The organism is Streptomyces sp. NPDC006309, from assembly GCF_040613095.1.
Lineage (GTDB): Bacteria > Actinomycetota > Actinomycetes > Streptomycetales > Streptomycetaceae > Streptomyces.
Genome location: NZ_JBEXRO010000002.1, coordinates 392718 through 450388 on the forward strand (window position 1 = coordinate 392718; position 57671 = coordinate 450388).

Genomic DNA, 57671 nt, shown 5'->3' on the forward strand with positions numbered 1-57671 from the left:
GTTCGAAGGCTCGGCGTGCGGCGCGGCCGGCGTGCTGGGGATCGGAGAGCTCCAGGCCCCAGACCATCCCGCGGCCGCGGTAGGCGGATCCGCTGTGGTGCGCGGCAGTGTCGCGCAGCGCGGCTTCGATGGTCTGGGCATGTGCCAGGGTCTGCTGCTTCAGCTTGTCGTCGGCCCAGTAGGCGTTGAGGGCGGCGGCCGCAGTGACGAAGGCGGGATTGTTGCCGCGGAATGTGCCGTTGTGTTCGCCCGGCTCCCAGACGTCCAGTTCCGGTCGGAACAGGCACAGGGACATGGGCAGTCCGTACCCGCTGATGGATTTGGAGACGGTGACGATGTCCGGGGTGATGCCGGCCTCTTCGAAGGAGAAGAACGCTCCGGTACGGCCGCAGCCCATCTGGATGTCGTCGACGATCAGCAGCATGTCGTGCTGCTGACAGAGCTGGGCGAGGGCCCGCAGCCACTGCGGGCGAGCCACGTTGATGCCGCCCTCGCCCTGGATCGTCTCCACGATCACTGCGGCCGGCTGGTCCAGCCCGGATCCGTGGTCCCCGAGCAACTGCTCGAACCACAGGAAGTCGGGTGTCTTCCCGCCCATATAGTGGTCGAAGGGCATGGGAGTGGTGTGCACGAGCGGGACGCCGGCGCCGGCCCGTTTGAAGGCGTTGCCGGTCACCGCCAGTGAGCCCAGCGACATGCCGTGGAAGGCGTTGGTGAAGGAGACGACCGTCTCGCGCCCCTTGACCTTGCGCGCCAGCTTGAGGGCGGCTTCGACGGCGTTGGTGCCCGTCGGGCCCGGGAACATGACCTTGTAGGGCAGTTCCCGCGGGCGCAGGATCATGTTCTGGAAGAACTCGAGGAACGCGCGCTTGGCCGTGGTCGACATGTCCAGGCCGTGCGTGACGCCGTCGCGCTCCAGGTAGTCGAGCAGGGCGCGCTTCAGCACCGGGTTGTTGTGGCCGTAGTTGAGGGATCCGGCGCCGGCGAAGAAGTCGAGGTACTCGTGTCCGTCCTCGTCGTACATCCGGCTGCCCTGCGCCCGGTCGAACACGGTGGGCCAGCTGCGGCAGTAGCTGCGGACCTCCGACTCCAGGGTCGTGAAGACGCTCAGGTCGGGCTGGACGATCGTCATGCCGATACCTGCTCGGGCTGTGTGGCGAGTACGAAGTCGGTGAAGGTGTCCACCGAGATGAAGTCGTCCGCCTCCAGGTCCTCCGGGTCGACGACCAGGCCGATGGAGTCCTCCAGGGCCATCAGCATCTCGAGCATGGTGGTGGAGTCGAGGTGCAGGTCGTCGAAGAGCTTCACGTCGCCGGTGAGGCCGGTGACGGGGCGCTCCAGGACGTCGGTGAGGGCGTTCTCGAGGGCGGTGACGACGTTCTGGCGATCCATGGTGATGTCCTTACGTCTGCTGAGGAGTTGCTGTGGTCGGGTGCGAGGGAGGATCAGTGGGCGAGGCGGGCCTGTAGGGCCTCGGCGGTGACCGGGGTGGCCGGGGTCTGCTCGATCAGAGCGGCCAGCTTCTTGCGGTCGACCTTGCCGTTGCCGTTGGTGGGCAGGGCGTCGAGGCGGACGCAGCGCCGCGGGATCTTGAAGGGCTCGATGTGGTCGCGCATGCCCTCGCGCACCTCCTCCGCGGTGATGTCGGCGACCACCGCGAGGAGCGCGGTCCGCTTGCCCTCGGGCGGCAGTACGGCGGCCGAGGTCACCCCGTCGACGCGGGTCGCGGCGGCTTCGACCTCGGTGGCGCTGAGACGGAATCCCCGCTCCTTGTACAGGTCGTCCCGGCGGCCGGAGAAGTAGAGGTAACCCTCCTTGTCCAGCCGGCCGTAGTCACCGGTGCGCAGCTCGGGGAACAGTCCCTCCGCGCGGGGGAAACGCTCGGCGGTCAGCTCGGGGCGTTTCCAGTACCCCGCCATGACGTTCGGGCCACGCACGACGAACTGGCCGATCTGTCCGGGAGGCAGCCGGTTCCCGTCGTCGTCGATGACGAAGACCTCGGTGCCCGGCAGCGGCAGTCCGCAGGATCCCGGGTGGTCGAGGTCTCCGTCCGGCGGCATGATCGCCGTGCGCTTGCACTCTGTGAGTCCGTACATGACCTGGATCCGCAGCTGGGGCAGTGCGGCCCGCAGCCCGGACATGGTGGTTTCGGAGAGGGCCGCTCCGGTGTTGGTCAGCAGCCGCAGCCGGCTCGGTCCTCCGCTGCTGCTGCGGCGCAGCAGCCAGGCGAGCCGGTCGGCAATGGACGGCACGGCGGGCAGTACGGTCGCCCCGGCATCCTCCAGGCTGCGCACCAGCGGGGGGCCGGCCTCGGCGACCGTGCCCAGGTGCAGTCGGGCCCCGCTCAGGGCCGCGAGATAGACCTGGTAGAGGCCGTAGTCGAAGGAGAGCGGCAGCGGACAGTACACGACGTCGTCGCTGCGATATTCCAGACACTCCTGAATCGCGGAGACGGCGAAGATCACCTGCTGATGGGTGCTGACCACCGCCTTGGGCAGCGAGGTGGTGCCCGAGGTGTAGATCAGGCTGACGGGGTCCACGGCCAAGGCGCCCTGGCCGGTGGGAGTGAGTGACGCATCGGTGTCCGCATCGAGCGCGGTCCGGACGAGCTCGTCGAGCCTGAGGAATCGCACATCGTGCTCGGCGGCCGTCTGTCCTGCATCGGGATCGTCGGAAACCAGCAGCTTGGGTCCGCAGTCCCGAAGCACATGTTCCAGTGGCCCGCCGCGTACCTGTTCGTGCAGCACGCTGAAGACGGCGCCCAGCCGGGAGGCCGCGTAGACCAGCACGGCGATGCCGATCCCGTCGGCTGCGGTGACGACGATCCGGTCGCCGCGCCGCAGTCCTTCGCGCTGAAGGAAGGCCGCCGTCCTGGTGCTGGCAGTGGCGAGTTCTGCGTAGGTCAAGCTGCGGTCCCGCGAGCTCAGTGCGGCAGACCGAGGGCTGCGGTCAGCGGCCGCCTCCAGGAGTTCGTGCAGCAGCTGCGCTGTGCGCGCCATCAGCTCTCCTCGGCAATGGGATGGAGGGCGGTCGCCGTGTCCGTCCTGCGGTACGGGACGACAGTGGTGGCGGTGGCGGTGCACACGAGCTGGGGCGCATCGAGGACCGCGGCGACGCTCTCGCCCGCTCCGGGGCAGGCACTGAGGACTTTGTGTGCCTGGAGTTCGACCACCCGGCGCAGCCGCGTCTGCCGTACCAGCCGTCCGCGTGCCTCGATGTAGTCGCCTGGTTTCACGGGTGCGGAGAAGCGGACGTCGCTGTACTGGGCCAGCAGCCCCTCGTCGCCGTCCGTGCGGATGGTGATTTCGGTGACCAGATCGCCGAACAGTCGCAGAAGGCGGGCGCCGTCCACCAGGCCACCCCCGTAATGGGCATCCTCCTGGCCGATTCGTACGCGGAGAAACGCTGTGGTCTCCGGGGCTTGTTCACCACGGGCACTCTGCTGGACGGGGGCGATCGTGTTGATGCTCGGCGGCGACACGGCGTCAGGCTCCTCTGATTCTGTGGATTCTGTTCGTCCGTTTTCGGCTGCTGCACCGGCGGCCCAGGGGAGGCCGATGGCGACTGCGGCTACGACGTTCTGTTTGTGGGTGATGGACACCGAGACGGAGGACGGGCGCAACTGGGCGGCTCGCCCCCGGAAGTGGACGACGGGGGCACCGTGCGACGTGTGCTCCACGCATATCTCCCGCGGCGCCACTCCCTGGAGGAAGCCGATTCCCAGGACCTTGAGGATGGCCTCCTTGGCGGCGAACCGGCCGGCCAGGAACTCCAGGCGCCGATGGACACCGAGGGTCTCGGCATGGGCCAGTTCCTCGGGGGCGAAGCTGAAGCGCAGGAACCAGGGTCGCTCGACCAGGCGGCGGAGCTCTGAGCAGTCGAGGACATCCAGCCCGACCCGGGCGGCCCGGCTTGCTGCGACGTTCATACGGAAACGGTGCGGAAATCGATGAGGTGCTGCTTGGCCAGCAGATCCTCCGTGGTGTCGCGTTCCCGGACCAGATGGGCCCGGCCGCCATGCACCATCACCTCGGCTGGGAAGCCGTGGCTGAGGAAGAGCCCGGGTGAGGCGGTAGGCCCGTAGGCCCCGGACCGCTCCACCGCCAGCAGATCCCCCGGCCGCACTTCCGGCAGCTGAACCTTCTTGGCGATCACGTCGTTGGGCGTGCACAGCGGCCCGGTCACGCTGTAGGGCCGCAGCGCTCCAGCCGCCCGGTTCCCCAGATGGCGGATCGGGAAGTTGCGCTTGACGAAGCTCCCGACACCGACAGCGGCCATGTGGTGGTTGGTGCCACCATCGGCGACCACGAAGCTCTCCCCCATGGAGTCCTTCACATAGCGGGCCCGGACGACGTAAGTGCCGGCCGTGGCCGTCAGGAACCGGCCCAGCTCCATGATCATCCGGCAGTGCGGATTGCGCGCGGAGAAGGGGGAGAGAACTTCCGCCAGTCCGGTTCCCAGCGCGGCGAGGTCCAGGTCCTCCTCGTTGTCGAAGTAGGCGACGCCGAGCCCGCCGCCGAAGTCCACGGTCTCCAGGGGGAAGCCGAGCCGTCCGGCCAGATCCTCCGCGGTGGCGAGGATCTGGCGGGTGTTGTGGACGATGTCCTCGTGGTTCAGGAACCGTGTCCCCATGTAGGCGTGCACCCCCTTCACCCGGATGTTGTGCAGGGCTGCGAGTCGGTGCTTGGAGTCACGCAGTTCGGCTTCGTCGATGCCGAACTGTCGGGGCTTACCCCCCATGGCCAGTCCAGACCCCTTGCTGCCGAAAGCGGGGTTCACTCGCAAAAGCACCGGGAATTCGTCACGGCCGGCCGTTGCCAGCAGCGAGTCCAGCAGGTCGAGTTCCTCCAGCGATTCGCAGACAACCGCGTGGATTCCGGCTTCGATACACGCGGTGAGTTCCCGTTCGTCCTTGCCGGGGCCTAGAAAGATGATGTCCTGGGGCGCGACCCCGGCTCGTAGGGTGGTGACCAGTTCGGCATAGGAAGAAACCTCGGCGCCGGTACCCAACGAGTTCAGCAGTGCACAGACGCTCACGTTCGGGTTGGCTTTGAGCGAGTAGAAAACATCGACACTGGCGGGGAGAACGCCGCGCAGCTTGCGATACGTGCCTTCCAGAATGTCCGCGTCGTAGACGAACAGCGGGGTGCCGAACTCCTCGGCGAGTGCCGTCATCGTATGTCCCTGGAGGGCCTTCGAGGTAGCCATACAATCACTGCCATCCGCCGTCATCGAGCCAGCGGGTTACGGTCCGCTTCTCTGCGAGTGAGCTGCCTGGGGTGGATATCCGCTCTTTCATCGCTCGCCTCTCTCGCTGGTTTGTTGTCCAGCGATCACGATTCTGCGAGCTTCTGCGCGGCGAAGGAAGAAGTGACGGGTGGACTGAATCGGTCCTGACCTATTCAGGCCCCTAGTCGGACTTGGTATCCACCCAATGAGATGCCGGCGATCGCTATATTCCCCGTGCAGTCTGAATCAAACTGACTAAAAAGACTGGTTTCCCGCATTGGCCAACAGGAGCCTGAGGCAGCTGACTCGGCCCGAGATCGACCGGCACCGCGGCTACATGGAGAGGCCGCCTCGTGAGGTGACGGTCCCTACGATCCACCATCGCTTGTGGGACGAGAGGCTCAGATCGGCTACGGCTTCTCGGGCCGTGGGTCGATCCGCGGACCGGCGAGCGGCATCGGATCCGGGCGTCCGTGATGGTGCTGTCGTGCTCGCGGCACATGTTCGTCCGCCCCGACCTCCACCTGCATCAACACGCTTGGGACCGCACGCACGTTGCCGCGTTCCGCTACTTCGGCGGGGCCCCCCGCCGGCTGGTGCCGGACAAGAGTTCACCTCGATTGAGCACATGTGGGCAGAGGCCATCACCTGGTCCCGGAACGCCGCAGGCCGGCGGCCGTGCCGCCCGCTCGGCGGGACCGCTCCGTTCGGGTCTTCGCAACCCTGGAGGCGCCGCCTCCGCCGACCCCGTTCGTGTGGGCCGCCGGTCGACCGCGACGGTCGGCCCGGACCTCCGCACCGAAGGATGGCCGCACCCCGCACTTGAGCAGGGGCACGCACCGATTGGAGAGAGCATCCGCCGGAGAAGGTCGCCTTCCAGATGGCGACGCCGGTCCGGGGTCGCACTCAGGCATCCCGAGCCGGGGCGCCTGCCGAAGCGTCGCCGACAAGTTACTGGAGGTCAACGCGCTATTGACTCCGCGCGGACCAGGGAGTGCTGAGGCTGCGGAGGAAAGCGGTGAGCGGCGCCTGGGGGCCGCTACGCACGGGCGATCGCGGTCGGCGATGCCTCCTGTCGCACCATCAAGGACATGCCGCTCGCCAGGACCGAGAGCGGCTCAAGCCCGATCCCAGCGCAGATGGGAGAGCCGACATGTCCCGAGACGGTGGACGCACTCCGCGACGAAGCTGAGGGAAGCGTCTGATGAGCGTGATGGACACCGCTCTTCGCGAGGTCGCTGATCGCCCTGCGGCTCTCGGGCAGGCTCGAAACCCTCGACGCCCGCCTCTCTCCGGCCCAGGGACGGCGAGTTCGGCCACCTCGACTTCCTCTGGACCCTTTGCCGGACGAGGTCGGCCGCCCGTGCACCGGGCCTGGACCGCGCCCTGAAGCAGATCGCCAAGCAGCGCGGCGTGGTCGTCCTGCTCGACGGGACCCTGTTCTGCACTCGGCTCCGTACCGGGGCGGACAACCGCAAGAACTACAGCGGGAAGCGCAAGGCCAACGGCCGGCTGCTTCTCGCGCTCACCGACGAGAGGGGCAACCTGATCTGGATCTCCTCGGCGAGGGCCGGCGGGTTCAGCGAGATCACCACCGCTCCCCACGACGAGCACCGCACGCCTCCGCGAGGCCGGCCTCGGCGCCCTGGCCGGCTTCGGCCTCCCTGGACGACCAGCCCGACGACGATCCGGTGATCATCATCGGCCGCAGGGCGGGTCCGGAACCACAGGCTCACCGACGCGGAGGTGACCGACGCTCTCCCCGAGACGATCACACTCCCGACCGGCACGAGTACGTCACTTCCGACCCACACCAGCCAGGGGACCTGCGCGAGCAGAATGAGATGGTCTCATTCGAACTCATGGAGAAGGAGAGGCGCTTCAGCGCGTCGCAGGCACCATTCAGCCAGCTGAGGACACACAGCGGCAGCGCGTACCCAGATCTGCTCCGCGGTCGCCTCAGCCTCATTCAGTGAGGCGACGCGGAGGAAGAGACCGATGACAGGGTGAGGCCGTGCCTGGAGATGCACGCTGACGTGTTCAAGAACGTCCGGTGCCGTGGCTTCGAGCAGCTGCCTGATCTCGGCAGGCAGGGGAGCATCGCCTGAGGGGGCAATAGCGAGATGGACGAGGTACATGAGGCCACTGTCCTATTCGAATTGTCAATCCCTTCGGCTGCTTGTCGGCCAGCGACTGTACGGACCATCAAGGCCGGATGAGTCCCCTCGCGACCGCGTGCACGCCCGCCTGGAAACGGCTTCGCGCGCCAAGGTGTTCCATGAGTTTCGTGGCGATGCGGCGTGCCGTGCGAGCCGACACACCCAACCGCGCCGCGACGGATTCGTCGGTGTGCCCCAGGGACAACAGCCGCAGGACTTCCGTCTGCTGCGGATTCAGCCTCTGCGTATCTGACGGTAAGGCGGTCGCACCCATCGGCTGGGCAGACTGCCACACGCTCTCGAACAGGGCGCACAGCGATGAGACTACTCCTGCCGTCTGGAGGACCACTGCCCCGGCGGCGGTGTCGTCGCAGTCAGCGGCGACGACGGCGATCCTCCGGTCACAGATGATCATGCGGTTCGGTAAAGAGGGGACGGTCCGTATTCGCCCGCCGAGCGCGGCTAGCCAATCAGCGTGCGCCACCGTGGCAGGATCGTTGCGGGCGCTGTCCAGATACACTGTGCGCATCCGCACGCCGCGCTCCAGCAGGTCCTCGGCGAGCGGCCGTGAGCTGCGCACATTGGCCGCCGTCTGGGCTCCGCCCGGAGCGAATGTCAACAGCTCGTCCTCGACCCTGTCGTACAAAGTCGCCAGGTAGTCGCGGACGCAGTCGACCCCTTTCAGGCGATGCAACTCGTCTTTTTCCTGGGTGAATTCCGATTTGAGCTGTACGGCGGCAGCCTGAGCCTCTTGCACACGTTGCTGTTGCGCGGCGAGCTCGGCTCGTTGCCTTGCCAGCAGAATGTCTGCGGCCAGGTGCGGGTCGACTGCGTGGAAATTCTGGGGATCTTCGGAGGAACACCGTACCAGAGCCAGTTCGCTGAGAGTGTCGAGTGCTGTCAGTACCGCCTGCTCAGTCAGCTGGAGGCGGTGCATCAGATCGGCCACACCGTGCTGCGGGTGCGCCAGCATCTCGCGGTAGACCACCTCGGCCGTGGCGTCCATTCCCAGAACATCGAACATGCGATTCCACCTCTTAAACAGCGTGCGATAGCAAGACGACGGAGCGCGGCAGTCTGAATACTATGGAGAGCGCCGCCGCGAAATCACAAGGACCAGCGATCGCGAACCGCACGGAGGTGTAGGTGGCGGCCGTGTCGCGGGCCGCTCCGGCCAGCAGTGCCGCCAGTCCTGTGCCGGCCTGGTGGAGAGCATTGACCCGGCCGAAGACGATCGTGGTGTCCTCGCCGCAGAAGTCGCGGCAGACAAGGGATGGTGGTCAGCCGGCAAGGCTTGAGGTTTTGCGCTTGTTGGCGAGGAAGCGTGCCTTTTTCTCACGGTTCCCACAGGTATTCATGTCGCACCATCTGCGGGTGCAGCCTCGGCTGGTGTCGAAGAACGCGGCTCGGCACGTCGGGGATGCGCACAAGGAAATCTTTCCTTCTCGTTCTCCCGCAAGGAGACTGATCGCATCGGCGGCGATCACGCTGAGCGCGTCTTCTACAGAAGCAGAACTCAGCCGCCACTCGCGGCTGCCCTCGGCCGTCAGGATGGCCGAGGCCAGACCGCGAGTACTACAGTCATTGATGACTTGGATAGCCGAAGAGGGAAGCGGGTCCTGGTTTGCGACGGCGGTAGCAGCTGCGTGAATCGATTCCCGTAGTTCTCGAGCGTGGTCGAGCTGGGACTGGGTGCAGGAGTCGACCGCGAGCCCATTGACCGCCAACCAGTCCACGAGCCGGGATGGCACGGGAATGCGCTCCAGTGCCTCGCCGCAGCGCTCCGACAAGGTCGCCGTGAAGCTAGTCGCTAGCACCTTGCCCAGACGGAACTCGGGGAAATAGACGACAGCCATCGAACCATCTTAGCCGGTTGCTTCGTGAGGCGCAAGGATGACAGAACCTCTACAGATGGTTCTGTGTCGACTCGGAGAATTCGTGAGGCAGTACCTTCCACTCCACCATCGTCGGGTGCAGCCGGACGTTGGCGTGGTGTGGTGGGGCACCGAGTAGAGGACGCGGCCCGCCTTCGGTGTGGCGGTCCGGGCCGACCGTCGCGGTCGACCGGCGGGCCAACACAAGCGGGGCGGATGCGGCAGCGGAGTCTCCGCCCCCAGGGCTGCGAAGACCCCCATCGGAGCGGCCCCGCCGAGCGGGCGGCATGGTCGCTGGCCTGCGACTTCCAGAGCTCGAACCACTCGGCGCGGAGAATATCCCGATCGCCGACAACTCAATGCTCGGGTACGGAATCCGCTACGGGCCTGAACAGGCCAGGACCGATTCAGGCCACCCGTCACTTCTTCCTTCGCCGCACGGAAGCTCATAGCATCGTGATTGCTGGAGAATGCACCAGCGAAAGTAACGAGCGATGAGAGACCAGGGCATATGAAGATTGTTGTTGACAGGATCAAGTGCCAGAACCATGGACAGTGCGCGATTTCAGCTCCGACCAACTTCGAACTCGACACCAATGGGGATCTCCAATATCAAGAAACGTTCGATGAAGAAAATATCAACGATATCGAGGACGCTATCGACTCTTGCCCTCTGCAAGCAATCCTTTTGAGTAGTGATGCCGTCAATGGCTAACGGAGAGCCGCTTATCGGAATAGTCGGTTCCGGCGTCGCTGGTTTGCGAGCGGCCAACGCGATACTCAAATGTGAAGTCGACGCCAGGATCGTCATTTTCGGAGACGAGACTCACCGCACTTACAATCGGCCGGGCCTAACGAAGAAACGGTATCCGCCATCGGATGCCCTTGAAACGACTATCGCCGAAGATTTGAAGGTCAACGGAGCCGAAAATAACGCTCTGACCTGGCAGCTCGGCACTAGGGTCGAAACGGCAGACCTGCGTAACAAGGTCCTGCATCTGAGTACAGGTGAGACATTTGGATATGATCGTCTAGTGATCGCTGCGGGCGTGCGCCCGCGTACCTCGGTCCCGGGCAACAGGGAGTGCGAGTTTCACGCGCATAGAACCCTGCGCGATTTGAACGATGCACGATACATTCATGATCAACTCCAGACAAGTAAGAAAGTTACGATAGTAGGTGCCGGATTCGTTGCTTGTGAGCTTGCTTCGCTGGCTAAAGGGTACGGTTGCGAAGTTCTTATGCTGGAAGCGCTACGACGCGGGCCATTCGAAAGTATTTTGGGTGAGCACGTCTCAAGCGCGCTTGGGCGTTGGATCGTTCAGAACGGCGTTACGCTTCTGACAGGCGATTCTGCAAGGGCACTGCTTTGCGATCGCGCTGTTGGGTCTTCAAGAGATGTGAGCGGCGCAAAAGCCTTGAATCCGAGGTCCTCATCAGATCGATCTCTGTTTATTGAAGCGATCGGAAGTGTTCCCAACGTAGAATGGCTACATGGGAATGCCCTAGATCTGTCTGATGGGGTGCGCGTCGACGAATACATGCGCGTGTCAGAGTGTGAGGACGTGTTCGCGGCCGGGGATATCGCTTGTTACCCTGACCCGTGGATGGCGGGAAACCTCACGCGTATGGAGTTCTGGAAGAACGCGATTGACACTGGCGATCTCGCGGGTAGGTCTTTGGCATCATCTTTGGGTTATGATGCAAGAATCTCCCAAATTGGATACTTCCCCAGCATAGCTACCGAAATATTCGGACTACGCATCCAGATTGCCGGCAACCCGAAGATGGCAGATTCCATGGAGATTGTCTGTGGAGATCTGGATCAGCTGGACCAGGGAGTGCTCGTTGCGTTCCTCCGGGAGGGCGTAACAGTCGGTGCTGCTTATATGGACAAAGGCGCTCGGTTCAATAGCCTCTACATAAATCTTTTGAAATCGTTGAAAGTTACTAGAGTAGATTCAGCTAATGCGGTGTAGCTCCGCCCGCCGGTCGATCAGCGCCTGCCCGGCAACCGTATTGACCACAAGTCACGGGAACCGTTCGACGCCAAAGCCGCCATCGGCCGCACCCCTGTGGTCGCCGATGGCGGCTAGAGGGGCACGGGTCTGACGCCATTGCCGATTGAAGGGCGACGGAGTCCACCACGCGATGCGCGGCATCGCTCGCCTGCACAACCTCACCCTCGCCGGATGGACAAGGGAGATACCGCCCGTGGCCTCGTCCTCCGCGAAGGGAACGTCACGCGGCGATGGCCGGTGGACCCGGATCGGGGCCGGAGCGACACCCCGGGGCGAGCTGTGGGTACGCCCATCGTGGACCGGCCGAGGCGCTGCGCGGCCCGCGCGGTGGCCGGGGAGCCGCTGCGGCGGGCGGCCTCCACGATGACGGTGGTGCCCCTCCCCTGGTCCGTACGGCGATCACGCGGTAGCGGAGGATGAACCGGCTGGCTGTGGGGTGATCGCCGGACAGCAATTCACCCACCACCAGCCCTGTTCCGCGATGCAGACGATCAGTGCGGCGAGGCCGCGCGGATAGGGTCGGTCGCCCCCGCAGGCCAGGACTGCGACGCTGGCACTGCGGGTGGCGAGGGCGCCTCGGTGGGCGGCGCCGTCGACGCCGTAGGCCCCGCCCGAGACGACGACGGATCCGCGCTCGGCGAGGTCGGCGGCGAGGGTTGCCGTCGTGTGGGTGCCGTACTGGGTCGGGGCGCGGGCGCCGACCACGGCCACTGCCACGGCCGCGGAGTGGAGCGCCCCCATCCGCAGGTTCGGTCAGCCCCGTGCCCACAAACCGAGGAACCGCCCGTCACCGAGATCGGCGAGCTGGCGGGGCACCCGCCGTCCCGGAGGCACACGAACCGCGCCCCTGCGGCGCCGGGCCACCTCGAGTTCCCGCGCCGCCTCGACCCGCCCGTCCCGCGCGACGAGCCCGCCCACCGGTTCCCGCTCACGCCGGGCAGCGCCTGCCTGCCGCACCGCCGCCGCCGGACCAGCTCCCCATCCCCGACTCTCGTCACGGGCGCATGCCGCTCCCCAATCGCAGCCAGCACCCGCGAGCCGGCCTCTGGGCACCGCCTTCCGAGGTCCCGGCGCCGGCGCGCTGCCAGGTCGCGGTCGCCTCAGCCACGGCTCGATGGAGATGCCGGGTTCACCTCAGCTGCCGAGCCAGGCGAGGGCGGCCACCGTCATGGCGCTGACGCCGGTGTCCAGGGTCGGTTGGACGACGGGGGCGAAAGCGGGGCTGTGGTTGACCGGGACGTCCTGGGCGATGGTGCCCTTCTTGGCGGCCTCGGCATACAGCTCGGCGTCGATGCCCCCGATGCCCCAATAGGTGAACGGCGCGCCGAACGCTTGGGGGATCTCGCTCATGTCCTCGCTGGCGGTCTGCGGGTCGATGGTGTGTGCGTCGTCGCCGAAGTGGGCCGCGAACGCCTCGGCGACGCGCCGGGTCGTCTCCTCGTCGTTGACGGTGGGCGGGAAGGCGGCCGTTCGCTCGATCTCGGGTGCCTTCGGCGCCCCGGACGCCTCGCTCTCGGTCCGGACGATGCGCTCGATGGCCTTCAGGACCTGGCTGCGCGTGACTTGGTCGTAGGTGCGGATGTTGAGCTCGATGACGGCGCTGTCGGGGATGACGTTCGGGCCCGTGCCGGCGTGGATGCTGCCTACGGTGACGACGGCGGGGGTGATGGCGGCGAGTTCCCGGGAGACGATGGTCTGGAGGCGCACGACGATCATGGCGGCCATCACCACGGGGTCGACCGCGGCCTGGGGCATGGAGCCGTGGGCCCCTCGACCGTGGACGGTGATGCGCAGGCTGTCCGCGGCCGACAGGAAGGACCCCGGACGGGTGCCGACGTAGCCGGCCGGATAGGGCAGGACGTGCTGGGCGAGTACCACGTCAGGCTGGGGCACCCTTGCCGTGAGACCGTCGCCGATCATGGCGTGGGCGCCGTCGCCGTTCTCCTCCGAGGGCTGGAAGAGCGCCACGAAGGTACCGCGCCAGGCGTCCTTGGCCTGACTCATCAGCTGTGCGCAGCCGAGCAGAGCGGTCACGTGCACATCGTGTCCGCAGGCGTGCATGACCGGCTGCTCGGTGCCGTCCGGACCGGTCAGGGTCACGGTGGAGGCGTAGGGCAGCCCGGTCTGCTCGCGTACCGGGAGGGCGTCCATGTCCGCACGGGCCATGACGGTGGGTCCGTCGCCGTTGGCCAGCACGCCGGTCACACCCGTGCCACCGATGCCGTCGGTGACCTCGTACCCGAGATCCCGCAGGGCGTCGGACACCCTCTTCGCCGTGCGGTGCTCCCGCAGGCCGAGTTCGGGATGCCTGTGCAGATCCCGGTAAAGGTCCTCCAGATCGGAGCGGATACCGGCGAGGCCGGACAGCACTGCACGGTTTCGGTCGGTCACGACGTCTCCTTGCGCGGGTGGGGCTGCTCTTCCTTGCCGTTCCGGGCGGCGGTGCCGGCGCCGTGCCGCAGCGTCGCGGCCGTCACGGACCGGGGTTGCCAGTCCAGGCTGTTCGGCAGATTCCAGCCGAGCCGCACGGCAGTGAGCCGGAAGACCAGGGCCAGGGTGATGCCCAGGCCGGCGCCGACCGTCGGCACACCGAGGTACACGCAGATCACCGTGACTCCGGCGACCGCGATGGCGACGGTGGCGTACAGACCGTTGCCCCCGAAGACAGCCGGCACCCGGCCGAGGACGACATCGCGCAGGGCGCCGCCGCCGACGGCGGTCACGGCACCCAGGAGGACCGCCGGAAGCCACCCCAGCCCCACGGCGAGCGTCTTGTTGACCCCGGTGACCGCCCACAACCCGAGGACGGCGGCGTCGAGGACGGTGAAGAGCCGGGCCCAGGACGCCTCGCTGATCTTGATGAGAAAGACCACCACGGAACCGGCGATGGCGGTCGACAGGTAGGCGTAGTCCGTCAGCGCGACCGGTGTGCCGTGCTGAAGCAGCACGTCCCTGATCATGCCTCCGCCCAGACCAGAGATGATGCCCACCGCCAGGAAGCCGAACAGGTCCAGGCCGGCCGTGCGGGCCACAGCGCCCCCCAGCAGTGCGCACGAGAAGACACCGGCAAGGTCGAGATAGCGCGTCGCGAGCGTGAGTCCGGCGGGGATCAGGGGAGCCGACATCACGCACATGATGGACACGATGACGAGCCTAGTGACTCGGCGTCTCCTCGGCACCACGCGGGCGGGCCGGGGTGGTGCATGGCGGAGGGCCGCAGCGAGCCGTTCCGCGCCGGGATGGGTGCTGCCCCCGGGCTAGCGGGCTGTCGAGGTCCGCAGGCGGTGGGTGGCCGGGCCCGAAGGCGACCGGAACGGAACACCGCCGACTCCGCACGCGGCGATGGACGGGTCGGCGATCGTCGGGCCGCCCCGGCGAACACAGCGGTCGGTCCGGCACGGACCGGTCGGCCGACCGCAGGAGTCCGGCATGACCGACCGCTGCTCGGCCGACGGCCCGGGACGACGCGCCCGGGAGCGCGAAGGTCCGGCGCCGGCAGGGCGAAGAGGCGAAGCCGGCCGCCGACGGTACGAGGGTCCCCTGGTCGGCCTCGGCCTCGTCAGGAGCCACGGCCTCGGCCTCGTCAGGAGCCACTGCGCCGGTCTCCGTCTTCGTGAACGGCAGCGTCAGCCGAGAGGGGCTTGCGGCGTCGCGGTGGATCTTGTGGTTGACGGGTCCACCACGACGAATGCCGCGAGGAACATCGCGCCGAGGGCGATATGAGCGTCACCCTCCGACCGCGCTGTAGCCCCCCCCCGGGCGCCCAGAGGCCGGCGCCCGCACGCCGACCGGATCGAGGCCGACCAATTCGCCGCCAGGAAGAAGCCCGCGGCCGGGTGCCGGGCCGGGGCCGCTCGGGTGCCGGGCCGGGGCCGCTCGGGTGCCGGGCCGGGGCCGCTCGGGTGCCGGGCCGGGGCCGCTCGGGTGCCGGGTGAAGGTCACCTCGATCTGGGGAGCAGGCCAAGACGCCGGTCGACGTGCCGCTCGTCGGTCGGATCGCCGCCCGGGCCCGCTACTGTCCGCTCGTCGCGTGTAAATCAGGACAACGGTGAGTCAAACGGCGCCGCAAGGGCGGTCTGGATGGTCACTCCGGCTGACCGGCCCATCACGGATAAATGCACCGGTTGAGAGGTGCGGCAGGTCGTCCGAAGTGGTGGCCCGCATGGAGATCCTGCAAGCCTTGCAGCGGACTGAACAGGACTGATTGATTATCATCCCGCCAAGTCTGAAAAGAGTTACAAGCCCTTGCGTAATCTGTGGAAGGCACAAAGATGGCGTTCGCCAGGGCCCTGGCCCGACCATTCCGCCGTCAGATGGAAGGACGTTCCTCATGGATCACAGCCGTCCGCAAACCCGCCTGCGCCTGGGTCTGGCAGGCGTGTGCGCCCTGCTCTTCGGGTTGCTCGTGGCTCCGTCGGCGTCAGCCGCGCCGGCCGCACGGGCGAGTGACAGCTCCGTCGTGGCGACGTTCAACGTCACCACGTACACCCGGTGGGGCCAGCAGGTCTATGTCACCGGCAACCGACCCGAACTCGGCTCGTGGAACCCGGACAATGCGGTGCCGCTCTCCTCGGCTTCCTACCCCACCTGGTCGGCCACCGTCGTGCTGCCCGCCAACACCCGCGTGGAGTACAAGTACATCGTCAAGGCCCTCAACGCCCCCGTCGTGTGGGAAAGCGGCCCCAACCGGACCGCAGTCACCCCGCCTACCGGCACCTACATCACCCAGGACGGCTTCCGCAACTGACGTACAGTTCAATGAAGGGGCCAGGCGACCGCCTGGCCCCTTCGAAAAATCCTAGGTGCGCTGTTCCGTCGACCAGCTCCGACGAACGGTCGCATATCGCGAGCGCCGGCTCCCGCGGATGCATTGGGTGTGCCCACGCCGGGGAACAGGGCGCTACCGGGAGGCTGCCCGGCAGGCGCCCTGCCCGGACCTCTACCCGGGCCAGAAGTTGAGACCTGGCTCGGCCCCGCATTTCTGCGACGCCGTCTCGCAACCGCCCGTCGTCAGATCTCGGCCCGTTCGGACCCACCGCGGCGAAGGGCCGGGGACTATGCTGGTGAGCGGACGCCCAGGACCCCGGTGGACGCACGGCTTGATGACCACGATGCCACTGGAGCGGATTCTCGTCCCGCCCCTTCGCATCTTCGAGGAGATCCTGTCGGGCGCCGAGCCCCGGAGTGCGGAACCCCGGCCTGGTGACGCACGCATGCACTCCTACACCCCGACCTCGGTCGCACCCCGCCGGGTACGAAGCCCAGCGCATCGCGTCCGGTGCCCGGTAGCGGTCCCGAGAACATCTGAACGGCTGAAACGAAGGTGTCATGCTTAGTCTGCGGCTGTTCATCCGTCGGCAGGGCTCGCGTCCCCTCGCCTCGCTCTCGCCGCCCGTTGCGGGTCGGGGTACGCCGTGAAGCACCCCGCTGGCCCGCGGTCAGCCGTGGAGCGGTGATGGTCGCGAGCAGCCCGCCGTTGAAGAGATGTTCTGGCAGCGGCTCAGCCGCTGCCAGGCCGCCGGTTCCCGGGGGGATCTCGCTCTGCGGTGGAGACCCGTGCCGCGGCGTTCGGCGAAGAGGCACGCGCGCAGAGCCCGGAGATCTGTCCGGAGCGACTCGCCGTCGCCCGTACAGTTGCCCGGATTCGTTCATGGTGATCGTGGCCTCCCTCCGCTTCTGGCGCTGGAAGGATGTCAAGAACGTCCGCGCGCCGGCCGCCGGCACCCTGGCGTTGATCTTCTCCTCGAGGGTGCCTACGGCGCCGAGGACGGGCGGGCTGATCGCCACCACTGGACCCGGTGGTCACCATGATCGCCGACAGCCCGTCGGCGCGACTCCAGGCTCTCGTGGCCGAGCAGGCGGTCCTCCGCGGCGCCGGGGTCGGCCTGCTCGACGTGTGTACGGCGGCGGTGGCGGCGCTGCCGGTCGGCGGGGCCGGGGTATCCGCGGTGTCCCGCGCCCGCGCGAGTCATCCGCTGTGCAGCACCGACTCCGTCAGTCACCAGCTGGAAGAACTCCAGCTCACACTGGGCGAGGGGTCGTGCGTGGATGCCTTTGTCCGCGGCTCCACGGTCCTCTGCCCCGACCTGTTGACCGGTGCACTCCAGCAGCACTGGACAGTGTTCGCCGACTCGGCCCTGGAAGCCGGAGCCAGGGCGGTCTTCGCCTTCCCCCTACCGCTAGGCCGTGTCGTCAGACTCCCGCCTGCTCCACGACGCCATGCACGCACTCTCGCCGCACCGGGCCCCGACCCGAGTACGTCCAGTACGAGAGTCAGGACCCGGCACGCCGAGCGCACGCAGCTGACGCCGCAGGGCCCGCCCTCCGGGAGAACGACGGGAGTTCGACGACACGGCCTAGGGGTCATCAGCTCCGGCATGCTCGATCTGTACTCCAGCAGCTCGGTCGAGCTGGACGCGGACGAGGTGGCCGACGCGATGGCCTTGGCCGACACCGCCACGTTGCTTCTGCTCGACGCCCGGATCAGCGAGACGGGTGTTCCGTCCGACACCGGCGCGTCCAGCACCAGCGTATCCGGCACGGACCGGCCGGACGCCGCGCCCTTCGACGACCTGGGCGGTCACCGGGCCGAGATCGGCCAGGCCACCGGCGTCCTCATGGTCCAACTCGGCGTCGCGTCGACGGGGCATTCATCCGGCTGCGCGCCCACGCGTACGCCCGGGGAACACGGATCTCGGTGGTCGCCGACGTGACTGCCCACCGGCTCCGCTTCCCCCGGAGACGACACCGTCCGACTTGGAACCACCGGATGTGCGTCCCTCCGACACGTAACCGCCGCATGCGCGACCGCCCGATGAGCAGCCCTGATGCTCACGCCCCACAAGCGAAGGTGTGCACGATGAAGGAACAGCTGATGGCCCGGACGTTCGTCGAGCTGGCGGACAGTCTCGTCGCCGACTTCGACCTCGTGGACTTCCTGCGCCTGCTCACCGACCGTTGCGTCGATCTGCTCGACGCGAGTGCGGCGGGCGTCCTGCTCGCCGACCGCGACGGAGTGCTGCGCGTCATGGCCACCTCCGACGAACGGGTGCACCTTCTTGAACTGTTCCAGCTCCAGAACCACGAAGGCCCTTGCCTGGACTGCTTCCACACCGGGATGGCCGTCTCCGTTCCCGACCTGCGCGACGAGGCCGCGCGCTGGCCCCTGTTCACCGCCCAGGCCGAGCGCATCGGCTTCACCGCCGTCCAGGCACTGCCCATGCGCCTGCGCGACGAGGTCGTTGGCGCCCTCAACCTCTTCCACACCGCCTCGACGCCCATCAGCACCGCTGCCACCCCCTTCGCGCAGGCGTTGGCCGACGTCGCCACCATCAGCTTGCTGCAACAACGCACCACCGAGCGCAGCACACTCCTCAACGAACAGCTGCAGACAGCGCTCAACAGCCGCGTCCTGATCGAACAGGCCAAGGGAAAGCTCGCCGAACGCCGCCACACGGACATGGAACGGGCTTTCACGACGCTGCGCGCCTACGCCCGCGCCCACAACCGCCGCCTGGCGGATGTCGCCCGTGCCCTCATCCACGAAACCGAACACCTCCCTGGTCTCAGCCCCGGGACTCCCTGATCAGACCCCTGCAAGAAGGGTTCGTCATGCCACTCGGTCCCCCTCCGGCCACCTCCCTCGACACGTCCGGCACCCGCGCCTGTCCAGATCGCCTCACCGAGGAGGAGCTGAGCGCGCTGGACGCCCACTGGCGGGCGGCGAACTATCTGGCCGTCGGGCAGATCTACCTCATGTCCAACCCGCTGCTGACCGAGCCGTTGGCGCCTGAGCACGTCAAGCCGCGACTGCTGGGGCACTGGGGCACCTCACCGGGCCTGAACCTGGTTCACACCCACCTCAACCGGGTCGTCAAGGCGAGGAACCTGGACGCCATCTGTGTCTGGGGGCCCGGTCACGGCGGACCCGCCGTGGTGGCGAACTCCTGGCTGGAGGGCAGCTACACCGAGACCTACCCGGACGTCACGCGGGACACGGCCGGCATGGCTCGCCTCTTCCGGCAGTTCTCCTTCCCGGGTGGCATCCCCAGTCATGTCGCACCCGAGACCCCGGGATCGATCCACGAGGGCGGCGAGCTGGGCTACGCCCTCTCGCACGCCTACGGGGCCGCGTTCGACAACCCGGGGCTCCTGGTGGCATGCGTGATCGGCGACGGTGAGGCCGAGACGGGCCCGCTGGCCGCCTCCTGGCACTCGAACAAGTTTCTCGACCCGGTACGGGACGGTGCCGTCCTGCCGATCCTGCACCTCAACGGCTACAAGATCGCCAATCCGGCGGTCCTTGCCCGGATACCGGAGCCCGAACTCGACTCCCTGCTCAGGGGATACGGCCACGAGCCCCTCCATGTCACCGGGGACGACTCCCACACCGTCCACCAGACGATGGCTCGCGCCATGGACGAGGCTCTGGACCGTATCGCCGCCTGCCAGCACGCCGCCCGCGCCGGGTCCGTCATCACCGAACGTCCGCGCTGGCCGGTGATCGTGCTGCGCACGCCGAAGGGCTGGACCGGACCCGCCGAGGTCGACGGCCTCCCGGTGGAGGGCACCTGGCGAGCGCACCAGGTGCCGCTGTCGGCCGTACGCGAGAACCCGGACCACCTGAGGCAATTGGAGCGATGGCTGCGCTCGTACCGGCCCGAAGAACTGTTCGACGAGCACGGACGCCCCCGGGAACAGGTCATGGCCTGTGTTCCCGACGGCGCACACCGCCTGGGCGCGAACCCGCACACCAACGGTGGCCTGCTGCTGCACGACCTGCCCCTGCCACCCCTGGAGCGGTTCGCCGTCCCCGTCGACAAGCCCGGCGTGACAGCGCATGAGCCGACCCGCGTCCTCGGCAACCTGCTGGCGCGGGTGATGGCCGACACCGGCGAGCGGCGCGACTTCCGGCTGGTCGGCCCGGACGAAACGGCCTCCAACCGCCTCCAGGCCGTCTACGAGGCGAGCGGCAAGGCGTGGGAGGCCCAGGTGCTGCCCACAGACGAGCATCTGGAGCGCGGTGGCCGGGTGATGGAGATCCTCTCCGAACACACCTGCCAGGGCTGGCTGGAGGGCTATCTCCTCACCGGCCGGCATGGCCTGTTCTCCTGCTACGAGGCCTTCGTCCACATCGTCGACTCCATGGCGAACCAGCACATCAAGTGGCTGCGCGTCGTGCGCCGGCTCCCCTGGCGCCGCCCGATCGCCTCCCTCAACTACTTGCTCACCTCGCACGTGTGGCGCCAGGACAACAACGGCTTCTCGCACCAAGACCCCGGTTTCGTCGACCACGTACTCAACAAGTCGCCGGAGGTCGTGCGGGTCTACTACCCGCCGGATGCCAACGCCCTGCTGGCCGTGGCGGATCACGTGCTGCGCAGCCGCGACTACGTCAACGTCGTCGTCGCGGGCAAGCAGCCCTGCTTCGACTGGCTCGACCTCGACGCCGCCCGCGCGCACTGCGCCCGCGGCGCCGGGATCTGGGCCTGGGCCGGCAGCGAGTCCGACACCGGCGAGCCCGACGTGGTGCTCGCCTGCGCGGGCGACGTGCCCACCCTCGAAGTGCTGGCCGCCGTCTCGCTGCTCCGCATTCACCTGCCCGACCTCGCGGTACGAGTGGTCAACGTCGTGGACATCGCCCGGCTGCTGCCCGCGGAGGAACACCCGCACGGCATGCCCGACAGCGAGTACGACGCGCTGTTCACCCCCGACAAGCCCGTCGTCTTCGCGTACCACGGCTATCCGTGGCTGATCCACCGGCTCGCCTACCGCCGTGCCAATCACGCGCACCTGCACGTGCGCGGCTACAAGGAGGAGGGCACCACCACGACCCCGTTCGACATGGTGGTACGCAACGACCTCGATCGGTACCGGCTGGTCATGGACGTCATCGACCGGGTGCCCGGTCTCGCGGTCCGCGCGGCGGCGCTGCGGCAGCGGATGGTCGATGTCCGCTACCGCCATCACGACTGGATCCGCGCCCATGGGGTGGACCTGCCCGAGGTCGCCGAATGGACCTGGTCTCAGTGACCACCCGTGCGCCGGAGCTGCGGGTGGGGGAAGCCGCCGCCGAAGACGCGAAGGTCGTGCTGGCTGCGCTCGCGAGCCGCCCGGACGGCCTGTCGGGGGGTGAGGCGGCCGAGCGGCTCGCGGCCGTCGGGCCGAACGCCGTGCGCACCCACCACGTCCGCGTCCTGGCGGTCCTCGGGCGACAGCTGCGCAGCGCCCTGATGATCCTGCTGGCGGTGACGGCCGGGGTCTCGTACTTCTTCGGCGAGCGGACCGGCGCGATCATCATCGCGGGGATTCTGGTGCTGAGCGTAGCGCTGGGCTTCGTCAACGAGTACCGGGCGGAGAAGGCGGCACAGGCCCTGCACTCGCGGGTGCGGCACACGGCCGTTGTGATCCGCGGCGGCGCGGCCACCGAGGTCGACGTGACCGACCTCGTGCCGGGCGATGTCGTGCGGCTGGCTCTGGGGCAGGTGGTCCCCGCGGACCTGCGTCTGCTGGAGTGCACCGCGTTCGCCTGTGACGAGAGCGTCCTCACCGGGGAGTCCGCCCCCGCCGACAAGAGCCCGGAGCGGGTCGCCGCGGGGGCGGCACTGGCCGAGCTGATCTCCTGCGCGCTGATGGGAACGGTCGTGCACGGGGGCAGCGCGACCGGAGTGGTGGTCGCCACCGGGGGCCGTGCCGAGTTCGGGCGGATCGCGCTGGGGCTGGGCGAACGGCAGCCGGAGACCGACTTCCAGGCGGGGCTGCGCCGCTTCTCCATGTTGCTGCTCAAGGTAGCCGCCGCGCTCACCACGGGGATCTTCGTCATCAACCTGCTGCTCCACCGGCCGTTGCTCGACGCCCTGCTCTTCTCGCTGGCCATCGCGGTGGGCATCACCCCGCAGCTGCTGCCGGCCGTGGTGAGCACGAGCCTGGCCACCGGCTCACGGCAGCTGGCCCGGCGCAAGGTCCTCGTCAAGCGGCTGGTGTGCATCGAGGACCTGGGAGACATGGATGTCCTGGTCACCGACAAAACCGGCACGCTCACCGAGGGCCGCATCCGTTTCGAGGCGGCCCTCGACCCGGCCGGCAGACCCTCCGACTCGGTGCTGGCCCTGGGGCTGCTTGCCACCGAGGGCGACCTCGACCAGGTGGGCGGTAACGCACTGGACACCGCCCTGTGGGAGGCCGCGGCCGGGAAGCCCCCTGGCGGTCACCACCAGCTGGCGCTGCTGCCCTTCGACCACGACCGGCAGCTCGGCTCCGCGCTCGTCGAGCGTCCGGACGGCAGTCACCTGATCGTCGCCAAGGGGGCGCCCGAGGCGGTCCTGGCCCGTTGCGGTGACGTAGCGGAAGAGGCCGCCGCGGTGCTCCAGGAGCACTTCGCGGCGGGCAGCCGGGTGGTCGCCGTGGCCACCCGGGACGCGGACGGGCAGACGTCCCTCGCTGCCGCCGACGAGTACCGGCTGCACCTGGCCGGCTTCCTGGTCTTTCTCGACCCGCCCAAGACCGGTGCCGCCGCCTCACTGCGCCGCCTCGCCGACCTCGGCATCACCGTGAAGATCTGTACGGGCGACAACGCACTCGTCGCCCAGAAAGTCTGCGCCGACCTCGGCCTGCCGCCCGGCCGCGCCCTGACCGGCCGGGACATCGGGGAGCTGGACGACGACCAGCTGACCAGGGCGGCCGAAACCACCACCGTCTTCGCCCGAGTCTCGCCCCAGGACAAGGCGCGAGTCGTACGGGCGCTGCGGCGCCGGGGCCGGGACATCGGGTTCCTGGGCGACGGCGTGAACGACGCGCTGGCCCTCCACGCCGCCGACGTGGGGCTGTCCGTGGACACCGCGACCGACGTGGCCAAGGACGCAGCGGACGTCCTGCTCCTGGAGAAGGACCTCGGTGTTCTCGCCGACGGGGTCGCCGAGGGCCGCCGGATCTTCGCCAACACCATCAAGTACGTCCTGATGGGAACCTCCAGCAACTTCGGCAACATGTTCAGCGCGGCCGGAGCCTCCCTGGTACTGCCCTTCCTGCCGATGCTGCCCTCGCAAATCCTGCTCAACAACCTCCTCTACGACGCCGGGCAGTTGACCATCCCCACCGACCACGTCGACCCGGAGCAACTGCGCGCGCCCTCGCACTGGGACATCGCCTTCATCCGGCGCTTCATGCTCTTCTTCGGGCCCGTCAGCTCCGTCTTCGACTTCCTCACCTTCGCGGTCATGATCGAGATCTTCCACACCGGCGCCGCACTGTTCCGCTCCGGCTGGTTCGTGGAATCCCTCGCCACGCAGGCGCTGGTCGTCTTCGCCATCCGTACTCGCCGGGTGCCGTTCTACCGCAGCCGGCCCAGCCGCCCCCTGCTGTTCAGCGCCGTCGGCGTCGTCTCCGTCGGTGCCGCGCTGCCGATGTCCCCGCTCGCGGGGCCGCTCGGTTTCCAGTCGCTGCCGCTCCGACTCGTCCTCGCCCTGGTCGTGATGGTCGTGCTCTATCTGGTGCTGATCGAGGGTGCCAAGCACGTCTTCTACGCCCGCGCCGACGCGCGGGCCGCGCTTCCACCGGTACGCCACCGCACCCTCCGGCATCGCATCCAACGGCGGGCCGGCCGCTTCAGCCACCCCGGACCGCTGCGGCCCCGGTGACAGCTGTCACCGGGGCCGTCAGCGGCATCGCCCCGCACCGAGACGATCACGTCACCCCGGGCGGCCGGGAACGATCAGCCGCTCAGTGCCTCCTCGGCGTCCCGCCGCTCCCGGGCCACCTCCACACGGTTGCCGGCCCGCTCCCCGGGCAGGGAGACCGACGGTGCGGGGGCCGGTGCGGGGGTGGCGGACTCGGGGATCACGGCCCCTGCGGAGAGCGCGGCGCGCCGAGTGCTCCGGTGCACGAGCCGCCCGTCGGACTCGCCGGCGCTGTCCTTGCTCTGGTGCTCGAAGAAGCGGAGCATCTCCACGGGGAACGGCATCACGAGGGTGCTGTTCTTCTCGGCGGACACATCCACCACGGTCTGCAGCAGACGCAATTGCAGTGCTCCGGGGGTGTCGGCCATGGTGGCGGCGGCGTCGGTCAGCCGCTGGGACGCCTGGAACTCCCCGTCGGCGGCGATGACCCGGGCACGGCGCTCCCGCTCGGCCTCGGCCTGCTTGGACATCGAGCGCATCATCGACTCCGGGAGCGCGATGTCCTTGATCTCGACACGTTCGATGCGCAGCCCCCAGGGCTCCTCGGTGGGGGCGTCCATCACCTTTTTGAGCTCCGCGTTGATGTGGTCGCGGTCCGAGAGCAGCGTGTCCAGGTCGGCCCTGCCGATGACCGAGCGGAGCGACGTCTGGGCGATCTGGGAGACGGCGGCGGGGTAGTTGCGCACGTTCACCAGGGCCTTGACGGGGTCGATGACCTTGAAGTAGACGACCGCGTCGACGGTGAGCGTCACGTTGTCGGCGGTGATGGACCCTTGCGGCGGGATACCGAGGACCTCGGTCTGTACGGACACCTTCCGCATCCGGTCCCCGATCGGCCGGATAACACGCAGGCCCGGCCCGCGGATGTCCGGCAGCAGCCGCCCGAAGCGGAACACCACGCCCTTCTCGTACTGCTGGACGTTGCGCAGGCTCAGGGCGAGCAGGACCAGCCCGGCCACGGCGCACAGCGCCAGCACGGTGATCAGAACACCCATGGTTCTCACTTACCTTCACTTCGATGACGGTCCCGGACCCGAACGGTCCGGACTGCGCACGGCTCGGGAGAGCCCCGGCCTGTCGCCTGCGGTGCGGCCGGGATGGGCCCGGGCTGCTGTTCAGGCTGCGATGGACTGGTGTGTCGGCCTCCCTCAGCCGGGAGAGGTCTGCGGTGCGCCGGTCCGGGCTCCGCCGGCTGTGGCCCTGGTGGCCACTGGGGTTCGCACGGCCCTCACCTCGCCGCGGGGAAACGGACGGGAGCTGCGGTGGTCATGCTGCCGGATTGCGGACTTCGATGGTCTTCTACGGAGTCTCAGGGGGCCTGAACGGTCGGGCCGGTCTCCGACACCGTGCGCAGGCGCGCCGCCTCCGCCATCAGCCGGTCCACGTGCGAGGTGCGCAGGCAGTCTCTGCCGGCGGCCATCAGCCAGAGGGCCGAGACGGGCGTCGGCAAGGAACCGAGGGGAGCGGAAAGGATCCGCAGTGACGTAGCGGAGGGCGTACTTCCGTGGATCAGCGTAGGGGAAACGGTCGCAGTCATGACGCGAACCCTGCTCCGGGCCGACCGGAATCGGCCCAGCGTGATCAGATCGCCGAAAGTGACAACGACATGAAGCCGGTGTACGGAATACCCTCGGTAACCCGAGCCTACTCCTTCGACGGTGCGAGCGGAGTCCCCGTCCGGGGCAGCGAGGCCGTCCCAGGACCGGGCACGTGGAGCCTGCCCAGCCGGGCCCGGCCACGACTCCCCCGGCTCCGCGCCCGGGCCGCGCGGAGCCGTGAGTGGTCGGAAGGCCACGTCAACGGACTGCGACTCCCGGCCCCATGCTGTCCTTCGAAGCGGTGGCCATAGTCTCCATGAGCCGCCCGGCCTCCGCGGCCGTGGCATCAGGCGGCACCACCAGCAGGTCCCACCGGCCGCGGCCGGGCGCCAGCAGGCAGACGGTGGACGGGGAGCGCCGGGCGGTCGTCCGACGCAGGTGGACCACCTGGTTGGCGACGAGCAGCCGGCCCGGGAACGGGGACCACACGGCCTGGTCCACGAGGGCGCTGGTGACCTGCCCCCAGACGTGCGGCAGTCCGCCCAGCAGCTTGGGCAGTTCGGACGCCAGATCGGGCGAGCGGGGCCACCAGACTCCGTCGATGCGCCGGGGCATGCGGCCCTGTGCCGGCTGGGACACCAGGCGCAGGCGGACGGCGGACGACGAGGAGAGCGGGGGCGGTGGCGCGAGTGTCATGGGAACTCCTGACAGGGGTGCGGTCACTCGGTTATGCGCGAGGGGCGGCGATACGGCTGGGCGGTCACCGATCACATGGCACAGGGAGTCCACGCTCCTCGTGATGTGGTGGAGCAGGGTGCGACGGACAAGTCCCGGCATCAGCAGGGCGGTCAGGGCGGGCACCCGGCTGCCACCGATCAGCCACCCGCCTGCGAAGGATGCTGCGAGGGTGAGCACACCGGTCAGGTCACTCTGGAAGTTCATCGCCCAGCCACGGCGAGCGCGGTGCGCAGCGGCCGTACGGCCCGGTAGGTGCCGTGGGTCAGGCCACGGTGGGAGCCGGCCGTGATGCCGAGGCCCGTGATGGTGCGGAGCCCTGCGGAGAGCAGGGCATCGGCGGGATGGAGCAGAGGTCCCCGCGGCAGCCAGGCGGCCAGACCGAGCGCCAGGAAAGGGAGGAGGACTGTCGACGCCGTGATCGTCGGGGACGGCCGCTCGCTGGAGGTGCGTTCGGGAGCCGTTCCGTCGCGGGGGAAGGCTGCCCGCCCGTCGTACTCCGGGCGCGGCTGGGCTCCTTCCGGCAGGCGGGGGGCGGAGGATATGGAGAGACATGCGACACGGCCCTTGACCTAGGTGACGACAGTGCGGCCGGGGTCTTGGGCTGCGCCTCTTGGACGGTGAGTGCGTACGGCACCGCTGAGAACGGATGCGAGTCGCACGGGCGGTGGATACGGGAGGGGCTTGGGCTGGCCAGGACATCATGGGGAGTCGAGCGACGGGGCCGTCAGACGGTCTTGTCCTGCGTAGGTGTGATCGACGGGCGATCTACTCGGGTCGAGCCTTGGAACCGAGCGGACCGGCGGCGTGCGAGGCAGCAACCGGTATGAGGCTTCGGATGACATAGGTCGGAACCTGGCCCGGACCTTCGCGGCCCTCTCTCCCGCGACGAGGACGAGACCGGTCCGATCACCGTCGTACGACATACCCTCGACGATGTCAGCGTACTCCTGCCGCTCGGGGCAGCCCGGCGCATCCGAGTGGTGCGGTGGCCACCGGATCCACCGGTCGGCGCCCGACGAGGAGAGTGCTGCCGCGTATGAGGAGCCGCCCATGACGGCCGGCCGAGTCAGAACAACTCCCTAGGCGCCCCCGCGAGTCCGCTGACCGGCGCAGCGTTGGCCTTGCCGTCCGTCGCGACAGCCCGGGGAAGGCCGGCTGACGGCCCGGCAGCTTCGACAAGAGGCGGGCGGCGGGGCCGTGCGGTCACCCTGGTGCATACGTCGGCGAGCGGCCCCTGGCGCTCAGCTCGTGTGGCGAGACCGGTCCGGTCAGCCTACGACGGCCCTCGTTCCTGTCGGAAGGAGTACGTTGGAGACATCGAGGGCATCTCGCACACCGGCTTCCACGCCGGGTCGTCCTCGGTGCGAGGCGAATCCCGGGCCGTACCCCCAAAGGGGCGGCCCGGAGACGGGTCCGCATCATGACCACGACCTCCGAGGCACTGCCGCGGCCTGCACCCGTTACAGCCCCTCCCGCCCGTCTCGTGCTGAAGCCGGACGGCCACTCCCGTGGACTCCTGGACGGCGCCTGGTGGCCGCGCTCGCGCGACCTGCTGCGCGAACTGCCCGCGCTGACCGATGCGCTGGACCGTGTGTGGGGACGCATCACCCGAATCGCCGTCAATCCCGAGTACTGGCCGGTCATCCCGCGCAAGGTGCCCGTCAACGGCCATGTCGTGAAGGTCGGCTGGTTCACGCCGGAGATCGACCCGCACAAGCTGCTGCTGCTCTCCTATGGCACCGGACGCTGGGATCTGCTCGTCGTCCCGCCCGAGACCGGGGCGGTGCCGGCGGCGTGCCTGATGGCGGCCGCGTCCGACTACGACGGTCCGCCGCTGACCGCGAGCGCGCTCATCGCCGCGGCTGGAGCCGGGCGCGCAGCCTCCACGGCTGACCGACCACTCGATCCGGACGAGGCTTGGGAGTACGAGGGCGGTACCTGCGTGCCGTCCGCAGCGGTGCCCGCACAGGCCGGTGAGGTCAGCCGCCTGATCATCGGCATGTGAGACCGCCGCCATGCCTTTTGACGATCGCCGGCCGATGCACATGAACGACGTGCAAGGGCGACGTCCGCGAAAGAGAGGAACCCCAGCCGACGCACGGCTGGGGTTCTCCGAGCGGTGAGTATCGGTCAGCAGGTGAAGTCGCCCGCGCCGTGAACCGCTCGTCTGCGCGCCGGCGGACCGCACGGCACGCGATCACCGTGGATCAGGAAGGTCAGCGCTTCAGGGCAAAGACGCCCGGCCGCCAGGGCAGTTGGTCGTAGGGGCCGCTCGCGGTGGGGGACTTGCCCTGGTAGAGGAACTGAGCGCATCTGAGATGAAAAGGCGTATCGGGTCGCACCCGCATGTCCGCGTTTAGGGCGGCGGCCGGTCGGTGGTCTCCAGGCCGGGCCGCGCTGCTGGTCGAGCCGGTCCGCAAGACCGGTCTGGATGCGGCGACAGCAACGGCATTAGCGCCCTGGCGCGAGGTGCGGGCGGTGCACGATTCCGGCAAGATTCTGCTGGATATGGCGCTTGCGGTCGCCATCGGTGGCGACTGTCTGGCCGAAGTCGGCATGCTGCCGGCCGAGCCGGCCGTGTTCGGGCCGGCGGCCTCCGACCCGACCGTCTCCCGGCTGGTCGACCTGCTCGCCGCGGGCGGCAGGCACACCCTGATCGGACTCGGACTCTGCCACCGCCTGCGGGCACGGGCAGAGGACCGCATCCGGGCTGCCCGCACGACCGGCCTGCGGAACCGGCCCTGCACGACACCACGTAGAACAGGGTCTGGCTGGAGATCGTCCAGACCGCACTCGGCCTGCCGGCCGGGATGCCGGTGCTTGCGCTGAGCGGCAAGACCCGGCTCTGGGAGCCCCGCCGCCTGCGGCTCCGCCTGTTCGGCCCGGCCGGCCAGCTCGTCACCACCGGCAGACGCCGCTGCCTTCGCGTCGCCCGCCACTGGCCCTGGACCCACGTCGTCACCGACGCCCTCCGACGGCTCGACTGCCCAGCGCAGCCTGACCAGTAGCCTTCCCGTCCCTACGAGCAGCGCCATCGTCTCCGGAGCAGTGAAACCCGCCGCCCACCGTCACGACAGCCGGGCCACAGCCCTGCCCGCAATCAGCCATGGAAAGCGAAACAGTCCACCGGTTCCACCGACGGACCGTCACGAAGGGTCGAGGACAACGGTCGAAACGGCGCAGGCTATCGCAGGTCGGAAAGCCTTTGCCGCATGTTCCAAGATCGCCACGCACTCCACGTGCGAGGTCCTCGGAAAGACGTCGGCTGGCGCGACAGTAGACAAAACGCCTGGTGGGAGGCGGGCGGGTTTCAGCTCCTCTCGTCGGCCATCCAGAAGCCGGAGCGTCAGCGAACCAACTGCCTGACAGCCGTCGCGTGCGGGTGATCCCGGGCGAATCGACCAGCGAGAACTGTTCGTCACCGGCTCGGCTCATCCGCCCAAGGCCCACACATCCGCTCACGCTGCCGTCATGACGGATGCGATGCTGCGGTGCCGGGCGACGCCGTGTGCGAAATCTGGCACGCGTGACGTGCCCTCACGCAGGTCGTCCAGGAACTGCCGGTAGGCGTGGGCAACTGCGTAAGCCGGCGCGTCGGTTCGGGGTTCCAGTCGCGGGACGCGAACGTACGATTCCGGCACCGTCATGGGAGCGAGCGCGGTGGACGTTCCGCGACCGCCTTCGAGAGTGACCGGACTGAGCTGTGGGTGGCCGATCGGGGCGGTGAGGACGAGGTCGCCCTCGGTGCCGTTGATCTCCCAGCGGAAGTTGGTTCCTCGGGACATGCCTCCGCGGTAGTGGAAGGTGGCTACCGCTCCGCCCGGCAGCCGTCCCGAGGCCACCACCTGGTCCGCGGCGGTCATCGGCACGGGCTGTCCGCTCTCGGTGTCCACGGCCGACGTACGCCGCGACACCAGTTGGATCCGCAGTTCCTCGGGCTCTCCCAGGACCGACGCGAGTCCGTCGAGAGCGTGGCTGAAGGGAATGGTCAGCAGTGTCGCGCCGTTCGCGGCGTCGAGCACATAGCGATCGTTGGGGCCAACGGTGGCACCCCAAGCGCCGCCGGAGCCGACGACCGTCGTGGACAGCACCTCCCCCACGTAGCCGTCGGCCACGAGCTCCCGTGCGTAGGCGAGGACCGGGTGCGACCGCGCCTGGAGTCCGACGACGGTCGGCACAGCGTGGCTGCGTGCTTGCTGCGCCATGTCCTCGGCCTCCGCGAGCCCGTTGCCCAGCGGCCACTCGCACAGCACGCTCTTGCCGGCGCTCAGCGCCGTCTGCACCAGTTCCCGGTGGTGCGGCACCTTCACCGCCACGACCACCAGGTCCACCTCGTCGCAGGCCACCAGTTGGGCAGCCGTCCCGAAGGTACGGGACACACCATGCTTCTGTCCGGAGCGCTCCGCCGACTGTTTCGAGCTGGCGCTCAGGGCCCTCAGCTCATAACCCGGGACGGCACGCAGGGCAGGCAGGTGAGAGCGCTCGGCCCAGCTACCGTGCGCCCCAAGTCCTATGATCCCTACTCCGATCGGCTTCTCGGACCGGGCCAGCTCGGCAAGCAGTGACTCGGATGTGTTCATGATTCGTCACCTGTTCTTTGTGTGGATGGCACGAACGTCACTCGCAGCGGCATGGAACAGACACGGAAGCGACCCTCACGTGGCCGCTTGATGAGAGGTGGAGCCGCGTGTCGAGCAGGCGCCGGCACAGGAGATTCACGCCTGGTGGGTACCGGGATGAGCGGGTGATGCAGTGGACGGACTCGCAGGACACGGTGCTGCCGTGAGTGTCGCGCTGCTTCCGGCTCGGCTCCCGAACACGCTGACGGAGACCGTGTCGCCGGAAGGCGCGACGCATGCCTGACCACCGGTCAATTCCACATGGGCGCGGACGGCTTCGGGCCACGCTCGCTGTCCAGCAGAGCCATGAGAGTCGCGGCGTAACGGGTCCCGGCTGCCGCGCCGGCCGGGACGGACTTGTCGATCCTGCCGAGGTCAGCCTCGGTCAGGGTGACGTCGGCCGCCGCCAGGGCCTCCTCGATCCGGTGCGGTCGGCGGGCGCCCAGGATGGCCACGATGGTGCCGCGCTCGCGACCCTGGGCGATGACCCAGGCGGTGGCGAGCTGCGCGACGCTGATGCCGTGCGCGTCGGCGAGCGGTCGCAGCCGGTCGACCAGGGCGAGGTTCGTGGCGAGGTTGTCGGAGTGGAAGCGCGGCAGCCAGTGGGTGCGTGGGTCACCTCCCGCGGGTTGTCGGTAGGTGCCGGTGAGCAGACCGTGTGCGAGGACCCCGTAAGCGGTGACGCCGATCCCCAGCTCCCGGCAGGTGTCCAGGATGCCGTTGGTCTCGGGGCCACGGCTGAACAGGGAGTATTCGATCTGTACGTCGCAGATCGGGTGCACGGCGTGGGCACGGCGGATGGTCTCCGGCCCTACCTCGGAGAGCCCGATGTGCCGTACGTATCCGGCCTGGACCAGTTCTGAGATGGCGCCGATCGTGTCCTCGATCGGGGTGTCGGGGGCGAGGCGGGAGGGACGGTAGATGTCGACGTGGCCGGTGCCGAGGCGGCGCAGCGAGTAAGCGAGCGCGTTCTTCAAATGGGCGGGACGGCCCTCGATGCCGACGAAGTTTCCGTCGGGGCCGCGCAGGCCGCCGAACTTGACGCTCAGGAGCGCCCTTTCGCGATCGCCGTCGCGAAGGGCGCGGCGGATGAGGTCCTCGTTGTGGCCCATGCCGTAGAAGTCGGCGGTGTCGAGGAGGGTGACGCCGGCAGCGAGGGCCGCGTGGATCGTGGCGATGGCGTGGGCCTCGTCAGCGGGGGCGGTGTGGTCGGACATGCCGGCGCAGCCCAACGCGAGGGGAGTGACTTGCGGGCCGCCGGTTCCGAGGGTTCGGGTTCGCATGAATCCTTCCGCGGGTGGAAGTGACGAGCGCGGCCGTCAGGGGCCGATGGAGCGGCAGCCACCTGTTAGCGTTGACATCTCAACACTAGAAAGGGTGCGTTGACATGTCAACATCGGACGGCGGGGCTTCCGAGCCGGACGACGCCATGAGCGAGGCCGCACTGGATCCCGTCGGCCTCTGGTCCGCCTTCAAGCGCGCCCACGAGATCGTCCGAACCCGTGTGATCGCGGACGCCGCCGATGCGGCGGGCCTGTCCGAGCCGGACCTGACGATCCTCGTCACTCTGGACAAGGCGGGGGGATGCCTGCGCCAGAGCGAGCTCGCCGCGTCGCTCGGCTGGGACCGCACCCGCATCTCCCACCAGCTCACCCGCATGAGCAAGCGCCGACTCGTCACCCGCGAACGCGCCGACGGTGTCACCGTCGTCCTCACCGACCCCGGACGCCAGGCCATCACCGCCGTGCACCCCGGCCTGGACGCCGCGGTACGCCGCCACTTCACCGACAGGCTCTCCGGGCAGGAGATCGAAACACTGAGTTCTGTCCTGCGCCGGCTGTAGCCGCCGGAACGGAGGCCGACAAGCCGCAGGGGCGCGGTCACCGGCCCCGACCAGTCGGCCCTGCCCCCTCTGCTCGACTTGCTGCGCGCCAGCGAGTACGCGTAGGACGCAGCCCCCTGCTTCCATGAACCAGCATCTTGAACTATCCGGCGTCCGGGACATCGCCGACCACGCGCCCCCGATCTCCACTCGCCTGGGCCACCGCGGCCTGATCCCTTCGGCCCGAACGGAGCGCGTCCTCGCCCCCGGTGCCGGGGGCGCCTGCGGCGGAAGGGGCGGGCAGCGCTCCATGAGCCCGTCGGCGCCGGCGGTGCACACCACCTGTGCGACCCTTCGCCGGGGAACACACGACGACCTCTTCAACGGCGGGCGGCAGTACCGGCGTCCCGCCCGATGACGAGCCATCACAACGAGCGTCAACTGAGCGTCGAGGCGCTCGGCCTCTCTTCGTACCGAGAGGAGGAGAGACCGCACCGCCATCCCGGACACCCCCTGGAACGCCGGGTCAGACGCGCTCCCCGCATACGACGCGCTTCACGTCGTGCGCTGCGGGAAACAGGTCAGCGCTGCCGCCAGGAACCTGAGGGCCAGGAGAACACAGCAGGTCAGGCGCTCTTTGTACTCGGCTCCAAGATCGCCACGCACTCCACATGATGCGTCATCGGAAAGATGTCCCGGCAGGATGGATCTCGCACAACACCAGGCCAGGGGCCGTTTTCTGCTCCACCGAAGGGCCCTTCGTGCGCGCGGAGCGTCAAACGGGCGTCACGCCCAAGGGCTACGTCCTGGTCGGTCATTGCCGGGGATCAGTACCCCTGCCAGTACAGCCAGCCGTTTGGCCTCCACGGCCCGGTGGCCGGACCGCCCGATGAGCGAAGTGGTCAGCTGTCGGGTTTCTTCGAGCGTCACGGGGCGGCGGCCCGGGTGGGGCGAGCGCCGGCCTCGATCTGCTGGGCGTACACGGCGTTCGTCACGAGCTCGCGCGCGTATGCGGCGTCCAGTCGGCCGGGGCGGAAGAGGATACGGTACATGATCGGCGCCACGACACGGTCGATCAGCAGTTCCGTCTCGGGCACCGGCTCCCCCCGCTGCACCGCACGGGCCAACACGACGTCGATCTGCTCCGCGGCATACGCCGAACACTGACCGGCATTGGTGCCGTCGGGGTCGCCGAGCAGGGCGTCCCGGATGTAGGCGCGCCCGGGCGGTGAGGCCATCTCGTCGAGGAACTGTTCCGCCCACGCGTCGAGATCGGCCCGCAGGCTTCCGAGATCGGCCGGATCCGTTTCCGGGCGCAGCCGTTCGACGGCCACGTCGGACATGAGTTCCTGCAGGTCGCCCCAGCGACGGTAGATCGTGGAGGGAGTCACGCCCGCCCGAGTGGCCACCATCGGGACCGTGAGCGCGTCGCGGCCCACCTCCCCTACGAGTTCACGTACCGCCGCATGGACGGACTCCTGTACGCGTGCGCTGCGCCCGCCGGGGCGGGCCATGGGCTTGGGACTCATGCGATCCACCTTAATGCGAATTTGTTGCTTCTAGGCGGTGGCTGGCGTCGGCGACCCGCAGGGCTGCGTATCCGGGCGCCCGAGCACGGCGGACGCCCTGCGGCGACGCGACCGCATGCCGGTTGGAACGTCCGCCTCCCCTCAGGCGGCGAGGGGAGCAAGCCGCCCCGCGCCGGCCACCGACTCCTCGTAGACCCGGCCCACACGGAGCACCGTCGCGTCGTGGAAGGGGCGCGCCATCAGCTGCATACCGATCGGCAGTCCGGCGCGGTCGTGACCGACCGGCAGGGTGAGGGCCGGGACGCCGGTGATGTTGGCGGGGGCACAGAGGCGGACGTAGCTGTCCGACACGGCCTCGGTCGCGCCATCGGCCCACTCGACGGCTTCCTGCCCCGCCTCGGCGGCGGTCATCGGCACCGTCGGCGCGGCGAGGACGTCGATTCCGTCGAACATGCGGGCCCAGGCGTCTCGCATCATGGTGCGGGCCCGCTGGGCGCGGAGGTAGTCGCCCGCAGAGGTGAGTTCGCCGGCCTCCAGCAGGATGCGAACGTCCGCCGCGTACAGGTCGGGGGTGGCGCGCAGCGACCGCTCGTGGTACGCGGTGGCCTCGGGAACCATCAGCCCCCACTGAACGGCCTGGATGTAGCGCGCCATCGGGATCTCGACGTCGACGAGCTCCGCCCCCAGTTCCGCCAGCCGCTCGATCGCGCCGCGTACGGACTCCTCGACCTCGGGCGTGACCCGGTCGAAGTAGTGGTTCCGCGGTACGCCGACCTTCAGTCCTCGCAGGTCGCCTCCCGGGAAGCGGTCCGGCATGGGGCCGGACACGCTCGCCGGGTCGCGCGGGTCGTGGCCGGCGGTCGCCGACAGCACCAGCGCGACGTCCTGGACGGTGCGGGTGAGAGGGCCCACGTGGTCCAGGGACCAGGACAGCGAGGTCACGCCTGTGCGTGGGACCAGGCCGTAGGTCGGCTTGAGGCCCACCACGCCGTTCAGGGCCGCGGGGACCCGGATGGAACCGCCCGTGTCCGTGCCCATGGCGAACGTCGCCCCGCCGGCGGCGACAGCCACCGCCGAGCCGCCGCTCGACCCGCCCGCGACCCGGCTGTGGTCCCAGGCGTTGTTCGTCTGCGGAGTGGTCAGGCCGTAGGCGAACTCGTGCGTGTGCGTCTTGCCCAGGAGGACGGCCCCGGCGGCGCCGAGCCGTTCGGCCACCCGGCTGTCGCGTTCCGCCACGTGCCCTGCCCGGACGTGCGAGCTCGCCGTGGTGGGCATCCCCTCTGCGTCGATCAGATCCTTGAGCGCCATGGGGATCCCGTGCAGCGGCCCGCGCGGTCCGCTTGCGGAGATCTCCCGTTCGGCGCGGACCGCTGCGGCCAGGGCCGCGTCGGCGGCGACGGTGACGTAGGCGCCCAGCCGTCCTTCGACGGCGTCAATACGGGCGAGCACCGATTCGGTGAGTTCGACGGGGGACAGCTCCCGTGCGCGCACCGCACGGGAGGCTTGGGTCAGCGACAGCTCAAACGGTTGCATCGGCGTTCCCCTGTCCGGCTCGGTAGGAGGACGCGGGAGGGGTCTCGCCGAAATCGAGCTCGCGCAACGTGCTGAGCACGGAATGGATGTAGTTGGCCGTCATGGCCACTTCTTCATGTCGGCCGTCCCCGAGGGGGAGCCCCGCCCGCAGCGCCCCTCGGGCTGCCTCTTGGGGGGTGAGTTCGCTGGTCATGACTTCCTTCCGGATCTGTGCGGCGCGACGGGCCGGAGCTGGTGCAGGACCTCCGACCACCGTAAAAGCGAATCATTTGCTTTAGTCGATCGTAAGACCTACGGTGCCTTAAAGCAAACCAATCGCTTTTAGCGCAGGAAGGATCCCCATGCAGAGCGTCCCCGCGGGCCTCACGCCTCCCCGTACCTCCCCATCCGGACGCCTGCCGTTCGCATTGCACACCTCGATCCTCATCGCGCTGCTCGCCGCATCCAGCGCGCCGACCCCGCTGTACCCCCACTACCAGGCTCAGTGGCAGTTGTCGGCCCTCGACATCACGGTGGTCTTCAGCGCCTACGCTCTGGCACTCCTGATCGCACTGCTGACGACCGGAACCCTTTCCAACCATGTCGGACGCCGCCCCGTGCTCCTGGGCGCGCTCGCGGTCCAGGTCGCCTCCATGGCACTGTTCGCGACGGCCGACGGCCTGACCACCCTGATCGGCGCCCGCGTGCTGCAGGGCATCGCGACCGGCGCGGCGACCAGCGCAGCAGGTGCGGCTCTCCTCGACCTGGAAGACCCCGCCCGGCCGGGGCGCCCCGCTCTGGCCAACAGCATCGCGCCGGTGACGGGCATGGCGGCCGGCGTCCTGGCAGCCACCCTCATGGTGCGCTTCGCCCCCGTTCCGGCGATCACGGTGTACGCGGCCCTGATCGCCGTGTTCGCCGCGCAGGCCATCGCCCTGGTCTCGACGTCCGAGACCGTCCGCCGCCGTCCCGGAGCACTGCGCTCGACGCGGCCCCACCTGGCGCTGCCGCCGGCGGCCGCCCACGCTCTGCTGCTCAACGGCGCCGGCGTCGTCGCCGTCTGGGCACTCGGCGGCTTCTACTCGTCCCTGGGACCGGGCTTCACACGGCTCATCTCCCCGGGCGAACCCGAATACGCCGGCGGCCTGGTCTTCTTCACGCTGACGGCCGTCGCCGCCCCGACGGTGTACTTCACGCGCAGGATGCGTGCCGGCGTCTCCGCTCTTCTCGGGAGCTGCGCGGTGATTCCGGCGGCCGCCCTGTCCCTGGGTGCCCTGTATCTCGCCGACCCCGTACTTGTCTTCACCGGGGCGGCGCTGGCCGGGTTCGGCTTCGGAGCCGTCTCCCAGGGTGCGCTGCGCGCGGTCGTCGACTCGGTTCCGGCCGGGGAGAAGGGCGGCACGCTCGCCTCCTATTACGTACTCAGCTACCTGGCGATGAGTCTGCCCGCCATCGGCGCCGGCGCCCTCACCGCCGGCTTCGGACTGCGTGCGGCAGCACTGGCCCATGCCGGCTGCGTGGCCGTACTGGCGACCGTCGCAGTCGCGACCCTGACCGCGCCGCTGCGCAGTCGGCGCCGGCCACCGTCCGCGGGCGCCCACTCCCGCCCGGCAACGAGCAACTACACATCCGCCTCACCCGAGACACCCGCTCCAGACATCTCCGTCCTCGCGACCGACAACAGATAAGGAAAGTCGCCGTGTTCACCTCATCGCAGACGACCAAGTCCACTACTCCCCCCGCCTCTTCCTGGACGGTGGGCAACCACACCGTACGACGCATCGACGAAGTGGCCCTGCCCGCCCGGACCGGTCCGTGGCTGCTGCCCGGGGCAACCACCGACCTCGTGAGCCGGACTCCCTGGCTGAGCCCCGAATTCGCCGACGAACAAGGCGTCCTGCGCCTGGCGAGTCACAGCTTCGCCGTCGAGGTGGACGGCATGCGGGTGCTGGTGGACACCGGCATCGGAAACGGGAAGCGGCGCTCCAACCCCGCCTGGCACAACCTGAACAGTGACTACGAAGCACGGCTACGGGCGGCGGGCTTCGCGCCGGAGAGCGTCGACGTCGTGGTCCTGACCCACCTCCACACCGACCACGTGGGGTGGAACACGCGTGCCGAGGGCGACGCCTGGGTGCCCACCTTCCCGAACGCGCGCTATCTCACCTCACGCACCGAGTGGGACTACTGGGCGGGGGTCGACATGGAGGAGGCGCGTCGGCAGATGTTCCGGGACTCGGTCCATCCCGTCCGGGAGGCAGGTCTGTTCGACCTCATCGATGTCGCTGACGAGGGCACGGACGTCGCGCCGGGCATCCGTCTACTGCCCACCCCCGGCCACACACCGGGACAGGTGGCGGTGGAACTGAGCAGCCGTGGCGAGACCGCACTGGTCACCGGCGACAGCATCCACCACCCGGTCCAGATGGCGCATCCGGAGCTCTGCAGCTGTGTGGACATCGCTCCCGAACTCGCGGCCAGGACCCGGAACCAGGTGCTCGCCTCACTGGCCGGTACGTCAACTCTCCTGCTGGGAAGTCACTTCCCGCCGCCGACCGCCGGACACGTGCGACGCGAGGACGGCGGGTACCGACTGGCCCCGGCTCCCTCAGGGGTCACGCCCATCGGCGGCTGAAGCGGATCGAAGCACCCGGGACGAGCCGCGCACCGAGTCGCACCGAGTCCGTGCGGGTGACGTCCTGAGCGTCCGCGACCGGACGGCCCGGGAGCGGATGTGAGACTCCTCCGGCATGCGCTCCGTCGTCACCGATGGTGCCGGAGGAAGTGATGACCGATCACCGGCTTGCGCCCTTTGCGTAAGCCGGCTGTCGGCTGTCCCACGTGGGCGTCAGTCACGCCGACGCGTCGCGAACGAGGGCAACCTGCCGGCCCCACTCGCCCCTCGTCGGCCGAGCAACGCGACCCTGCTTCAGTGAGCCCTTTCCAACCTGCCTGTGGAGTGCCGAAGTTGGGCTGACAACGTGGTGAAGCCCCTGGTAGATGGGTTTTCTACCAAGAGAACCGTCTCCACCAGAGGCTTCACGTGCTTGTTTACCCGTCGGGCGTCGACGTGTCCAGCTCTGCCCTCCGCTTCCTCACACAGCAGTTGCGGCAGCACCGCCGTGCGATCGGTTCCCGTTGGCGGCGCCTGAGCGCCGGCCGCCAGGCTTTGCTGACACTCGCCCATCTGCGGGTGGGGCACACGTATGCCCAGCTCGCGGCCGGATTCGGCGTCGGAACCACGACGGCCTACCGCTATGTCACCGAGGCTGTCGAGCTCCTGGCCGCCCTTGCCCCCATCCTGGCCGACGCGGTGCGGACTGCGTCGGTGAAGGCGTTCGTGATCCTGGACGGGACGCTGCTGCCGATCGACCGCATCGCCGCGGACCGGCCGTTCCACTCGGGCAAACACAAGAAGCACGGGATGAACGTGCAGGTCATCGCCGACCCGTCAGGGCGCCTGCTGTGGGCCTCACCGGCCCTGCCCGGCGCCGTCCACGACGTCCGTGCGGCCCGCGAGCACGGCATCGTCGACGCCCTCGCCGAGGCCGGCATCTCCTGCTGGGCCGACAAGGGATACCAGGGCGCCGGAGGCACGGTCCGTGTTCCCTACCGCGGCCGGTGGGAGACGCTCTCGGCAGGCCAGCAGGCCAGCAGGCCGTCAACCGGTCCCACGCAAAGATCCGGGCCCTCGTCGAGCAGGCCGTCGCCGCCCTCAAGTCCTGGCGGCTTCTCCGCAAACTGCGGTGCTCGACCACCCGGATCACCAGCCTCGTCCAGGCCGTCCTCACCCTTCATCTGACCAGCTCAGAGTGAAGATGGAAAGGGCTCACTCATGACCGAGGTGGTCTCCGACGAGAAGAGCATCTCCGTGTCCGGGAAGTAAGGTGTCCCGCACGGAGCGCCACCCGACGATACACAGCGCCCGCCGGCCTTCGGCGGCGACAGCCACCGGCTCTCCGCTTGGTTCACACACGCGGCATCGATCGTGACGATCCGGGGTTCCGTTGGAGGACCTTCCCTGACAGAGCAACGGCCGCGACACGCGTCAGACCGGCACAGTCAAGGCTGCGGCGCAGCCACCGACCGGGCGAGTGCGGGTCAGAAGCAGAACGCAGACACCCCGGCACTCGAACGGCGACGTGTCCTGGGAACAGGACTGGCGTCGAGCACGGCATCCAGGCCCACTGCAGGACGGCTTCCTGGCGAGCCGACCAGCGATGGGGCCACGAGCTGCGGCACGCCGAGCACCTGACATCCCGACAGAACGAGCGTCGAACCAGCGTCAAGACCGCCTGCGCCGTCTCTGCGAAGACCGGAGGATCAGTACTCGCCGATCCCCAGTCGCCACCCGAAAGCGCAGGTCAGCACCCGACCCCGGCAAGCAGCACGTTCCACGTCGTGCACTTCGGAGAACAGGTCGAGGAACCACCGGCGATCCTCAGCAATCCAGAGAAACAGCAGGTCAGAGTCTCTTTGCTGCAGGCTCCAAGATTGCCACGCACTCCACGTGAGAAGTCATCGGAAGCATGTCACCCGGGTGAACTCAGAGAAAGCCGCAGGTCAGGTCCGTCCCTCGTCTCCGTCTTGGGGCCACCAGGTGCGAAGAGCGTCAAACGAGCGTCACGGCGGACGCCCAGTGATCCCAGCAAGGAGTGCACCAGACGCCGTCCCCGTGGTCAGGTTCAGGCTTCGGCGCTCACAGGAGGGAAGCATTGATCCTTATCAGCGTCGATCGTTTGGGACGCCCCATTCAGGCGGCACCTCGCTCAGGAAGCGGATGACGTACTCCCCGCTGACTTCGTTCCGGCCACCGGAAGCACGTACTCACCGGCGAGACGCGCCCAGTGCAGCGGGAGAGGCCGGGCGAGCGGCGGGTAGTCGTCGTGGTAACGCAGCTGGTGCGTGAGCGTCGCCCACTCCGCCGGCCGGTCGGGCGGGTCACCCGCACGCCCCGAGTCCGTCAGCGCCTTCTCCGACAGACAGCCGAGCACGGTGATCTCCAGTTGCCCGGGGTTCCACGCGGTCTTCCCGGGCGCTGTCCGGCCCTGTGCCGTGGGCACCAGCTTCATGAGCCCCTTCGGCAGTTTCGCCACCGTGTGCGGCTTCGAGGCCGTACTCGCGAAGACACGGCCCTCCGTATCCGCCGTCCCCCACACACCCTCGGCGAAGCCGACCCCGTCCTCGGTGTCGTGGGCGTACCACTCCGCCACTTCGCCCCGGGCGTTGGCGTCCCGTACGAGCAGCACCCGCAGGTCATGGCCGTAGAGCGTGTGCCGCTGGGCGGGTTCGGCCCCGAAGCCGAGCGTGTCGCGGTCCAGTGCACCGTTGCGCAGGCCAGGCCAGCACTGGCGCAGATTGCCGACGTCCGCCAGCAGCAGCGTCGGGCGGTCGCGGAGCTGGAAGAGCAGTGCCCGGATCTGCCGCTCGGTCTCCCGCTGCCTGTCCTGCTCCACGCCCGGGCGGGCAGCGGGCCGGGATCCTCCCGGGGCTGCCGAGTCATCGACGAGCTTCCCCGTGCCGGTCTCCTTCCCGCCGCTCGCCGCCGGTTCCCGTGCCTGGGAGAGCAGCAGCAACAGCTTCGGATACGGCACCCATTCGGCTCGTTCTGCGTCCCACCCCTCGATGACGCCCGGTCCGTCCCCGGGGCGCACCCGCACCGCCACCAGCCGGTGGACGGGGCATCGCGTGGGCCCCTTCCTGGTGTGGCGTACGAGCCAGAGCGCCGCGTACTGAAGGTCGCCCGGAATGCCGGCTCCCACCCGATGGGCGGGCGGGCTGATGGCGCCCAGCTGCCGGAAGGCGTCCAGCCAGGTCCACCTGGCCCGGTGTTCCAGAGCGCTGTCGGTGTCGTCGGGCGAGTTCATGAACTGGGTCAGCCGTCCCTGCCGTGCCCAGGCGATGCGCAGCGCGTGCTTGGGGTCGGAGTCCGGGACGGCGGCGAAGCGCTCCTTGCCGGCGATTTCCGTGATCACGACTCCGGCCCCGCCGAGGAGCGGGCCCGCCCGGTCCGCCACGAGCCCGCAGCGCCCTTCGATGGCCTCGGCCAGCCGGACGGCCCTGAGGCGCCCGCGGGCTCGGGTGGTCGGCAGGGCGTCGGCCAAGGGTCCCGCGGGCCGGGCCCGGACGCGGATGTCGACCCCCTTGCACTGCCACTGCCAGGTCTCCCCGTCGGCCGACGGCACTTGCTGCCCGGCGGGAAGACCAATGAGCTTGGGCAGCTCGGCGAGCAGCGCCGCACGGGTTTCCGGGGACTGCCAGAAGACGTCGATCTCCAGGGGGCGGCCGTTCAGTGCGCGTGTCAGCGCCGCCCGCCGTTGCAGAGCCAGCTGGGCGTCGCGGACGCCCGGGACGCGTCCGGCGCCAGAACGGGGCAGCAGGGAGGGTGTGTTGCTCCGGGAGACGCGCGTGAGGTCGGGGACCCGGGTCAGCAGGGGGCGCAGCCCTTCCTCGACCCAGGCGTCCAGATCCGCCCGCTCCCGTGGCATCAGCCCGGGTCCAACCTCGTGCGGGCCGATCGACGGGTGGTAGACGATGCCGGCGGCCACGTCCCCGGAACCGTTGATCCAGCGTTCGGGGTCGGAGAAGAGCGCTTCGGGCCGGGGATAGTTGCGCACGATGTCCAGCTCGGGCACGAGCGGTGCGGGGCTGTGCCAGCGCCAGGCCAGTTCCTTCGACCGCCGGTCGTAACCCAGCGTGTTCACCATCAGCCGGTGGCCCCGGTCCGGCCCTTCCGGCCACGGCAGTGGAGCGTCGAGCAGGACGGTCGTACCGCCGAGCTGGTGGGGGCGTACGTCCAGTCGGGTGGCCCACCGGCGTACCTGGGTGGACACATGGACGCGGAACCGCGGGGCGAACGGCACGGTGTGGACGGTGATGGTGAGGCAGGCCGAGTAGTACCAGGTCTGCCGTCGGCGCTCGTATCGCTGAGGCGGCCAGGAGACAAGTCGCGCGCCGTCACCCGAGCTCTCGACGCGGAAGTGGAGTGTGGTGCCGCCCGTGCGGAACGTCCGGGCGGCCAGCCGGAAGGCGATCCACTCGGGCAGCAGGCTGTAGAGCCGCGCGGCGGGTTCGGCGGTTCCGCCCGCCGAGAGCACGCTCTCGGCGAGGTCGACCGGTACCGTCTCCCAGTGGGGCAGACGTACCGTCTCGGCCGGGTCACCGGAGCGGAGCCTCTCCTCGAGATCGGCGCCCTCCGAGTCGTCGTCCTCCCGGTGCATTCCCGCCGCCCACGCTCCTACCACCGGGGCCAGCACGTCCGGCGGGACGGCTTCCCGCGCGTAGAGCCACGGCAGACGGCCATCCGTCCCGGCGTTGCGGCCGGTCGCGATGACGCCTGGCGCCATCGCCTGGAGCAGGGAGTTGAGCCTGCGCACGGGGAGCCGGTGGGGGTGGACGGAGTTCTTGTCCGCCTCGGCATGCATCCCGGTGAGCTCGGCGTGCAGGTCCTCGCCGAGCCGCAGCACTTTCATCTCCTCCCGCCAGGGTCCGTGGAGCGGGTCGGGTTCGTAGGCCGCGACGCGAATGTGGTGGTACACGGAATTACCTCCTGGGACAGGGGTTCGGCGCTTACGGGTGGGCGGGTACGGCGGCGAGCAAGCGGGTGAGCATGCTGCGCAATGGCGCGTACAGGGCGCGGACGATGAACTGCTCCTCCGCGGTCGTCGTGCCGCCGTCGAAATACGGGTCCAGGACGGCGAGGACGCTGTGCAGCAGACTGGATTCGGGGGTGTCGGGCCGCGCCGGTACGGCGCCGCGGTTGGGGGCGAAGGCGGCGTCGACGAAGACCACCCGGGCCGGTACGCCACCGCGTACCAGTCGCCCGATCACCTGCCACAACAGGACCAGCATGTCCCAGGTGACCTGTTCCCGTACATCGTCGTCGAGACGGCTCCACGCCATCGAACGAGCGAGTACCTGGTACCAGTACGAACGGGCGAGGCGGCGGAACTCCTCCGCTCCTTCCTCGACGGTGGGTTTTCCCTGTACCAGGGTGGCGAAGTCACCGCCGGTGACGGCGCGGACGACCCAGTCGTTGACGGCATTGACGGCCAGGTGGAGGTCCTCTGGGTGCGGATGGGGCCGTGCCAGGAAGTAGACCGTGCCGATGGCCGCCTCGTCGTCCTCGTTGAGGATGTTGTGGCCGCGTTCCAGCGCGAGCAGGGGCGCCACCAGGATGTCCGCCTCGAGGTCCTTCAGGTGCTCGACGTCGCCCCGGCGCAGTGATCGGGCGTGGTAGGCGGACGGCGCCTCGTCCTCCGCGGTGATCTCCTCGTCGTCCGACACCAAGCACAGCACCTTGTTGCGCCAGCGGACGTTGAGGTTGTGCAGTGTGTCGGCCACCACACGTGCCTCGGCATAGCTGCCGACCAGCAGAAGGATCTGGTCGCGCCCTGGAGGAAGAGAGAGCAACTCCTGCTGGAGCGGACCACCTTCAGTGACCTCGTACTCGTCTCCGCCCTCGCCTAGATGGCACGCGATGCGGCGCAACTTCTCCGGGCGGTCGTCCGGATGGGTTCCCGACATGCGCAGTTTCTCGTCGCCGTCGTCGATGAACTCGAAGCGCATGGAGCTCTCGTTGGCGATGCGTTCGGTCACCTCGGCCGACGGTTCGATGACCACACCGACCGGGACGCAGACGTGGTAGCGGCTGGACGCGCCGGCCCAGCTGCTGCCCGACATGAGCAGCAAGTGGGCACCGGGCCTGCCGTCGACGGAGGTGAGATCGGGGATGGCGCGCAGCAGCTCACGTCCGACGCCGCTGCACCGGAAGAAGGTCAGTTCGCCACTGCGGACTCCGCCCTTGTCCTCACCCGGGACCCGGAACTGGAAGCCGAGCACATTGCCCATCGGGGCCTCGGGCACCATCGGGCCGTAGTTGAGCGGCCGGCGGTACATCGTGTTGAAGCCCAGGCTGAGGGCGGCCTCGACGCGGGGCCACATGGCGTTGATCATGGCGAGCCGTGGTTCCAGGGCGCTGAGCAACAGTGCGAACTCGAAGCGCTCCGCGAGTTGGTTCCGCCATTCCTCGGGAGTCTGGGGCGGAGGCTTGGGCTTCCTGCGGCGTCCGCGCTTCTTCTCCTGTTCCTCCTCCTCGCGCCGCCACTCGTCGTACGTCTCTTGGTACTTCCGCTGCCGGGCAGCCATGTACTTCGGGTCGATGGCGAAGACCTCGTCCATGACCTCGGTGAGGCGGCGCCGGGTGTTCTCCGGGTTGCCGGTGTGGAGCAGCTCGTTGAGGAGGGCGGTCAGCTGGCTGAAGTCCTCCTCCGTCCTACGGTGACGGTCACCGAAGGGGTTGTCCCGGAACGCGTCGAGCAGTTTCCCGAGAGCCTCGCGGGGGGCGTGATGAGGGTGGTCCCGACCGCTGTCGTCGGGGAGTTCGTAGCGTTCGTCGAGGAGCCCCAGCTGGAGCGTCCAGGCGCTGAAGTAGCCCGTCCGCACCCACTTGCGCAGCTCGTACCCGGCGACGAGCATCGCGTACAGCCGGTCGGTGGCCGCGCCTGCGGTGTTGAGGGCGGCGGCGAAGGTCTCGACGTCCCGTTCGGAGAGCTGGGTGCGTCCGCCGGCCGCGAGTTCCCGGATCTTGTGCCGGCTCAGCTGGTCGATGAGGCCCTTGTCCTCGTCGCTGGCGAGGACCACGGCGGGTGCGAAAGTCCGGTCGAGCTGCATCTGGACACGGTCGGCCTCGTCGATGATCACGAGGTCACTACGGCGGCAGGCCAGTTCGAGGAAGCGGATGCGCTCGCCGTTCTGAGGGCGGGGCGGCGAGGCGTCGATCAGCCCGGCCGGGGTGGCCACCCAGATCGAGGCGTCGACCAGCGTGCGGGCTCCGTGGTGACGGGGGCAGGCGGACCAGTACGGGCAGCTCGTCGCCCTCTTCTGCCACTCGGAGTGCCGTCCGTCGCTCGGGTCACGGCGCAGGGCCGACGGGGGTCGGAGCCGGGAGCAGGGTGCCTCGCCGTAGGCGAGTGGTTCGGTCGTCGATGTGGCGCCCTGCCGTCTGACGTTGAGCAGGCAGGACGTGCCGAGGTAGGCGAAGGCGGGGTCGTCGTGGGCGAGCAGTCGGTGCTCGCCCCGGCCCGCCAGTCGGCGGTGCAGCCGCTGGGCGTGCCGCTCGCGGCCGGAGGAGCCGAGCACGGGTGCGGCGGCGCCGTCGGTATAGAGGGCGTAGAGCCGGACGAGCTTCAGCACCTCCGCGACATCGGTGACGACGACGGTGGTGCGCTTGCCCAGCTTGGCGAGATGGACGGCGATGATGTCGCGCAGTGTGCTCTTGCCGGCGCCGACGATGCCGAGCAGGTGCTGGATGCCGTCGACCGTGAAGGTGAAGTCCTCGTCCTTCCTCGTCTTGTGGAAGGTTCCGTTCTCCTTGGTGGACAGGTCGAACGACCGTAACCGCTCCAGCCACCGTGGCGCCCGTCCCTCGCCGAAGCGGGTGTGCTGTGCGTCCATTTCCGCCGCCGTGCGCTCCAGCCCCTCCCTGGTGAAGACAAGGAGCTCGCCGCCGCCGGCCGGTTCCAGGTCCATGTCGTGGGCGACGAGGGGGGTGCGGGGGACCGGCGGCAGGTCGACGACGGCCATGGTGCGACTGACGGGGAAGGCGTGCGGGCCCTGACCCGCGACCGGCAGCCGCTTGCCCGCCAGCGGCGGTGCGGCACGCAGTAGTTGTTCGTAGACGGAGAAGCGGTCGCCGGCGACGGAGAGGTCGCGGCGGGCAGCGGGTGTCTCGGCGTCCGGTACGTCGTAGGCGCGCACCCTGGGGTCGAACCTCTGGTAGGTGTCCAGCGCATCGAGCCAGGTACGGCTCCGGCGCAGCGTCCACAGTGAGTACCGGGCGATACGCAGGGTCTTCGCCGCGTCGGGTGGCAGCGGTGCCCGGTGCGCCTCGGCGAACCCGTACCCGCTGAACAGCACCCAGGCGCTGCCCGCGGGGCTGCCCGGCATCATCTTCTGCTGGAGGTACAGGCCGAGTTCGACCTGGCAGAGGGCTTCCAGCACGGGCTGGGGCACGGAGGACCCCAGAAATGCTTTGAGCGCGTTGAACACGTCGGTCAAGGGCGGGGTGAGGCTACGCATCGTCCTTCTCCTCTCGCCGGGCCTGTCCCAGGTCGGGCACGAGGTCCATGGGGGTGGTGAGCACCAGCCGGTCCCGCAGGAGCACGGGAAGGGCGTCGGTGAAGGCCTGCCGGTAGCCGTCCCGTCCGGCGAGCGCGTCGGGGACCACGACGAGGGTGCGGTCCGCGAGGGGTGTGTTGTCGGTGAGATGGGCTGCGAGGAGCGCCGGCTGCAGGCGGTCGTACACCTGGATGTCCACGATGCGGGGGCCGGTGTCCCAGAGCCGGTAGGCGGGCAGAAGACCGGGCAGGGTCTTGTACGCGACTTCGGCGCGCTCCAGTGCCTCCCGGGCGGCTTCGTCGGTGCGGTGCGGCAGTACGAGGTACCACCGCAGCGAGCGCTGCAGGATCCACGCCTGGTCCGGCTCACGGATGAGCCGCGGAGGGGCGTCGCGCGGGCAGTCCTCCCCCTCGCACCAGACTTCCGCGCCGGTACCGGACGGTCCGGGTACGGGCACGGCACTGTCCCGGGGCAGCGCGGGGAGCTTGCACGAGGGGCAGTACAGGAAGTCTCCGTCGTCGAGCAGGAACTCGGGCAACGGACCGTAGAGGTTCTTGACCCGGCTCCAGACCGCCCTGTTCCAACCCGGCGCGAAGCGGTCCTGCTGGTGGACGACCGGGTGACGCGCCAGGAACGCCCGGCACTGCCGGTAGCGCTCTTCCGTTCCACTCCGCGCGTGCAGGTCCCCGAGGAGCGCGCGGGCGTGTGCCGCCACGCCTCCACCCGGTTCGTGCGAGGCCACCTCGAGACACGACCGGGTCGGCATCCGGCCGACCCGGTGCACCAGCGTGGTGCCCGGCGAGACCAGGGAGGAGGGGACCGCGAAGAGTGAGTCGTCGGACGGCCTGGTCCGGCACCACTCCCACAGCTCCGGAAGACTCCTCGGCGGCGACTCCCCCGCTTCGAGGCAGCGCATCACCGTGTGATCCAGCGCCCGCTGGGCGAGGCCGGGATAGGGCAGGGTGAAGGAGCGGAGCCCTTGGACCTCGGAGAGAGCCGCCACCATGCGGGCGAGTTCGCCGAAGAGGTCGCTGCCCACGCCCTCGGGCGCCTCGCCGGCGTCCGGCCGATCGGCCCGGCCGGCCGACCCCGCCCTCATGCCGCGGCCTCGCTGACGGACGACGCCGTGCACCAGCGGGCCACTTCGCACCGCTCGCAGGAGCGTCCGGGCCGGGCCGCGTACTGGTCGTCACCGTGCCAGTCGGCCACCATCGCCCGCAGTACCTTCTCGGCGGTGACCCGATTGGCCGGGGCGAACGGATCGATGATCTCCAGGTCGGCGCCGCCGGGGTGCAGCACCTCTAGCTCGACCCGGGCGCGGAACGGTTCACCGCCCAGGTCACCGCGGGCGATCAGCACGACGGCCAGGGCCAACTGCGGATAACGCTCCAGCAGGGGGCGGTCGGACCGCCGGTCGGTGACGGAGGTCTTAATCTCGCGCCACACCCATGACCCGGCATCCCGGTAGAGCAGGTCGGGCGCGGCCAGGACCACCACGTCGGCGGTGGTGTCGTGCCGCACCACCCGGGGCTCGGTCCGCACATCCGTGCCGTCCCCGACGTACCGCAGCGGGCAGACCGCGGCGTGCCGCCGCAACAGCAGGGCGCCGAGTGCGCGTTCGTCTGAGGGCAGGTCGAATCCTTGCGGGACCCACTCCTCGGGGACCTCGACCGTGCAGGGCCGAGGCGATCCGTGGGCGTGCCGTTCGGCGAGGTAGGCATGCAAGGCCCGGCCGCGCTCGGCCGTCACCTCGCGTTCGACGGAGTCCGCCGTGGGCAGGTGCAGCCGGCGCATGTGGTCACGCGCCGGGCAGGCTCGGTAGGCCCGCCCGCTGGTGACCGACCAGGTGCGGCGGGGCCGGTCGTGCGCCTCGATGCCCAGCAGTCCGGGCGCTGTGCGCAGGGCCGGGCACACCGACAGGTAGGGGCATCCGCCACAGGCGGACCCCGGGCGGTATTCCCGTCCGTCCAGTACGCCGGCCAAGGCGGCGGGGCCGTGTTCGCGGTACCGGGCGCGCGCCTCTTCCCGGCTTCCCGCGAAGAGCTCCCGCGTACGGCCGTCGAAGAGCGCGAACTCCACGATCCGTACGTGCTCCGGCGGCGGTCCGGGGGCGCCCTCGGCCAGCACCAGGGCGACGGCCGCGGTGAAGCCGTCGGGCGGCAAGTCCCGCAGGCGGTGCACGGGCAGACGAAGTTCGCGGTAGGCACCGTCCGGGGAAGCCAGGCAGCGGCCCCACACGGTGAGGCGGTACTCCTGGGCGTCGCGCGGGTCGGGGCCGGACGGCCGGTAGCGGTACGTCCACGGCTCGGGCACCTCGTGCAGGGGACGTTCCGGGTCGAGGGGGAAGGCCGACTCGTACATCTGCACGCCGTGCTCCGACCAGGTCCGCAGACCGCCGTGCAGGGGCCCGGTACGTGTCCGAGGCGGGCTGCCGGCAGGCCCCGAACGGATGTCGCAGGCAGCCATGAAGGGGCCCAGAGCGAAGTGCTCCAGCCTCTCACGGCGGCGCGGTACGGGGTCGGTGGTGTGGTAGCCGCGGGTCTTGAGAGCGTCAGCGGCGGGGCATCGGAACTCTCCCCCCTTGAACATTCCGGCGGATACCGTGATGACTTCGGAGGTGCGGGTCACCCCGTCGGGGGGCAGCCATGGCTGTGACATTTCCTGCTCCATTTCCGTACGGAGGAAAGGTGGATGACCGTGAGGGAGATCGAGGAGATCGGCGATGTGGAGAGGCGCTACGAAGTGCTGGACATGGTCGGCGACGGCGGCCAAGGCGACCTTTTCCTCGGGCGTGACCGCAACAGCGGGCAGAAGGTGGCGTTGAAGCTTCAGAAGGCCCGGGACCTCGGACCCGAGAGCGATTTCCACTGGGCCGGCGATGAACTCCTCAAAGAGGGATCACGCATGATGATGCTGACGGGAATCCAGGCGATTCCCGAAGTCATCGCCACGGGGACACACCGGCGACGCCGGTGCCTGGTCATGGAATTTGTCGAAGGGCACCAACTGCAGAAGGTCCTGTCGGCGGCCCTGCCCGTTAAGGATCCTGGGACCGTTGCGGCCGTCATCGGCCAACTGTGCGAAATTCTGGCAGAAGTCCACGACCGGAATCTGGTGCACTGCGATCTCAAGCCCGAGAACGTCATCGTGCAGCCGGACGGCCGTCTCCGGCTCATTGACATGGGCCACGCGGTCGTGGCGGATCAGAAGACGGAAGACGCACGCGGCACGCGCGGCTGGGCCTCCCCCGAGCAGTCCGACGCGTGCCCGTCAGGTCTGACGCGGCAAGCGGACATCTTCGCACTCGGCTGCATCCTGCTGGAGATGACCGTGATGCGCCTGCCCTACGGCGGACAGGACGAGCGGGCGGAAGAGGGCACCCCGGTGCTGCCGGCCGACCGGCTCGCCAAACTACCCCCGGAGTTCGCCTCCCTGGCGCTGTGGATGGTCCGGTGGAAGGCGGCGGAGCGCCCCGCGGATGTCCGTGAAGTGTTCGATCGGCTCCGCTGCTACCTACCCCAGATCGGCTCGCAACGGCCATCGAAGCCCCTGCGCCCGGACCCGACCGAGTACTACCGCACGCATCCGCCCCGGCTTTGACGGTGAGCCGACGGCCGCCGACCGGGCGGGTCACCTCAGCCCTTCCAGCCGCTCCCGGACCTCCCGCACCCCCTCACCGTCCATCAGCTCACGCAGCACGATGACTCTCTCCAGCTCCCGCACCGCCGCGTCGGTGTCGCCGGCGGACACCATGACATCAGCGAAGAGCATCCGTACCTTGTCCTCGTTGGGCCAGTTCTCCTGTTCGCGGTAGATGTCGGAGGCCTGCCGGTACAGGGTGATGGCCTCGTCCCGTTCGGAACGGGCCAGGTGCACCTTGGCCAGGGTGAACAGCACATCGGCCAGGCCGCTGCGCTCCGTCGTGCGCTCCACCACGCCCAGAGCGTCGGCGCACCGACGGAGCGCCCGCTCGTGCTCGCCCCGGTCGAGGTGGATCGCGCCGAGGACGTTCAGAACAGCCGCTTCGGCGGCGCGGTCGGACACCTCCCGACACAACTCCAGTGCACGGCGGAGCACTTCCTCCGCTCCCGTCAGGTCGTCCTGCTTGCGCAGGGTGAGCCCGAGCCGGTGCAGCGTACGGGCCAGACTCAGCCGGCCTTCCGTGCTGCGGTCCTCCTCGCTGAGCCGGACGGCCCTGCGCAGGGCGCCCACCGCCAAGTCGTACTCACCGAGCCGCCAGTGGGTCCCTGCCAGCGACCGGTGGACCATGGCGCGATCGACCGGACCGGCGACGGTTTCCGCCGCCTCGGCGGCGTACCGGAGGTTCTGCCGCGCATCATCGAGCAGGCGGCGGCGCCACTGGTAGATGACCAGGGCCATCGGAAGCAGCCATACGTACCGGTCGATACGCCGATTGATCGCCAAGTGAATGCCTCGCTGGACGGTGGCGTACTCCTCGTCCAGGAACGCCATCGCCTCCGCGAGGTCCGCGGGGTCGGTGACCCTGACCGCTCCGGGCTCGCCGGTGGGCAGGGTGCGTTCGCGGTCGAGCACCCGGTCGCAGGCGCGGACGTTGTGCAGCTGGTGTTCCAGCACCTGTCGTACGGTCGCCCGCTCGATCTCCGCGTAGTCTCCGTCCGGCACCGGCCGCACGTGCCGAAGGGCGAAGGCCCGCACGAGGTCGTGCAGCCCGTAGCGGTCGCCGTGATGTTCCACCAGGTTCGCCGCCACGAGGTCCACCAGGGCCCGGTCGGTACGCGTCCCTTCGTCCACTGCCCGTCCCAGATCCATCACCGCCTCCCAAGAAGCGCTGGGCCCGGAGTGGACGGCGAGCTGCCACAGCAGCAGCCGGGCTTCCTCATTCAGCACGCGCACGGAGCAGTTGAGCGCGGCGCGGACCGACCGTTCGTGCTCGGGCAGGTCCAGGGTGTCCAGCTTCGCCCGCTCCAGCTCCTTCTCCATCTCCCGCACCAGGGCAGGGAGGGTGTGCAGCGGACGCGCACCGACCTCCAAGAGCCGGGCCACCACCACGAGGGCCAACGGCAGCCGACCGCAGAGGTGGACCAGCTTGCTGAAGGGCACGGCGTGCTTGGCCCGGTCCTCGGCCGACACTTTCTCCTGGAGTACCTCCAGGGCGTCCGCCTCGTGCAGCGGCTCCATCTTGCGGAACAGCACTTTTCTCTCGGACTGCAGCCGCAAGAGGTCGTTACGACTGGTGACGATCACGGCGCAGGTACCGTCTCCGGGAAGCAGCGGCAGCACCTGCTGGGCGCTGAGCGCGTCGTCGAGGACGATGAGCACCGACCGGTGGGCCAGCGCCGACCGCAGCGCGTTGCTCTTGCTCTCCGGTCCGGTCACCGTGGTGTAGGGCGGCAGCGCGGCCAGAAAGCCGTCCAGGATCTCGTCCGGTTCGGCGGGCCGCACGTCTCCGTCGGCGAATCCGTTCAGTTCGCCGCGCAGCACCCCGTCGGGAAACCGCTCCCGCAGCCGACCGGCGAGGTTCTCGGCCACCGCGGTCTTCCCGACGCCCGCCATGCCGCTGATCAGGACCAGCGCCAGATTGCCGGCGTCCTGTTCCTCGCACACGGCCTCGAAGAGGTCACCGATCAGCTCGTCCTGCCCGATCGGCTTGCGCCTGCCGCCGGGCAACTGGTCGGGAACGGGGGGCAGGAGCACCCCGCCCGGCCGGCGGTTCTCTCCCCGGACCTGGTCAATGGCGCTCTGTACAGCGACATCCGCTTTTCCGTTGCGCTTCTCCCACTTCTTGATGAGCCGCTCACGTTGGGACTCCGGCAGGTCTGCGTGGGCGAGCAGGTAGAACCGGAAGATCTTGGGCAATTCCGGCGCGCGCTCGAACCATTTCTCCATCTCCTCGCGCAGCCATTTGACCTCCCTGGACTTGTAGGCTGCGTCCAGCCGCGCGTACACGGCGGCCATCAACTCGGCCCGTAGCTCCTCCCGACGCAAGTGGAAGCCGGTCTCCGACAGTCCGTGCAGCGGTTCGCCCTCGCCGTCCCACTCCTCCAAGGCCGCGCCGAGCAACTCGAACTGCGCTTTGCAGGTCAGTCCCTCAGCCTGCTTCACCTTCTCGCGAAAACGGAGCAGGTCGACGTCTCCCACCGGCACGCGGAGCGTGCAGTAACCCGACTTGCCGCTATGGGGCACGGACTCCCGGCCCAGCCGCTTCCGCAGGTCGGCGACGACGCGGTTAACCAGATCGCCAACGTCCTCGACGCCCTCCCAGAGGACTTCGGCTATGTCCTTCCTCCTACATCGGCAGTCTGGCGAGGTCACCAGGAGCGCGAACAGGGCCGCCACCTTCGACCCTTCGACCACCCTCCTGCCGCCGTCCCCTTCGGCTCGCACCGGGCCCAGCACGTACCCCTCCATCGCCCTCCCCCTCACCGCGCCGCAGTCAGTGATCCGGCCTCTTGCCGGCGCTCCTTCATCTGTGCGCCGCGCTGTGCCGCTTCACACGCGCTTGCTTCTTCACGCCCCCCGGGGACTCAGTTATCCCTCAGTTTTCGCTCTGCGGCCCCGCTTCCCTCCCGGGCACGATGGCACAAGCCGCTCGCAGAAGCACGAAACGGCGGCTTAGTCATCCATCGACTCATCAGAGAGGAACCGCGAACCCGATGAACAGCCGTCAGCGCAACCGCCGGGCAGCCCGCCTGCGCCAGTCCCCCGACTGGCCGCCGAGCCGCCGTCGGCGGGCGGCCGTCCGGACCGAGGACACCACCCCGGCGACCCCGCCCACCGAGGCGCCGGACACCTCGTCCTCCGAGACCGCCTGAGCGCAACAGTTCATGGGTGCCCGTTCTGTACGGGCACCCACCAGCCTCGCGAACTTCGTCACCGGCGAGCTCGCGGCCTGGCTGCCGCGCTTGCTACACGCTCGTGGTCAAAGGCGGCGTTACCTGGTCGAGAAGACCACTACCGCATGCTCACGCATCAAAGTGATGCTGGTGGGACTCGTCTCCGCTTGACGCGGATATGAGGCGGTACGTCCCCACCACAGGACCCACCTCGTCCAGCATCTCGGTATCTCCAGCACCTCCGGACTCAGGTTTCCGCAGTCCGAAGAGAGGACATTTCCTGATGTATCCACCGCACAGCAGTGCGTTCGCCTCGGTGAGGCGGCACTTCGACGATCCCCGGACCAGTGACGCGGTCTTCGTGCTCGTCCCCACGGACGCCGACGAGGCTGATCCGGTCCGGCTGACCGCCGCCGAGACGCACGAGGCATTGCACGGCCCCGGCTCCGACCCGCAGTTCGCCACCGCGGTCTGGAAGGAGGTCATCCGCACGGCGCGGAGCGACCTGACTCCAGACAGCACGGGGAAACTCCTGGCGATCTGGCTGGCCCTGCCCCGGTTGACCGGGACGGTCCACCGGGTCTGCACGCGCCTGCGGGCCGACCGGTCGGACGTGGAGGCCGAGATGGTCCTGGCTCTCCTGGAGAAGCTGGCGGATCGGGACGGCGCGAGCTGTCTCACCGACTCCTCCCTGCTGCACGCGGCGCGCGCCAGGGCGTGGCATCTCGCCCGGGAAGGGCTGCGGGAGCTTCCCTCCACCCAGATCGAACGCATCACCGAGGAGCACGCTCTCACTGCGTCCGGCGAGGAGGCGGACGCCCCGGCGGCGGAGAGCCTGGACGTACGGGTCGCCCGTCCGGAGGGCCCGGACGGGCTGTGCGCACCGCTGCGTTTCCGGGTGCGCCCGGAGCATCTGCGCCGACAGGGAATCTTCATCGACACCGATGACGGGTCGCAGGACCGTTCGGCGGGGCACAGCCCCGGGAAGAGGCGACGGCCCGGGCGCCGAGCGGACACCCGGCCGGTCCGCCCTGCGGGGAGGCGAGGGTGAAGGACCCGGCAGAGGGCCGCCTTAGTTTCACGGAGATGTTCGACCTGCCCGTCGCAGTGGACCTGCGCACGGCGGCCCGAGCACTCGGAATCGGCTCGACGACCGCGTACCGGCTGATCCGCGAGCACGAGTTCCCCTGCCCTGTCCTCCGCATCGGACGTAGGTACAGGATTCCGACCAACGAGCTGATGCGCGCCCTGGGGATCGAAGACCGCCCGCTGTACAGCGTGGACCCGGAAGAGGACACGGACGATCCGAGCGTCGGCTTCTGACGGTAACCACCGTGCGGCTCCGTGGCATCGGCCACGGAGCCGCACGGCCCTGCCTCCTACGACGGGCCGTTCGCCGCCGACGTGCGCCACACGGTTCTCCACTGCTGCTCGGCAATCGGAGGGCGAAGGGATGCCCTCTTTCTTCGCCGAGCGGTTCGGCGGCCGACAGCCCGCGCGCGTCGGCCAGTTCGTGAACCCGCTGGCGATCACCGACCCGAGCTACGGCGAGCACGCCCGTCAACCCCGAACCTGCCGGTGAGCCGTCGACGCACGCTTCGGCACCCGCGTCATGATCGCCGCGCCCGGCCGGGGCGCGGATCTGAACGGCCCGGCGGCCCAGCCCTACGCACCGCTCGCCACGACCGCCTTCGAGGGGATGACCCCGAAGGTCCTCGTCGTCGTGGGCACGAAGGACTGGCACCCACCCAATCTTCTCCGACCGGCAGGAATGGGGAAGCGACGCCTATACGGCGTCTCCCGCACCGAAGACCAGGTTGGACAACTTCGACGACGCGGAGCACGGGCTGGGCGGCATCCCGGCCTTCGACGCTGCCGAGGCCACCGACGAGAACCCCGACCGCGTTACCGCCGCACGAGCCCTCGTCCGGGCGCACCTGCGCGCCCGAGTTGTGCCCGCAGGAACTGGACTGGTACCGGGCCACCGCGGTCCGCGCATCAGCTCCCACTGCTCCTGGTCCCGCTTCGTGAAGCCGTCGGGCGTGACGTCGTGCCCTGGCGCCTTCAGTTCCAGGAAGCCGGTGATGCGCCCCGATGTCTCCACCGCGTAGTCCGGACCCACCCGGGCCTCGGGCAAGGGATACTCAGGATGAAGGCAAAGACTCAGCTTCCAGCGCGCCCCGAATGTTTCCACCAGCTTCGCCACCGGCAGGCTGATGGACGCCTCCGTGTCGCTGACCCGCAGACGCTCCCTGCGCTCGGATCCAAAGTCCGCCACGAGAGCCCGTATCCATTCCTCCGGCACCTTGCCCCCCCAAGCTGTGGACGTTGACGGTGGATACCGCAGACACAGCTTGTTGGAGACGAGAGGACCGGCTCAGTGCGCACAGAGGGGGCGCGCGAGGGGCACGGACAGCGCGTTCCGTGACCGCTGGGAAAGCAGGGGCGGGTGTTGTTTGGGAAGAGACCGCCGTAGCCAATGTGGACCTTGCCTGCCGCCCAAACGGGAAGGCGCGTGGGGCGCAATCTTCGCGCCGAGCGGACCCGCTGCCCCGTCTCGCGAAAGCATACGAATCCACCCGCTGAACGAACGGGTCAGCCCCCGGCGAACTACCAGAAGCCAGCACCGCTCCCAGAACCTCATTCCGTCCCGTACCCACGACGTCGAACGTCAGGAAACGGGGAACCAGGCCGACAGGCGCTTGGCAATAGCCGGTACATCGATGTTGTCCTGTGCGACTTCCTCGACGAACGGGCCGGCAACGGAGACGGGCGGCGGGACAGTACTTGCGCTCACGCCGTTGAACCGCAGGAAGACACGCATGGCAAGCCAGGCGGTGCGCTTGTTGCCGTCGATCAGCGCGTGATTGCGCGCAACGGAGTGCAGTAGTGCCGCCGCCTTCTCGTGCAGCGTGGGATACAACTCGGCTCCGAACACGTTCGTCCGGGGTCGCTCGATCGCTGACACCAAAAGTCCCATGTCACGCACGCTCTGGTCGGTACCGTTGACCGTACGGGCGATGGCCAGGACCTCGTCGATCTGGATGTAGCGCACGTCCGTCACTTCAGGTAGTCCAGGATCTCCGCATCGCTGTCCATGAGCTCGGCCAGAACGTCATCGACTTTCAACTCGGCCCGGTTCTGGGCGTCACGGATGGCCTCAATGGCAAGTTCCTGCTTGCTGCGGCCCTCCCTACGAGCCCGCTCGGTGAGCTTCGCGTCAAGGTCGTCGGGGAGTCGGAGTGTCATCGCCATGCAGCCATGATACCGGACTGGTATCAAGACAGTAAGGCAGTAGCAGCCACTCGGCTTCAGACCACGTCGCCGAGAGCGCGGCCCGTACGGGCCGCGCTCTCGGCTCCCAGAAGCGTGGGGCCGAGATGGCAACTCGCACCGCCGCTGGGGAGGCAAAGCGGGACGCACGTACCGGAATCCCTGCCCGTACCGATGGAACCGGTCCGCGCGGCCCGGGCCGGAGAGGTCCGGCAGGTTGAGATTCCCGCTTCGAGCGTCATGCGAGCGTCGAGAATCTCCGGACGAGACCTTGACGGCGTCCTCCGATGCAGCGCCTCCCCCATGAATGCGCAGGTCAGGAAGGTCGTGAGGGACGCCGTCCGCTCGAACCGCTGTACGGAGAGAAACAGGTCGAGCGCTCTACCCTGGCCACAAAACCGCAGGTCAGGCACCCTTGTCAGCGGGCTCCAGAATAGCCACGCACTCCACATGGTGCGTCATCGGGAACAGATCGAAGACCCGGAGCGTCCGTACCCGGTAGCCGCCCTCGCGGAAGTACGCCAGGTCGCGGGCCAGCGCGGCGGGGTCGCAGGCGACGTAGGCGATGCGGCGGGCGCCGAGGGACGCGAGGTGGGTGACCGTGTTGCGGCCGGCGCCGGCGCGGGGCGGGTCCAGGACGATGAGGTCGGCCTCGGTGATGCCGGTGCGGGGCAGGACCGACTCGACCTTGCCCTGCTCGATACGGATCCGGGGGAAGCCCGCCAGGTTGTGCCGCGCGTCCTCCACCGC

The 57671-nt window shown here is 69.0% G+C and carries 42 protein-coding genes and 5 pseudogenes (2 of these 47 cut by a window edge); 21 read left to right on the top strand and 26 right to left on the bottom strand.

The features are described from left to right. The 5 genes in view from ectB to ABZ117_RS04260 are tightly spaced (at most 53 nt apart) and all read right to left on the bottom strand, a layout consistent with a single transcriptional unit that may run on beyond the window. Positions 1–1132, bottom strand: partial view of a diaminobutyrate--2-oxoglutarate transaminase gene (gene ectB / locus ABZ117_RS04240; protein ID WP_356817203.1) — the 5' portion only. 131 nt of this gene lie to the left of the window's left edge; 1132 of the gene's 1263 nt are visible here — the first part of the coding sequence; it begins with the start codon at positions 1130–1132; its stop codon lies beyond the left edge, outside the window. Continuing rightward, complete coding sequence (locus ABZ117_RS04245; RefSeq protein ID WP_356817205.1) at positions 1129–1392, bottom strand: phosphopantetheine-binding protein; 264 nt, start codon at positions 1390–1392, stop codon at positions 1129–1131. The genes ectB and ABZ117_RS04245 overlap by 4 nt, the downstream gene beginning before the upstream one ends. 53 nt (positions 1393–1445) lie before the next feature. After that, entirely contained in the window at positions 1446–2999 is a 1554-nt protein-coding gene (locus tag ABZ117_RS04250) for a class I adenylate-forming enzyme family protein (protein ID WP_356817207.1), read from the bottom strand. Beyond that, positions 2999–3928, bottom strand: a complete 930-nt coding sequence (locus tag ABZ117_RS04255) for a holo-ACP synthase (protein WP_356817209.1) — start codon at positions 3926–3928, stop codon at positions 2999–3001. Before ABZ117_RS04255 ends, ABZ117_RS04250 begins: the two co-directional genes overlap by 1 nt. Further along, a complete protein-coding gene (locus tag ABZ117_RS04260; RefSeq protein WP_356817211.1) occupies positions 3925–5175 on the bottom strand; it encodes a diaminopimelate decarboxylase in 1251 nt (416 codons plus the stop codon). The genes ABZ117_RS04255 and ABZ117_RS04260 overlap by 4 nt, the downstream gene beginning before the upstream one ends. Positions 5176–6642: 1467 nt before the next feature. Here ABZ117_RS04260 and ABZ117_RS04265 point away from each other — a divergent pair. After that, a complete protein-coding gene (locus ABZ117_RS04265) occupies positions 6643–6924 on the top strand; it encodes a hypothetical protein (RefSeq protein ID WP_356817213.1) in 282 nt (93 codons plus the stop codon). Between the two features lie 510 nt (positions 6925–7434). On the opposite strand, the gene ABZ117_RS04270 is transcribed toward ABZ117_RS04265, so the two are convergent. Together ABZ117_RS04270 and ABZ117_RS04275 are read right to left on the bottom strand one after the other, a co-directional pair. After that, positions 7435–8412 carry a LuxR C-terminal-related transcriptional regulator gene (locus tag ABZ117_RS04270; protein WP_356817214.1) on the bottom strand — a complete coding sequence of 326 codons (978 nt, stop codon included), beginning with the start codon at positions 8410–8412 and terminating at the stop codon, positions 7435–7437. Positions 8413–8668: 256 nt separating this feature from the next. After that, positions 8669–9244, bottom strand: coding sequence for a CGNR zinc finger domain-containing protein (locus ABZ117_RS04275; protein WP_356817216.1), 576 nt, complete (start codon positions 9242–9244; stop codon positions 8669–8671). 529 nt (positions 9245–9773) lie between these two features. Here ABZ117_RS04275 and ABZ117_RS04280 point away from each other — a divergent pair. The 3 genes and pseudogenes from ABZ117_RS04280 to ABZ117_RS04290 all read left to right on the top strand — a co-directional run. Further along, positions 9774–9977, top strand: a complete 204-nt coding sequence (locus ABZ117_RS04280) for a ferredoxin (RefSeq protein WP_356817403.1) — start codon at positions 9774–9776, stop codon at positions 9975–9977. Continuing rightward, the gene (locus ABZ117_RS04285; protein WP_356817218.1) at positions 9970–11241 is read left to right on the top strand and encodes an NAD(P)/FAD-dependent oxidoreductase; all 1272 of its coding nucleotides are present in this window, start codon (positions 9970–9972) and stop codon (positions 11239–11241) included. Before ABZ117_RS04280 ends, ABZ117_RS04285 begins: the two co-directional genes overlap by 8 nt. 12 nt (positions 11242–11253) lie before the next feature. Continuing rightward, positions 11254–11455: pseudogene (locus ABZ117_RS04290) on the top strand (IS5/IS1182 family transposase); the annotation flags it as partial. Here the strand turns inward: ABZ117_RS04290 and ABZ117_RS04295 are convergent. The 3 genes and pseudogenes from ABZ117_RS04295 to ABZ117_RS04305 all read right to left on the bottom strand — a co-directional run bounded on the left by ABZ117_RS04295 (position 11442) and on the right by ABZ117_RS04305 (position 14408). Then, positions 11442–12281 (bottom strand): annotated as a pseudogene (locus ABZ117_RS04295) (DNA-processing protein DprA). The pseudogenes ABZ117_RS04290 and ABZ117_RS04295 sit on opposite strands and share 14 nt — an antisense overlap. 136 nt (positions 12282–12417) lie before the next feature. Beyond that, positions 12418–13674 carry a M20 family metallopeptidase gene (locus ABZ117_RS04300; protein WP_356817220.1) on the bottom strand — a complete coding sequence of 419 codons (1257 nt, stop codon included), beginning with the start codon at positions 13672–13674 and terminating at the stop codon, positions 12418–12420. Further along, a complete protein-coding gene (locus ABZ117_RS04305) occupies positions 13671–14408 on the bottom strand; it encodes a trimeric intracellular cation channel family protein (RefSeq protein ID WP_356817221.1) in 738 nt (245 codons plus the stop codon). Before ABZ117_RS04305 ends, ABZ117_RS04300 begins: the two co-directional genes overlap by 4 nt. Before the next feature lie 1205 nt (positions 14409–15613). On the opposite strand from ABZ117_RS04305, the gene ABZ117_RS04310 reads away from it, so the two are divergent. The 5 genes from ABZ117_RS04310 (at position 15614) to mgtA (ending at position 23918) form a co-directional block, all read left to right on the top strand. Beyond that, positions 15614–16030 carry a CBM20 domain-containing protein gene (locus tag ABZ117_RS04310; RefSeq protein WP_356817223.1) on the top strand — a complete coding sequence of 139 codons (417 nt, stop codon included), beginning with the start codon at positions 15614–15616 and terminating at the stop codon, positions 16028–16030. A gap of 1630 nt (positions 16031–17660) precedes the next feature. Next, the gene (locus ABZ117_RS04315) at positions 17661–17996 is read left to right on the top strand and encodes a hypothetical protein (RefSeq protein WP_356817225.1); all 336 of its coding nucleotides are present in this window, start codon (positions 17661–17663) and stop codon (positions 17994–17996) included. 146 nt (positions 17997–18142) lie between these two features. Then, positions 18143–18868 carry a GAF and ANTAR domain-containing protein gene (locus ABZ117_RS04320; protein WP_356817227.1) on the top strand — a complete coding sequence of 242 codons (726 nt, stop codon included), beginning with the start codon at positions 18143–18145 and terminating at the stop codon, positions 18866–18868. A 26-nt stretch (positions 18869–18894) separates the two neighbouring features. Next, positions 18895–21315 (top strand): phosphoketolase family protein, encoded by a 2421-nt coding sequence (locus ABZ117_RS04325; protein WP_356817228.1) that lies wholly within the window; start codon positions 18895–18897, stop codon positions 21313–21315. Further along, positions 21297–23918 carry a magnesium-translocating P-type ATPase gene (gene mgtA, locus ABZ117_RS04330; protein WP_356817230.1) on the top strand — a complete coding sequence of 874 codons (2622 nt, stop codon included), beginning with the start codon at positions 21297–21299 and terminating at the stop codon, positions 23916–23918. The genes ABZ117_RS04325 and mgtA overlap by 19 nt, the downstream gene beginning before the upstream one ends. Positions 23919–23992: 74 nt before the next feature. Here mgtA and ABZ117_RS04335 read toward each other — a convergent pair whose 3' ends face one another. The 3 genes from ABZ117_RS04335 to ABZ117_RS04345 all read right to left on the bottom strand — a co-directional run bounded on the left by ABZ117_RS04335 (position 23993) and on the right by ABZ117_RS04345 (position 26191). Continuing rightward, positions 23993–24952 (bottom strand): slipin family protein, encoded by a 960-nt coding sequence (locus ABZ117_RS04335; protein ID WP_356817232.1) that lies wholly within the window; start codon positions 24950–24952, stop codon positions 23993–23995. Between the two features lie 314 nt (positions 24953–25266). Beyond that, a complete protein-coding gene (locus tag ABZ117_RS04340) occupies positions 25267–25407 on the bottom strand; it encodes a hypothetical protein (protein WP_356817233.1) in 141 nt (46 codons plus the stop codon). Positions 25408–25753: 346 nt separating this feature from the next. Beyond that, a complete protein-coding gene (locus tag ABZ117_RS04345; RefSeq protein WP_356817235.1) occupies positions 25754–26191 on the bottom strand; it encodes a DUF5994 family protein in 438 nt (145 codons plus the stop codon). Positions 26192–27483: 1292 nt separating this feature from the next. Here ABZ117_RS04345 and ABZ117_RS04350 point away from each other — a divergent pair. Both ABZ117_RS04350 and ABZ117_RS04355 read left to right on the top strand, forming a co-directional pair. Next, a pseudogene (locus tag ABZ117_RS04350) lies at positions 27484–28238 on the top strand (DUF5994 family protein). Between the two features lie 370 nt (positions 28239–28608). Beyond that, positions 28609–29241 (top strand): annotated as a pseudogene (locus ABZ117_RS04355) (transposase). A 450-nt stretch (positions 29242–29691) separates the two neighbouring features. Here ABZ117_RS04355 and ABZ117_RS04360 read toward each other — a convergent pair. Next, positions 29692–30813 (bottom strand): Gfo/Idh/MocA family oxidoreductase, encoded by a 1122-nt coding sequence (locus tag ABZ117_RS04360; RefSeq protein ID WP_356817237.1) that lies wholly within the window; start codon positions 30811–30813, stop codon positions 29692–29694. Between the two features lie 290 nt (positions 30814–31103). After that, complete coding sequence (locus ABZ117_RS04365; protein ID WP_356817238.1) at positions 31104–32135, bottom strand: aldo/keto reductase; 1032 nt, start codon at positions 32133–32135, stop codon at positions 31104–31106. Between the two features lie 104 nt (positions 32136–32239). Between ABZ117_RS04365 and ABZ117_RS04370 the strand changes: the two genes are divergently transcribed. Next, positions 32240–32695 (top strand): MarR family winged helix-turn-helix transcriptional regulator, encoded by a 456-nt coding sequence (locus ABZ117_RS04370; protein ID WP_356817240.1) that lies wholly within the window; start codon positions 32240–32242, stop codon positions 32693–32695. A gap of 905 nt (positions 32696–33600) precedes the next feature. On the opposite strand, the gene ABZ117_RS04375 is transcribed toward ABZ117_RS04370, so the two are convergent. The 3 genes from ABZ117_RS04375 to ABZ117_RS04385 all read right to left on the bottom strand — a co-directional run bounded on the left by ABZ117_RS04375 (position 33601) and on the right by ABZ117_RS04385 (position 35929). Then, on the bottom strand, positions 33601–34203 hold the full coding sequence (locus ABZ117_RS04375) for a TetR/AcrR family transcriptional regulator (RefSeq protein WP_356817242.1): 603 nt from the start codon (positions 34201–34203) through the stop codon (positions 33601–33603). 141 nt (positions 34204–34344) lie between these two features. Next, positions 34345–35736 (bottom strand): amidase, encoded by a 1392-nt coding sequence (locus tag ABZ117_RS04380; protein WP_356817244.1) that lies wholly within the window; start codon positions 35734–35736, stop codon positions 34345–34347. Next, complete coding sequence (locus ABZ117_RS04385) at positions 35723–35929, bottom strand: hypothetical protein (protein ID WP_356817246.1); 207 nt, start codon at positions 35927–35929, stop codon at positions 35723–35725. The genes ABZ117_RS04380 and ABZ117_RS04385 overlap by 14 nt, the downstream gene beginning before the upstream one ends. Before the next feature lie 148 nt (positions 35930–36077). Here ABZ117_RS04385 and ABZ117_RS04390 point away from each other — a divergent pair, with 148 nt between their 5' ends. The 3 genes and pseudogenes from ABZ117_RS04390 (at position 36078) to ABZ117_RS04400 (ending at position 39531) form a co-directional block, all read left to right on the top strand. Next, positions 36078–37403, top strand: coding sequence for an MFS transporter (locus ABZ117_RS04390; protein ID WP_356817248.1), 1326 nt, complete (start codon positions 36078–36080; stop codon positions 37401–37403). 68 nt (positions 37404–37471) lie between these two features. Beyond that, a complete protein-coding gene (locus ABZ117_RS04395; RefSeq protein WP_356817249.1) occupies positions 37472–38350 on the top strand; it encodes an MBL fold metallo-hydrolase in 879 nt (292 codons plus the stop codon). Positions 38351–38758: 408 nt separating this feature from the next. Then, a pseudogene (locus ABZ117_RS04400) lies at positions 38759–39531 on the top strand (IS5 family transposase). Positions 39532–40484: 953 nt separating this feature from the next. On the opposite strand, the gene ABZ117_RS04405 reads toward ABZ117_RS04400, so the two are convergent. The 4 genes from ABZ117_RS04405 to ABZ117_RS04420 are packed head-to-tail and all read right to left on the bottom strand — an operon-like array spanning position 40485 to position 49194. After that, complete coding sequence (locus tag ABZ117_RS04405) at positions 40485–43253, bottom strand: DUF3962 domain-containing protein (protein WP_356817251.1); 2769 nt, start codon at positions 43251–43253, stop codon at positions 40485–40487. A gap of 31 nt (positions 43254–43284) precedes the next feature. Beyond that, positions 43285–46794, bottom strand: coding sequence for a hypothetical protein (locus ABZ117_RS04410; RefSeq protein WP_356817253.1), 3510 nt, complete (start codon positions 46792–46794; stop codon positions 43285–43287). Next, positions 46787–47932 carry a hypothetical protein gene (locus tag ABZ117_RS04415; protein WP_356817255.1) on the bottom strand — a complete coding sequence of 382 codons (1146 nt, stop codon included), beginning with the start codon at positions 47930–47932 and terminating at the stop codon, positions 46787–46789. The genes ABZ117_RS04410 and ABZ117_RS04415 overlap by 8 nt, the downstream gene beginning before the upstream one ends. Next, positions 47929–49194: a PD-(D/E)XK nuclease family protein gene (locus tag ABZ117_RS04420; protein ID WP_356817405.1), complete on the bottom strand. Its 1266-nt coding sequence runs from the start codon at positions 49192–49194 to the stop codon at positions 47929–47931. The genes ABZ117_RS04415 and ABZ117_RS04420 overlap by 4 nt, the downstream gene beginning before the upstream one ends. Before the next feature lie 336 nt (positions 49195–49530). Here ABZ117_RS04420 and ABZ117_RS04425 point away from each other — a divergent pair, with 336 nt between their 5' ends. Continuing rightward, positions 49531–50433 carry a serine/threonine-protein kinase gene (locus ABZ117_RS04425; protein WP_356817257.1) on the top strand — a complete coding sequence of 301 codons (903 nt, stop codon included), beginning with the start codon at positions 49531–49533 and terminating at the stop codon, positions 50431–50433. A gap of 30 nt (positions 50434–50463) precedes the next feature. On the opposite strand, the gene ABZ117_RS04430 is transcribed toward ABZ117_RS04425, so the two are convergent. Continuing rightward, positions 50464–53223 (bottom strand): tetratricopeptide repeat protein, encoded by a 2760-nt coding sequence (locus ABZ117_RS04430; RefSeq protein WP_356817258.1) that lies wholly within the window; start codon positions 53221–53223, stop codon positions 50464–50466. Between the two features lie 245 nt (positions 53224–53468). Here ABZ117_RS04430 and ABZ117_RS04435 point away from each other — a divergent pair, with 245 nt between their 5' ends. The 5 genes from ABZ117_RS04435 (at position 53469) to ABZ117_RS04455 (ending at position 55759) form a co-directional block, all read left to right on the top strand. Next, on the top strand, positions 53469–53627 hold the full coding sequence (locus tag ABZ117_RS04435) for a hypothetical protein (RefSeq protein WP_157854403.1): 159 nt from the start codon (positions 53469–53471) through the stop codon (positions 53625–53627). A gap of 304 nt (positions 53628–53931) precedes the next feature. Then, on the top strand, positions 53932–54699 hold the full coding sequence (locus ABZ117_RS04440) for a hypothetical protein (RefSeq protein ID WP_356817260.1): 768 nt from the start codon (positions 53932–53934) through the stop codon (positions 54697–54699). 35 nt (positions 54700–54734) lie between these two features. After that, positions 54735–54971, top strand: coding sequence for a helix-turn-helix domain-containing protein (locus ABZ117_RS04445; RefSeq protein WP_078992515.1), 237 nt, complete (start codon positions 54735–54737; stop codon positions 54969–54971). A 130-nt stretch (positions 54972–55101) separates the two neighbouring features. Further along, positions 55102–55230: a hypothetical protein gene (locus tag ABZ117_RS04450; RefSeq protein WP_356817262.1), complete on the top strand. Its 129-nt coding sequence runs from the start codon at positions 55102–55104 to the stop codon at positions 55228–55230. Positions 55231–55465: 235 nt separating this feature from the next. Further along, complete coding sequence (locus ABZ117_RS04455) at positions 55466–55759, top strand: hypothetical protein (protein ID WP_356817264.1); 294 nt, start codon at positions 55466–55468, stop codon at positions 55757–55759. Between the two features lie 560 nt (positions 55760–56319). On the opposite strand, the gene ABZ117_RS04460 is transcribed toward ABZ117_RS04455, so the two are convergent. The 3 genes from ABZ117_RS04460 to ABZ117_RS04470 form a co-directional block, all read right to left on the bottom strand. After that, on the bottom strand, positions 56320–56712 hold the full coding sequence (locus tag ABZ117_RS04460; protein ID WP_356817266.1) for a type II toxin-antitoxin system death-on-curing family toxin: 393 nt from the start codon (positions 56710–56712) through the stop codon (positions 56320–56322). Beyond that, positions 56709–56903 carry a ribbon-helix-helix protein, CopG family gene (locus ABZ117_RS04465; RefSeq protein ID WP_037672007.1) on the bottom strand — a complete coding sequence of 65 codons (195 nt, stop codon included), beginning with the start codon at positions 56901–56903 and terminating at the stop codon, positions 56709–56711. Before ABZ117_RS04465 ends, ABZ117_RS04460 begins: the two co-directional genes overlap by 4 nt. A gap of 423 nt (positions 56904–57326) precedes the next feature. Next, on the bottom strand, positions 57327–57671 hold the end of the coding sequence (locus ABZ117_RS04470) for a class I SAM-dependent RNA methyltransferase (RefSeq protein ID WP_356817268.1). 984 nt of this gene lie beyond the right edge of the window; only the last 345 of its 1329 coding nucleotides appear in the window; its start codon lies beyond the right edge, outside the window — the gene reads right to left on this strand; its stop codon occupies positions 57327–57329.

Coding starts and splice junctions, on each gene's coding strand:
- ABZ117_RS04375 (WP_356817242.1), bottom strand. CDS start 34,203: ATGAGTCCCAAGCCCATGGCCCGCCCCGGCGGGCGCAGCGCACGCGTA.
- mgtA (WP_356817230.1), top strand. CDS start 21,297: ATGGACCTGGTCTCAGTGACCACCCGTGCGCCGGAGCTGCGGGTGGGG.
- ABZ117_RS04410 (WP_356817253.1), bottom strand. CDS start 46,794: ATGCGTAGCCTCACCCCGCCCTTGACCGACGTGTTCAACGCGCTCAAA.
- ABZ117_RS04250 (WP_356817207.1), bottom strand. CDS start 2,999: ATGGCGCGCACAGCGCAGCTGCTGCACGAACTCCTGGAGGCGGCCGCT.
- ABZ117_RS04320 (WP_356817227.1), top strand. CDS start 18,143: ATGAAGGAACAGCTGATGGCCCGGACGTTCGTCGAGCTGGCGGACAGT.
- ABZ117_RS04365 (WP_356817238.1), bottom strand. CDS start 32,135: ATGCGAACCCGAACCCTCGGAACCGGCGGCCCGCAAGTCACTCCCCTC.
- ABZ117_RS04360 (WP_356817237.1), bottom strand. CDS start 30,813: ATGAACACATCCGAGTCACTGCTTGCCGAGCTGGCCCGGTCCGAGAAG.
- ABZ117_RS04370 (WP_356817240.1), top strand. CDS start 32,240: ATGTCAACATCGGACGGCGGGGCTTCCGAGCCGGACGACGCCATGAGC.
- ABZ117_RS04450 (WP_356817262.1), top strand. CDS start 55,102: ATGCCCTCTTTCTTCGCCGAGCGGTTCGGCGGCCGACAGCCCGCGCGC.
- ABZ117_RS04310 (WP_356817223.1), top strand. CDS start 15,614: ATGGATCACAGCCGTCCGCAAACCCGCCTGCGCCTGGGTCTGGCAGGC.
- ABZ117_RS04435 (WP_157854403.1), top strand. CDS start 53,469: ATGAACAGCCGTCAGCGCAACCGCCGGGCAGCCCGCCTGCGCCAGTCC.
- ABZ117_RS04465 (WP_037672007.1), bottom strand. CDS start 56,903: ATGGCGATGACACTCCGACTCCCCGACGACCTTGACGCGAAGCTCACC.
- ABZ117_RS04430 (WP_356817258.1), bottom strand. CDS start 53,223: ATGGAGGGGTACGTGCTGGGCCCGGTGCGAGCCGAAGGGGACGGCGGC.
- ABZ117_RS04325 (WP_356817228.1), top strand. CDS start 18,895: ATGCCACTCGGTCCCCCTCCGGCCACCTCCCTCGACACGTCCGGCACC.
- ABZ117_RS04280 (WP_356817403.1), top strand. CDS start 9,774: ATGAAGATTGTTGTTGACAGGATCAAGTGCCAGAACCATGGACAGTGC.
- ABZ117_RS04260 (WP_356817211.1), bottom strand. CDS start 5,175: ATGACGGCACTCGCCGAGGAGTTCGGCACCCCGCTGTTCGTCTACGAC.
- ABZ117_RS04420 (WP_356817405.1), bottom strand. CDS start 49,194: ATGTACGAGTCGGCCTTCCCCCTCGACCCGGAACGTCCCCTGCACGAG.
- ABZ117_RS04445 (WP_078992515.1), top strand. CDS start 54,735: ATGTTCGACCTGCCCGTCGCAGTGGACCTGCGCACGGCGGCCCGAGCA.
- ABZ117_RS04305 (WP_356817221.1), bottom strand. CDS start 14,408: ATGTCGGCTCCCCTGATCCCCGCCGGACTCACGCTCGCGACGCGCTAT.
- ABZ117_RS04285 (WP_356817218.1), top strand. CDS start 9,970: ATGGCTAACGGAGAGCCGCTTATCGGAATAGTCGGTTCCGGCGTCGCT.
- ABZ117_RS04415 (WP_356817255.1), bottom strand. CDS start 47,932: ATGAGGGCGGGGTCGGCCGGCCGGGCCGATCGGCCGGACGCCGGCGAG.
- ABZ117_RS04390 (WP_356817248.1), top strand. CDS start 36,078: ATGCAGAGCGTCCCCGCGGGCCTCACGCCTCCCCGTACCTCCCCATCC.
- ABZ117_RS04345 (WP_356817235.1), bottom strand. CDS start 26,191: ATGACACTCGCGCCACCGCCCCCGCTCTCCTCGTCGTCCGCCGTCCGC.
- ABZ117_RS04335 (WP_356817232.1), bottom strand. CDS start 24,952: ATGGGTGTTCTGATCACCGTGCTGGCGCTGTGCGCCGTGGCCGGGCTG.
- ABZ117_RS04255 (WP_356817209.1), bottom strand. CDS start 3,928: ATGAACGTCGCAGCAAGCCGGGCCGCCCGGGTCGGGCTGGATGTCCTC.
- ABZ117_RS04275 (WP_356817216.1), bottom strand. CDS start 9,244: ATGGCTGTCGTCTATTTCCCCGAGTTCCGTCTGGGCAAGGTGCTAGCG.
- ABZ117_RS04270 (WP_356817214.1), bottom strand. CDS start 8,412: ATGTTCGATGTTCTGGGAATGGACGCCACGGCCGAGGTGGTCTACCGC.
- ABZ117_RS04315 (WP_356817225.1), top strand. CDS start 17,661: ATGCTCGATCTGTACTCCAGCAGCTCGGTCGAGCTGGACGCGGACGAG.
- ABZ117_RS04385 (WP_356817246.1), bottom strand. CDS start 35,929: ATGACCAGCGAACTCACCCCCCAAGAGGCAGCCCGAGGGGCGCTGCGG.
- ABZ117_RS04245 (WP_356817205.1), bottom strand. CDS start 1,392: ATGGATCGCCAGAACGTCGTCACCGCCCTCGAGAACGCCCTCACCGAC.
- ABZ117_RS04440 (WP_356817260.1), top strand. CDS start 53,932: ATGTATCCACCGCACAGCAGTGCGTTCGCCTCGGTGAGGCGGCACTTC.
- ABZ117_RS04380 (WP_356817244.1), bottom strand. CDS start 35,736: ATGCAACCGTTTGAGCTGTCGCTGACCCAAGCCTCCCGTGCGGTGCGC.